This is a genomic window from Thalassotalea marina (assembly GCF_014656435.1).
GTDB lineage: Bacteria > Pseudomonadota > Gammaproteobacteria > Enterobacterales > Alteromonadaceae > Thalassotalea_C > Thalassotalea_C marina.
The window spans coordinates 346029-403699 of sequence record NZ_BNCK01000005.1 but is presented as its reverse complement, the minus strand read 5'-3'; the positions used below and the strand labels follow the sequence as shown (position 1 = coordinate 403699).

Here is a 57671-nt window from a genome sequence, read left to right as displayed (position 1 = left end):
ACTATTTGATACAGGCATATCCTGAGCGACTTGTTAACCGCTACAAGTTAGAGGAGGTACCTGAAAGAGAGGTTGACTTAATAGAGGCTATCGGGCGAAATAGGGGCTGTGTAAAAAGTGGAGGTCATGTAGATTTTACAAAAGCATCTACAATATTGATCAATGAAATTCGAGATAAAACGTTAGGCGAAATTTCTTTTGAAACGCCAGAGATGGTTGAAAAAGAGATTGTCCATTTCGAACAGTTAGACCAAGAGCGACAAGCGGCAAGAGAAGCTAAAAAAGCTGCTAGAGGCCGAGGACGCAAAAATAAAAGAAAATAAAGGAAATTACATGGAACATAAATTTGAACTGAATGAAATTTTGCAAAGAGATACTATTGAAATTATCGATTTTCCTTTATGTAAGTTGCTCTTGATGAATGATTCACAATACCCTTGGTTTGTCTTAGTTCCTAGGGTAAATGGAATTGAAGATATCTACCAAATGGAGTGGCAAGAACAACAACAATTTCTAAATGAGTCAAGCATGTTGTCTGAAGTTCTTATGCAACTGTTTAAAGGGACTAAAATGAATGTTGCTGCACTGGGCAATGTATGTCCGCAATTACATATTCACCATGTCGTAAGGTTTAATACTGACAAAGCATGGCCTAAGCCAGTTTGGGGACAATTTGCGATGCAGCCATATACTGAACCGCAAATTGAAGAGATTAAAGCGAAGTTGCTTCCACAGTTTGCAAAAATAATTGCCAAATAAGTTGGTTATATAATTCAAATATTTTAGTGTCACAATGAACCAAGCATTTGCAAAGTTGAGTATCGACGATGTGAACGCTTGGTTTAGTTTGGCAGTTATTATGCTTGATTAGGCGACTTTAGTGTCGACGCATTTAACTGCATTTAATGATTGTTCTAAGTCTGCAATTAGGTCGTTAACATTTTCTAAGCCAGCAGAAATACGGATCAAAGAATCACTAATTCCAGCATCTCTTCGCTCTTCATCAGAGTATGGAGAGTGTGTCATGGATGCAGGATGTTGGATCAAGGACTCCGCGTCACCTAAGCTCACCGCGATAGAAAACAGTTTCATTCTGTTAATAAATTCAGCACCACCAGCTAGGTCGGTGTTCAGCTCAAACGCAATAACTCCCCCTGCGGCTTTCATTTGGTTACCCAGATATTTAAAGCCTTGGTGTGAAGGTAGACCAGGGTAGTAAACTTTAGAAACACTTGGGTGAGTTTCCAAAAATTCAGCCAATTGCTGTGCATTTTGGCAATGTCGTTCGACACGTATTGGCAAGGTTTTTAACCCTCGTAAAATCAACCAAGCATCATGTGGGCTAATAGTTCCACCAATATCTTTTAATGCTGTTAATTTAATGTGGTTAATCATTTCTTGTGTACCGCAGATAACTCCAGCAACTACATCTCCATGGCCATTTAAGTATTTTGTAGCGCTGTGGACAATGATATCTGCGCCAAATTTTGCTGGTTGCTGTAACACCGGAGTCATAAAGGTATTATCAACGACAGAAAGCAAATCAAACTGTTTTGCTATACCTAAAATCTTCTCCAAATCTAATACTTGCAAATTAGGATTGATTGGCGTTTCTAAAAAGATAATTTTAGTGTTTGGCTTTATCGCAGTTACTATGTTGTTAGGCTCTGACATATCTACAAAACTCACTTCAATGCCAAACTTAGTTAACATATGGCTCATGAGCGCAAAGGAACAGCCATAAACAGCTTTAGATGATATTAAGTGGTCGCCTGCAGACAAGTTAGCTAACAATGCGCCAGATACAGCTGCCATGCCTGTTGCAGTTGCTGCTCCATCTTCCATACATTCCAAAGCAGCAACACGCATTTCTAATTGCCTGGTAGTTGGATTGCCAAGCCGTGAGTAAATAAAGCCTTCTTCTTCACCTGCAAATCTTTTAGCACCTTGCTCTGCGTTATCAAAAATGAACGTTGATGTTTGATATAGAGGTGTAGCAAGTGAACCAAATTGTTGGTCATTGATTCGGCCAGCATGTATGGCTTGAGTTTCGATAAATTTGCTTTTTGTCATGGTTATCTCAATTAATCGGGTTATTTATTATATTAATCAAGTTTCAGGCCATTGATTGAAAAACCTTATAAAACAATGGCTAAAGATTTTTAGAGGCTTGTTTTATTACGCGTTTGTAATAAAAATATTACAGTGTTTGGTGTCAAATAGTAGAAATCTTAAGTCTTTATGGCTTTAACGTTGAAACTAGCTGATTTTTGCGCTGTAATACCTGTATTACACTGTAATATTAATGTGACAATGAAAGTAAAGATTGAATCGCGAGATAGAGTAGGGATTAGTCAGGAGATATTGGCTAAATTTGCATCAAAGGCTTGGAATGTTAAAAGTATAGAAGTTGAAAGTCAGTTCACTTATGTTCATCTAGATAACGAAACTGCTGATGTTGAAACCTTGCTAAAGTTGTTGTCTGACATTGATGGTATAAAAAACTGTATAGAAATATCAGAAATGCCAGCCGAGGTAAGAGAAAAGCACGTTCAAGCGTTATTAGCCAAGATATCTGATCCAATCCTTGATATTGATGATCAAGGAAAGATACTTGCTTGTAATCGTGCAGCTCAGCTTCTTGTCACAGGAGATAATATAACTAAGCAAAATATTGGCAAGTTTATTGATGTTAATGTTAAAGATCTTTTACAAAAAAGCGAATTCAGCATAGCTGTAAATTTTTTATCTCGTCCATTTATTGCTGATATTAATCCGGTTATTACAAACAACATAACGACTGGAGCTGTTATCTATCTAAAAAGTGTTAAGAAGCTAGGCAGACAATTATCACTAGTACAGGAAACAAAAGACGATGCGCTCAATGCTATTATAGGGAATTCGCCTGCGATTAAATTAATCATTGCTCAAATACAACGATTTGCGGATCTAGATTTACCTGTTTTAATCACCGGCGAAACAGGGACTGGTAAAGAACTGGTTGCTAGAGCACTTCATCAATTGAGTCCTCGCAACGCGAATCCTTTTTTATCGTTAAACTGTGCTGCTATCCCGGAGCCTCTGCTGGAAAGTGAATTATTTGGTTATGAATCAGGTGCGTTTACAGGTGCAAAGCGCAGTGGTAAACCAGGGCTCATTGAATTGGCAGATGGTGGTACTATATTTTTGGACGAAATTGCTGAAATGTCTAATTACTTACAGGCCAAACTTCTACGTTTTTTGCAAGATCTGACCTATAGAAAGGTTGGAGGCACTAAAGAGTTAAATGCCAACGTAAAAATAATCACCGCCAGCCATCAAAACTTTAATGAGTTAATTATAAATAAAACGTTCAGGGAAGATTTGTACTATCGAATTAATGTATTAAAAATTCAATTACCACCGCTTAGTGAGCGTAAGAGCGATATTGAGATACTGACTCATCATTTTATTGTTCGAGCAGCTCAGCAGTTGAGTCACGCAATGCCTAGCATTGAGCAAGAAGCGATGAACCTTTTAGTTAACTTTGATTGGCCTGGAAATATAAGACAATTAGAAAATACAATATTTAAGCTAGTAGCTATGTGTGATGAAAACTCAATAAGCGCTGAAGACGTTTTACAAGTTGTATCTGGTAATGAAACGATAGGGGTTGGTAATTTAGTCGAAAATGAAATACAGGATTGGAACAGTGCACAAGCTGAATTTGAAAAACAGCTATTAGTAAAGCTTTATCCTATGTACCCAAGTACTCGAAAATTAGCTGACCGTTTGAACGTTTCTCACAATAAAATTGCAATGAAGTTACGTGCTTATAATATCAAAACATACTCGTAAGTTTTTATAATATTTCGCTTTTTTCAGGTGGTTGAATAGTGGCAAGTCACCTTTTATCGACGTTGAGACAATTTAAATAAACAGCATAATAGCCAATACTATTATGCTGTTTGAACTTTAGTTGTCTAATAATTTATATAGCAGCTGTTTTACAAACTGAGGTTCGAAAGGTTTATCACAAAGGGCGTTGACACCATCTTGCTCAATATTCGCTAGATGGGTATCTTTGCTTTCACTGGTAACCATTAAAATGGGAATATGTGATTGCTGACTTTGTTCCCGAACAAACTTTGTTAATTCACGGCCATCAACTTCAGGCATGTTAAAATCAGTGACAATTAAATCATACATATTGTCAGCTAATAGTGAAATTGCCTCGCTTCCATCCACAGCTTCGGTAATCTTTAACAAACCTAGATTGTTTAGTACTCTGCGAATATGGTTTCGGGCTAATTTACTATCGTCTACCAGTAACACTCGAATATCTTGAACATCAAAGTATTCTAGTTCTAGCTCTTCAGGCGATAATAAGTCGATAGTATTATTTATTGCGGCGTGTAAATGCTCGTGAGTAAATGGTTTAGGTAACAGTGCTACCACACCCGATTGTTTAAACTCTTCTAAATGTTCTCTTTTATATTCACTAGAAACAAGCATAAAAGCAGAATCGTTATTTTTGTCAGATACTTTAACCTGTTTTAATAGGTCTAGAGCGGTTCCTTGTTCAAAGTACATTGCACTAGCAATTAAATCGAAATGATGTCGAACTATAAACTCTTGTGCTTCATCATAACTTTTGGCCCATGTTATTTGACTAATTTCATGACTTCTTAGTTGATTAACGATTATTTTCCCCTGAGTATCAGAAGGTTCAACTAATAAAATAGACAGATCACTTGGTTGAATAGACATTATTGTTGTTTTCTCCTATCCGCCGATAAATTTTACTTTAAATCCGGCTTTTTCTAATTCCGTTTTTATGGTGTCACGCTTATCACCTTGTATTTCTATGGTTTCATCCACGACACTGCCGCCTGTACCACAGCTCTTTTTCAATTTGCTGGCTAATGCTTTTAGCTCTTTGCTATCAAGCCCTAAACCACTTATTACAATTACCCCTTTGCCTTTGCGACCTTTTGTTTCTCTTCTGACTTTTGCAACACCATCGCTCGGTGTTACTTGTTCTTGTTTTTCTTCTTTAATACGACCTTGATCGGTTGAGTAAACAAGTTGGGATAGTTGATCTTGCCAAGACATGATTGGTTCTCAATGAGGAATTTCACTCGATTATAAAAATCTTAAACAAAAAAAACCAGCCATTTGGCTGGTTCTTTATGGTCTTTGAGTATAGAACTAAAGCTTTGATTCTAACTCAGGAAGTACGTCAAATAAGTCTGCTACTATGCCGTAATCAGCAACTTGGAAGATTGGAGCTTCGGCATCTTTGTTAATTGCTACAATAACTTTTGAATCCTTCATACCTGCTAAGTGCTGGATAGCGCCAGAAATACCTACGGCAATATACAAGTCAGGAGCAACTATCTTACCTGTTTGGCCTACTTGCATATCGTTAGGAACAAAGCCTGCATCTACGGCTGCTCGCGAAGCACCAATAGCTGCGCCTAGTTTATCAGCAATACCTTCAAGTAATTTGAAGTTTTCACCGTTTTGCATGCCTCGACCACCTGAAATAACTACGCTTGCTGCGCCTAAATCAGGGCGTTCAGATTCAGTAAATTCATCACTAACATGAGAAGATGTGCCTGCATCAGTAGCTTGAGACAGATTTACAACTTCAGCAGAGCCATCTGTTGCAACTGCGTCAAAAGCTGTAGCGCGAACAGTAATCACTTTTTTAGCATCTAAACTTTGTACAGTAGCGATAGCATTACCTGCATAGATAGGGCGGATAAAGGTATCAGCTGATTCAACAGCGATGATGTCACTAATTTGTGCTACATCTAATAAAGCTGCAACACGTGGCATAAAGTTTTTACCAGTTGTTAGTGCTGTTGCCATGATCACATCGTAATCATTAGCTAACTCAAGTACCAATAAGCTAACATTTTCAGCTAATTGATTTTTGTAAGCTGCGTTATCTGCAACTAATACTTTTGAAACACCGCTAACCTTTGCTGCTTGTTCCACTACTGTCGAACAGTTTTCGCCCGCGACTAATAAATGAATGTCACCACCAATTGCCTGAGCCGCAGTAACCGTTTTTAGCGTATCTGCTTTTAATTCGTGATTATCGTGTTCTGCGTAAATTAAAATGCTCATGCGATCACCTTAGCTTCGTTTTTCAATTTTTCTACTAATTCATCAACTGTTTCAACGACAATGCCTGCTTGACGTTCAGCTGGTGGTGTTACTTTTAACAAGTTAGTACGAGGTGTTAAATCTACCCCTAAATCTGTAGCAGCTTTTACATCAAGAGGTTTACGTTTCGCTTTCATGATGTTTGGTAGTGATGCATAACGAGGTTCGTTTAAACGAAGATCTGTTGTAACAATTGCTGGAAGTGATAAAGCTAATGTTTGCAAACCACCGTCTACTTCACGTGTAACATTAACTTTTTCACCATCGACCACTACCTTAGAAGCAAAGGTACCTTGAGGTAAGCCTGTTAACGCCGCAAGCATTTGGCCTGTTTGATTGTTGTCACTATCAATAGATTGTTTACCTAGAATAACTAACTGAGGCTGTTCTTCTTCTACTACTTTATGTAGCAATTTAGCTACATGTAACGAGTCTAAATTAGCATCTGTATCGATTTGGATTGCTCGGTCTGCACCCAGAGCTAATGCTGTTCTAAGCTGCTCTTGGCAAGATTTATCGCCAATTGAAACCACTACCACCTCACTTGCGGTGCCAGCTTCTTTTAATCGAACTGCTTCTTCTACTGCAATTTCGCAGAAAGGGTTGATCGCCATTTTTACATTAGCTAAATCAACATTAGAGTTGTCAGCTTTAACGCGTACTTTTACGTTGTAATCGATGACACGTTTGATAGGAACTAGTACTTTCATCGTTGCCTCTAATTGTGCTTGTTGTAATTTACCGACTAGTCTTAAAGGTTGACTAGACATTTTTTGTTGGCTCAAGGCTACTCTTGGATGACGTGAACGTCAACGTAAATTTAAGTAGCCAAAAAGCGCATTTGATCTTGATCCAATAAATAGTCTTTTACAGCATAGTATTTACTGGCGAAAATTCTATAGGTATGATGTTATCAAACAGGTGTTTGAAAATCAAACGGGCGTTTGAATATCAATCAGTTAATAATTTTGGGGGAAATTATGGAACGCGAATCAATGGAATTTGATGTCGTTATTGTTGGTGCCGGACCAGCAGGACTATCAACTGCATGTCGTATCATGCAACTAGCACAAGAAAAAGAACAAGAGTTAATGGTATGTGTTGTTGAGAAAGGCTCAGAAGTTGGCGCGCATATTTTGTCTGGTGCTGTATTTGAGCCAAGAGCTCTTAACGAGTTATTCCCAGACTGGCAAGAAAAAAATGCCCCACTAGCTACTTCAGTTACTAGTGACGATATTTACTTTTTTACTGGTGATGAAAGTGCGATTAAATTACCTGGGTTCGGTGTTCCTAAAACGATGCACAACGAGGGCAACTATATTGCCAGTATGGGGAATATGTGTCGTTGGTTGGCAGAGCAAGCTGAAAACCTAGGAGTAGAAGTTTTTCCGGGCTTTCCCGCACAAGAAGTTATTTATAATGAAGACGGAAGTGTTGCTGGTGTACTTACTGGCGATATGGGGTTAGATCGTGAAGGAAACCCAAAAGATTCGTTTGTTCCAGGAATGGAACTACGTGCAAAATATACTGTATTTGCTGAAGGTTGTAGAGGTCATTTGGGTAAAGAGCTTATTGCTAAATTTGCTTTGGACAACGGCAAGTCTCCTCAACATTATGGTATTGGATTCAAGGAAATTTGGGACATAGCGCCTGAAAAACATCAAGAAGGTTTAGTTGTCCATACGGCAGGTTGGCCTTTGGATAAAGAAACAGGCGGCGGTGGTTACCTGTATCATGCGGAAAACAATCAAGTATTTGTTGGTATGATTATAGATTTAAACTATAGCAATCCACATTTAAGCCCATTTGACGAATTCCAACGTTATAAACATCACCCCAAGATTGCACAATACCTTGAGGGCGGCAAACGTGTATCATACGGTGCAAGAGCACTTGCAAAAGGCGGATTTAATTCATTACCTAAAATGACCATGCCGGGTGCATTATTAGTTGGTTGTGATGCTGGTACGATTAACTTTGCCAAAATCAAAGGTAACCATACAGCGATGAAAACTGGTATGTTAGCGGCAGAAACAATTGTTGAAGCGTTAGTATCTGGTGATGAAGGTGGAAACGATTTAACGGCATTTACCGAAAAGTTCCAAAACTCTTGGTTGTATGATGAACTGTATAACACGAGAAATTTTGGGCCAGCAATGCACAAATTAGGTACATTTTGGGGCGGCGCATTTAATACTATGGATCAAAATTTCTTTGGTGGTAAATTTCCAGTTAACTTTAAAGACGACAGTTTTGACCATGCTCAGCTTAAACCCGCATCAGAATGTGCAGTGATAAATTATCCAAAACCTGATAACAAATTAAGTTTTGATAAACTGTCATCAGTGTTTTTATCGAACACAAACCACGAAGAAGAACAACCGTGTCACTTAAAACTTGCTGACCAAAATATCCCTATTTCAGTTAACTTACCTAAGTTTGCTGAACCTGCACAAAGATATTGTCCTGCTGGGGTTTACGAAGTTGAAAAAACAGAAGAGGGCGACAAGTTTATTATTAATGCGCAAAACTGCGTACATTGCAAAACTTGTGACATCAAAGATCCAAGTCAAAACATAACTTGGGTGACACCTGAAGGTGCTGGTGGACCTAATTATCCCAATATGTAGGTTATTATGTAGTTGATAAAGCCGGTTTGATAGCCGGCTTTTTTGTATAGTTTGTTCAAAGCTAAAAAACTATTTTTGTGCTTTTGAGCTATTGCGATCATGTTTACTTTAACTGCCACTTTGGTTTTCCAACATTCCATTTGAATTGTGTTTTACTTGCCTTTCTAAATCATGACCTTTAAGCTACGCGGCTTTTTTGTGGTAGGGGGGATTTTATGATTGGTTTTGATTATGGCACGTCAAACTGTGCTGTTGGTGTTATGAAAAATGGGCAACCTCAATTGCTCAACTTACCCAAACATGGTCAATTAATGCCTTCGACTTTATATGCGCCAGATCGCGACGTTATCGCCAATTGGTTGCATAACCAATTGACAGCTGACCAACAGTTAAAATACAAAAAGCAAAGAATGTTACCGTTACAAAAAGGGCAAGCAGCGTTGCGTGAACTTGCATTGGACGGTATCGACAGTGATTTGTCGTTTGGGCAACATGCGTTAAGTAATTACTTAGCTGAGCCGGACGAAGGGTATTATATTAAATCGCCAAAGTCCTTTTTAGGTGCTAGCGGTTTAAAGCAGCCTCAATTTGATTTATTCGAAGATATCGTCGCATCCATGATGTCTCATGTAAAACAGCAGGCTGAGCTGTCATTAGGTAAAGAAATGACTCAAGCGGTGATTGGTCGCCCCATTAATTTCCAGGGCCTTAACGGCGAAGAAAGCAATCATCAAGCGATTAATATTCTTAGCAATGCTGCTAAACGAATTGGCTTTAAAGATGTAGAGTTTCAATTTGAACCTGTTGCTGCTGGGTTGGAATACGAGGCGTCGTTACAACAAGATACCCGTGTTTTAGTTGTTGATATTGGCGGTGGTACGACGGATTGTTCAATGATCTTGATGGGACCATCATTTATCAACAAAGTCGATAGAAGTGATGAACTTTTAGCGCATAGTGGTGAGCGAGTAGGTGGAAATGACTTTGACATACAGTTGGCTTTTCGCGGCCTAATGCCTAATTTAGGATCCGCTAGTTTGTTAAAAACGGGCAAACCCATGCCAACTAACAGCTATTGGCAGGCGGTGGCGATAAATAATATCAATGAACAAACTGCGTTTTATAGTGCTGCTAACGGTAGATTTTTACAAACATTACAGCAAGATGCCTTGCAACCAGAATTAGTTGCAAGGCTAATACAGCTATTCAAAAACAAACAAAGTTATCAGTTGGTCAATAGTGCAGAAAGAGCAAAAGTTGCTTTATCTGAAACCAATGAACACTTAGTTGACTTGAGCTTTTTAGGCGCTGAAATTAGTCAATTGATTTCGAGAGAGGATTTTGCTGAGGCTTCGAATAAAGAGTTACAAGCTATAGCAAGTTTAATGCATGAAGCCGTTGTGCAAGCTGGGTGTAAGCCTGATGTCGTTTTTGTTACTGGTGGTACGGCAAAATCTCCAGTTATAAGTGAATTTATTAAAAAAGAATTTGGTGGCATCGATGTTGTTGTGGGTGATCATTTTGGTAGTGTTACTGCCGGATTGACGCGTTGGTCAGATCGAATCTTTAAGTAATAAATAGGTATTCATAACTAAAAAGAGCCAGTGTAACTGGCTCTTTTATTGATTTTAACTTGATAGGATCTTCATAGGTAAGCTTAAAATAGGGTTGTCTGAGTCGGCAAAAAGCATCATCACAGCTATATGACCTGCAACAACCAATACATACATTACTGCAGAAAATATCTGACCATACCTATCTAGCGGAATTAAATGTGATTGATGTCGACTTCGCCACTCAAAAATAATCTCTAAGCTACCAATAAAAATAAAAAAGACCAGCAGCATCAACCCAAAGGTATAACTTACCCAAAGTCCTAACATTACGCCGGCTAAACAAGCCAATAAACCAATCCAAGAACGCATAGAGAAACTAATACTTTTTAACACATGGCCACCATCAAGTGGCAATATTGGTAATAAGTTAAATAGATTTAGTAAAGCGCTTAATACGGCGACACCTGCAAAAATTTCCATATCGGTAGCGTAATACAATACGACGCCCAAAATAGAGGTGATTAAGCCGTAAGCAGGGCCCATTAATGATATTACGACGTCTTGCCAACGGGTTGTTATTTTTTCATCGCTAACTGCTAAACCACCAACAAAGGGGATTAAATAAATGCCCTTTGTTTTAATGCCAAAATACTGCATTGCTCTTACATGACCATATTCATGAACCACTAAACAAGCAATTAACATTAACGCGAACTCAAATGAGAACAACCAAGCATAGCCTGCAACGGAAGCGCCAGCTAACGCAGCCTTTACCACTTTGGCACTTTTAAACAGTTTTAAACCAAGAGCGGCCAACCCAAGAATACCGCCTTTTTTTTCTGGCTGTAATTCAGGAATTTGTGCAAATTCAAATGGTGATTGGTTTGTTGCTATGCCCAAAGAACCCTGAGGTATCAAACTAGTGTCAAACTGAATAATCTGGTCTTCAACATTGCATTGTTGAACATTTTCGCTAATGTTAGTCAACGAAATAGCCTGTTGATCGCAGTAAACTTGTACAATGTCAGTATCGTTTAAGAAAACGATAAATTGTTTATTGGCAAAGGAAAAGGCAAGTTTTTTCATAGTCTTTAGAGTCGTGTACTGGTTCTTTGGCGCAGACTATAAAAAATTGTCGTTAATTTTAACAGTTAAATTGTCACGATAACCTGTTTTGGCGATTGGCTACATCAATGCAAATTAGAAGGGGCTTAACGCTATTTTTAGACAAGAAAATGCGGATTTGGCCTAGCAATAGCTGTTTCACTCAGTATAATGTGCCTGCCAAGATGTTTTGGCAATGTATGAAATCCAAACTGTATAATTATTTGTTTACTTGGCACAGCCTTTTTAAGAGTAAATAAACAATTGTACAGATTGGATAGTTAAAAGTTCAAAAATAAGGAATGATATTAATGTTCAATCCAGTAACAAAATCGTTCCAGTTTGGCCAACACACGGTCACGCTGGAAACTGGTGCTATTGCGCGTCAAGCAACTGCTGCTGTTATGGCAAGCATGGACGATACTTCTGTATTAGTCTCTGTGGTTGGTAAAAAAGAAGCAAAAGAAGGTCAAGACTTCTTTCCATTAACAGTAAACTACCAAGAGCGTACATATGCTGCTGGTAAGATCCCTGGTGGCTTTTTCAAACGTGAAGGTCGTCCTTCTGAAGAAGAGACACTAATTGCACGTTTAATTGACCGTCCAATTCGTCCTCTATTCCCTGAAGGCTTCACTAACGAAGTTCAAGTAATTATCACAGTAGTTTCAGCAAACCCAGAAATCGCACCTGACATTATTTCTATGTTAGGTACTTCAGCTGCGTTAGCAATCTCTGGCATCCCATTCAGTGGCCCAATTGGTGCAGCTCGCGTGGGTTACACAGACGGTAAATATTTACTTAACCCATTACAATCAGAATTACCTGCAAGTCAATTAGACCTAGTTGTTGCTGGTACAGAATCAGCAGTATTAATGGTTGAATCAGAAGCTCAAGTGCTTTCTGAAGAGGTGATGTTAGGTGCTGTGGTTTACGGCCATGAGCAAATGCAAACTGCAATTCAAGCAATTAACGAATTTGCGGCTGAAGTTGCAACACCTGCATGGGAATGGGTAGCACCAGCAGTTGACGCTGAATTAGAAGCTAAAATTGTTGAACTTGCTAAAGAGCAATTAAACGAAGCTTACCAAATTACAGAAAAAGCAAAACGCTATGAGCGCGTTGCTGAAATTCGTACGGCTGTTTTAGAGCAATTAACTGAAGCTGCTGGCGAAGAAGGTTTTAACGAAAATGAAGCTCGTAATATCTTCCACGACTTAGAAGCTAAAGTTGTTCGTGGACGTATTACTCAAGGTTCACCTCGTATTGATGGTCGTGATCCAGAAATGGTTCGTGCGCTTGACGTGATGACTGGTGTATTACCTCGTACACACGGTAGTGCGGTATTTACACGTGGTGAAACACAAGCACTTGTAACTGCTACACTAGGTACACAACGTGATGCACAACGCTTAGACACCTTAATGGGTGAAAAAGTTGATAACTTTATGCTTCACTATAACTTCCCTCCGTACTGTGTTGGTGAAACTGGTATGGTTGGTTCGCCTAAGCGTCGTGAAATTGGTCATGGTCGTTTAGCCAAGCGTGGTATTTTAGCTGTTATGCCTTCTCCTGAAGAGTTCCCATATGCAGTTCGCGTGGTTTCTGAAATCACTGAATCAAATGGTTCATCTTCAATGGCGTCAGTTTGTGGTACTTCATTAGCGCTAATGGATGCGGGTGTACCAATTAAAGCTTCTGTAGCTGGTATTGCAATGGGTCTAGTTAAAGAAGGTGACGACTTTGTTGTTCTTTCTGACATTCTAGGTGATGAAGATCACTTAGGTGATATGGACTTTAAAGTAGCGGGTACAACTGAAGGTGTTACAGCGCTACAAATGGATATCAAAATTGAAGGTATCACTAAAGAAATCATGCAAATCGCTTTAAACCAAGCGAAAGCAGCACGTACTCACATTCTTTCAGTGATGGACCAAGCGATTAACGCTGCACGTGATGATATTTCTGAGTTTGCTCCACGTATTCATACAATGAAGATCGATTCAGATAAGATCCGTGAAGTCATCGGTAAAGGTGGTGCAACTATTCGTCAGTTAACTGAAGAAACAGGTACTACGATCGAAATCGAAGATGACGGTACAGTAAAAATTGCCGCTACTGACGGCAATGCAGCTAAAGACGCTATTGCACGAATCGAAGCTTTAACTGCTGAAATTGAAGTAGGCAAAGTATACACGGGTAAAGTCGTTCGTATCGTAGACTTTGGTGCGTTTGTTAACGTATTACCTGGAAAAGATGGTTTAGTACACATTTCTCAAATCGCTCATGAGCGTGTAAATGCTGTTACTGATGTACTTTCTGAAGGTCAAGAAGTTACTGTTAAAGTATTGGAAGTTGACCGTCAAGGTCGAGTTCGCTTGAGCATGAAAGAGTGTATCGAAAAGCCAGTTGAACCAGCTGCTGAAGCTGAGCAAGCACCTGCACAAGACTAAGCCCATCGGGTTTAATTAAAAGGAGCTTCGGCTCCTTTTTTTTCCTCGTATATATTTTAAAAATACGAGTACTATTTGTGTTTTGCTTTCGAGTAAAATAATTAACCATGTTCAATAGGGTTAAGGTCTCGCATTCAATAGTGGCTAGGTTATAATCGAAGAGAATCAAATAAAAGGCAGAGTTTAGTGAAAAAATTAATGGGTGCCCTAGTTGCAACGGTACTATTAACGCAAGGATGTGCAACAACATCACAACAATCATCTTCTGTAATTGATCAATTAGTTATTGCAGAGCCACTTCCTGTTAACTATAAGAGTGAAATAGCACTTGTTCGATTAACTGACGTTATTCAACGAGCTGAAGTGACTGATGAGCAACGCGCACAGCTGTTGTATGACAGAGGTGTTATTTATGACAGCGTTGGATTGCGCTCTATGGCTCGTCTAGATTTTAATCGAGCCTTAAGATTAAAACCTGATCTAGTTGAAGCGTATAATTTTTTAGGTATTCATTACACACAACTGCAAGAATTTGATCAGGCTTATGAAGCGTTTGATTCGGCAATAGAGCTTTCGCCGGAGCATGAATATGCATATCTAAATCGTGGAATTGCCTTATATTACGGTGATAGGTCAGCGCTAGCTGTCGACGATCTTACTTTGTTTTATCAGCAAAATAGTGCAGATCCTTACAGATTGTTGTGGCTTTATATTGTTGAACGTAAAGTTGATGAGTTAACAGCGTTAGAAAACTTGAAACAACGAGCAGATGCTATCTCGCCAAGTGCCTGGGGTAAAAACATTGTAAGCCTTTATGCCGGTAAACTAACACAAGCACAGTTCTTGAAGAAGGTTACTGAGAATATATCTTCAAACAAAGAGTTTAGTGAAAGGTTATGCGAAGCATACTTTTATTTAGGTAAGCTAAATTTAATGCAAGGTAAAAAGCGCGCAGCGGCAAACTTCTATAAATTAGCATTAAGTACTAACGTTTATGAGTTTGTAGAGCATAGATATGCAAAGCTTGAACTGGAACTTATCAGAAATCCAGTTGTTAGTTTGTCTGAATAAATGTAAGTACTCATGAAGGGGATTTTAGTTGGTATTGTTATCGCGATCTCCTTCATCGTTACGGTGTTTACTCACCATACTGACATTTTGTCCTTCCTATTAAAGCATGATGTTACTGCTCGAATAGCACTTCCTTTAGCAAAGCGTTTTCATTTGAATGGGTATCATCATTTCATTCGCAACACTTCAACACAAGGCAGTATTAGATGGCTAACATCAACCACTTATTTAGCCAATAGTGATGCAATACTCGCCTTTGAATTGGCCAATTATTTTGACGATTTAGGTCGCACTGTACAGCAAAAGTTATGGTTAAAAAAAGCAAGTGAACTCAAGCATACTGAAGCAAGTTTACTTCGTATTAAAACGTTAATTAAAGAACAAAAACTCGTACTCGCTAAACAACTTCTTGACCGTGATTTTCTGAGTGAAGAGGCGCAAGCATACAATTTGTTAATTGAGCTGGCGTTGTTACAAGGAGATAAAGAAGCTTATTTTGAGGCTAAAAAGCAGTTGCAAGCCTTGGCTCCTAAATCAAACATATTAACTGAGCTTGCAAAAGTATCGATATTTTCCGATAAGTTAAACCCAGTTGAAAAATGTGATATTAGCTTTTTCCCTGTCGTGACAAATTTTACCAGTATTTTGCGAATTAACCAGTTTATCGAACAAACAAAACACAGCCGATTTGGCCAGTATGTTTGTTTTAACCCTGCTAAATATCTACCGCTTGAACAACTACACTGTCAGCACGACATCAGTAATAGGATTGATTGCCGTGTTAATGTGTTAAATACCCAGTTGCAAACAGGCTCTAGCCGATACCTGTTAGTGATGGTTCCTCAGGGAGGAGCAAACGTTAATAACGGTGTTCTTTATTTGGACCAACATGATGGTATAGATGTGTTTTATCATGAATTAGCACACATTCTAGGTTTTGTTGACGAGTACCCCTTGCCGTTAAATCACGCAAAATGTGCCAGCGAACAAACCCACTTTTCTCATAACGTTGCGGTACTAAACATAAAGCAATTAACCGCGCTTGAGAAAACTCAGAGGCGGGAGCGTATACTTGCAAATGTTCCTTGGCGGGATAAAATCTTACCGTCAACACCCGTTTATGTTGAAACGCCTGATGGTATTGAAATAGGTACCCCTGCAAATTATCAAGCTGCTGTTGGTCTTTTTCGTACCAACACCTGTAACAGGCAATCAGTCTCCAAAGGCCTTCAAGCTTACAAGCCGATTTCTATGCGCAGCAAAATGGAATACTTTGAATTAGACTTTCCTGAGCTGTACTGGCAGCTTTTTGATGAGGATAAAACTAGGTTTTTAATGCCTGCTTTTTTTACTATAGATAAATTTGCGGCACCTTAACATTAAATTAAGTGCCGCAAATTAATATGAGCTAAGAAACGTTCCTACTGCGGCGTTGCAAAGTCTTAACTCTTTTTATTTCGTCCGAGTCTTTAAGCACTTTCATCACAGGCCATGTGAAGCTTGAATTTGGGTATAACACTTTATCTACCAATACAGTATGCTGATTATTTTTGGGAGACTGCTTACTGTCATTGAACCACGAAAACAATGCCATATTTAACACCTCAAAACACAATTAAAAGTGATTAACTTATCTTTAATATGTACCGATTTAGAATAGTCTATATGTTATTTATAAGATTTTATCTCTGTTAGTAGCTTTGTAATTACTATAACTTTGGTCTTCTCTCGAATAAAAATAGAGCTATTTATTTATAGCTTATGTTGGTGTGAAACACATAAGATGAAAAAGTAGTTAAGGAGTAAGTTTTATCTATTTATGAGATAAGGATACTGTATAATTGTTACTAATTGATGTTACAAAATCGCGTAAAAATATAGGCAAATGCAGGATAATTATTTAAGACAACACTTCCCAATAATGTCAGCCAAAGTTAATGGTAAGTCTCTGATATATTTTGATAATGCTGCCACAACTCAAAAGCCGCAGTCTGTTATTGAATTAAGCAACCATGTCTATAGTGCAATAAATGCAAATGTGCACCGTGCGGCTCATGCATTAGCCGCAACAGCAACGGCAAAATATGAACACTCTCGTCGTGTCATTCAGTCATTTATTCATGCAAAAAACGATGAAGAAGTTATCTTCACTAGCGGTACAACAGAAAGTATTAATTTGGTAGCCGATTCTTGGGGCAGGCATTTTTTAACATCTGAAGATGAGGTGTTGATTACACATGCTGAGCATCACGCTAATATCGTTCCTTGGCAGCAATTATGCGAGCACACTGGCGCAACATTGAAAATAGTGCCATTAAATAAGTTTGGTCTTATCGATGTAGAAGCTTTCCAAGCAAATTTATCAGAAAAAACTAAGTTAGTAGCGTTTCATCACATTTCCAATGTGGTGGGTAAGGTAAACCCGATTAAGCAGCTTACTGCATTGGCAAAAAAGGTTGGCTCTTTAGTCTTGATTGATGCAGCGCAGTCAGTTGCTCATTGTGAACTAAACGTACAAGATATTGATTGTGATTTTTTAGTTTTTTCAATGCATAAAGCATTTGGCCCAACTGGTGTTGGTGTACTGTACGGTAAAAAAGAGATTCTAGAAAAAATGCCGCCGTATAAAACCGGTGGAGAAATGATTAAAAGAGTTAGCCTTACTCAAGGGACCACTTTTAATAAATTACCTTTTAAGTTTGAACCTGGTACGCCAAATATCGCTGGCGTTATTGCATCTGCTGAGGCCATAGAGTTTATTCGTGATAATTGTGAACATATCTATCATCAACCATTAGTGAGCTACCTGTATGACTCCCTCTGCTCAATTGATGAGGTCAATATACTATTTGATGGTTGCCCTGATGTAGGTATTTTTTCATTTACGATTAATGGACATCATCAGCAGGATATTGCTGCATTTTTTGATGCTAATGGTATCGCGCTAAGAGTAGGTCATCACTGTGCAATGCCGTTAATGGAGTACTTAAACATTGATGGTTGCATTAGGGCATCTATCAGTGCTTACAACACTAGACAAGAAGTTGATACTTTTGTCCGTTTGTTAAAAGCTTTCTTGAAGCATGATAGCGCTTTATCAGAGAAGGTTACAGCTGTTCAGGATGTGCAGCAATCTATCGTTGAGTTGTTTAACAACTGCAAAGGCTGGGATGAGCGCCATCGTCAAATCATGCTGTTAAGCAAACGGTTAGTTAGAATGCCCTCGGAGAAGCGAATCGAGGACAACCTAATTGAAGGATGTGAAAGCAAAGCTTGGTTAACTGTTACCGAACAGGGCGATGGTAAAATTAATGTCGAAGCTGACAGTGACGCAAAAATTATTCGTGGTTTATTGTATATCGTGTTAGTTGCGATTAATGGTAAAAAATCAAGCGAAGTCGAGAATTTTGATTTTAATTGCTATTTTGAGAAGCTAGGGTTACTTCAACATTTAAGCCCATCTCGTGGTAATGGGCTATTGGCCATTGTCGATAAAATTAAATCGTCAGTGAAAACTAGCTAATAAAGTTATTTTGTTAAGGGCTAGTTAACTTGCTTTACGCACTAACTTTTCTAATGCTTTACTCACAGCAAAAAATGCAAAGGTTGCTGTAACGTGTGTTGCAGCGCCAAATCCACCAGAGCAATCTAATCGCATTGCTCCATCTGGTGATTGTTTTGCGTGACAAACTTCACCACTACCATCAGGGTATTTTAGCTGCTCGGTTGAAAACACCGCATCAACTCCAAATTTACGTTTGGTATTGCGGCTAAAGTTGAAATCACGTCTTAGTTGGTTTCTAACTTTTGAAAGCAGTGGGTCTTGATATGTTTGGCTAAGATCTGTCAATTTTATCTGACTTGGATCTGTTTGACCGCCGGCCCCACCGATGGTAATAAAGGGGATTTTATTGCGTTTACAGTGCGCTATCATCTGGGTTTTGATTTTCACAGAGTCAATTGCGTCAATAACATAACTAAAATCTTGTGCCATTAGCTCAGGTAAATTATCACTTGTGACAAAATCTTCGATCAAAACAACGTCGCATTCTGGGTTGATAAGTTTAATACGTTCAGCCATCACATCGACTTTGCTAAGACCAACAGTCGAAGTCATTGCGTGAATCTGTCTGTTGGTATTAGTGGTACAAATGTCGTCTAAATCAATTAAGGTAATTTTACCTACACCCGTGCGTGCAAGAGCCTCTGCGGCCCAAGAGCCTACACCACCTATACCGACAACACAAAAGTGAGAGTTTGCGATGGCGTGAGCGCCGTTTTTGCCGTACAAGCGCTCAATCCCACCAAATCGCATTTGATAATCAGACATAACACACCAAGCGATAAAAAAGTTGGCGCATTATAATTGCTCTGCATTATTAAGCAAAGCGTGTAAGGGAGATTAACAGCAAAGTCCCTTAATCACTGGACATTTTTTGTGTTCTTTGTAAACACGAGAATCTAATCGGCCAAGTTGCTTTAACAACAGATTCAGCTTTTGCTCGATAACAACACTTACTGACAAGACCATAATGTACAAAAGTGGAAAAACGACAAAGGCGGTGACTGGGGTCATTGGATAATAAAATGGAATAACGGTTAAGGTTAATAAAACGAGTAAAAGAAATATAAGGTGGATAAACCTTAAAGTTAATATGGCATTTTTCATAATACGTCCCTCATTAATAATTGATTAGTATTTTACTTGAAGCGTTTCTGGATTCACGGTGGCACTTTTGCCATAATTGATGCTGTAAGTGACACGAGGACGAATGATGAAAATAGCGATTTTAGCAACCGACAATACCATGGTATCGGGAATATATGGCTTGTTTGATGTCTTTTTTGCGGCTAACTTTTGTATAGAAACACGATATGGCAAAAATAGTTTACAAAAACTGGATTATCAAATCGTAACAATCAACGATGAGCCAGTTAAAGGGTATAACGGTATCGATATTAAGCCGACTGTTAGCATTAAAGCATTTAAGTCGCCAGATGTTGTCATTACTTCGGCGAATGCAAAAATCGTTATTGGCTGCTGTGATAGTGCAATTGATTACCCATTTAAAGAACAGATCACCTCTTATCTCAAAGACTCTCATAGCAAAGGTGCGATATTAGCGAGTTATTGCACTGGAAGTTTTATGATTGCTGCTACAGGGTTATTGGCGGGGAAAAGTGCCACAACACATTGGCGAGTATTTGAAATGTTTCGCAAACTATACCCATTTACTAGGCTAGAAACAGATAATCTGATTGTAGATAATGGCGATACTATATGTTCAGGTGGTGCTTTGTCTTACGTAGATATGGCTTTGCACATCGTTAGTCGATTTGTCTCTAAAGACATTAGTTCAGATTGCGCTAAATTACTTGTATTTGATCCAATTCGTGAAAAACAATCACCCTATGTCAGTTTTCAGCAACAAAAAGATCACAATGATCAGCCAATTCTAAAAGCACAGGAGTATATTGAGTCTCATTATAAAAACGATATTTCAATGGACGAATTGGCCCAAAGAGTAGGGTTAGGCTCTAGAACGTTTAAACGAAGATTTAAGTTGGCGACACATGAAAACCCTATTAATTACCTGCAAAGGATAAGAGTAGAGCAAGCTAAACAAAAACTCGAAAAAACTACAGAATCTATTAATAAGATCATATGGTCTGTAGGTTATGAGGATATCAGTAGTTTCCGGCAATTGTTTAAACGATTTACTGGGTTAACACCAAAAGATTATCGACAAAAATTTGCTGCATAATCTTTGATTAAAAAGTGAATAAATATTTGAGTAATTATTTCAAATAGGTGTTTGATTTTTAGCAAATATATTCCGTAGTAATCTAAAATTTTTAGGTATAAAAAAAGGAAGCAAATTGCTTCCTTTTTATCGATAAAAATTAAATCTTATCGTTTATCTAGTGGTTGAAATTCACGATCGATTTCACCAACATAGTTTTGACGAGGGCGACCAATTTTCTGACCTGGTTGACCCAACATCTCATGCCAGTGTGAAATCCAGCCTACCGTGCGTGACATCGCAAAAATTACGGTAAACATATTTGTTGGAATTCCAATCGCTTTTAAGATGATGCCTGAGTAGAAGTCAACGTTAGGGTATAACTTCTTCTCAATGAAGTACGGATCTTCTAATGCAACTTTTTCAAGCGCCATTGCTACGTCTAGTAACGGATCTTGAATACCTAACTCAGTTAAAACTTCATGGCAAGTTTCACGCATTACTGTAGCGCGAGGATCGAAGTTTTTATAAACACGGTGACCAAAACCCATTAAACGGAATGGATCATTTTTGTCTTTAGCTTTAGCAACAAACTCGTCTACACGACTAACGTCGCCAATTTTCTCTAACATATTTAGACAAGCTTCGTTAGCTCCGCCATGTGCAGGGCCCCATAAAGACGCTACACCAGCTGCAATACAAGCATATGGGTTTGCACCTGAAGAACCAGCTAAACGAACCGTAGAGGTTGAAGCGTTTTGTTCATGATCAGCATGTAGTGTGAAAATACGGTCCATAGCTCGTGCTAGAGTAGGACTTACTGTGTATTCCTCAGCTGGTACCGAGAACATCATATGTAAGAAGTTCTCTGCGTAAGACAAGTCATTACGAGGATAAACAAAAGGTTGACCAATGCTGTATTTGTAGGCCATCGCTGCAATAGTTGGCATTTTAGCGATAAGTCTGTGTGCACTGCGAATACGTTGGTTTGGATCGTTGATATCAAGGTCGCTGTGATAGAAAGAAGACAATGCTCCAACTACCGCACATACCATAGCCATTGGATGAGCGTCTGGTAAAAATCCTTGGAAGAAGTGAGCGATTTTCTCATGAACCATTGTATGGTTAGTGATGATATCTTTAAACTCTTCGTATTGCTCTTTGTTTGGCAATTCACCATAAAGAAGGATGTAACAAACTTCTAAGTAGTCAGCATCCTTAGCTAATGCATCTATCGCGTAGCCACGGTGTTGTAAAATACCTTTGCCACCGTCAATGTAAGTAATTGAAGATTCACAAGATGCAGTTGCTAAAAAACCTGGATCGTAAGTGAAATAGCCAGCACCACCTAGAGTGCGAATATCAATAACCGGGTTGCCCGCTGTACCTTTCAGTACTGGTAATTCTGCAATATCTTTCCCATCGATACTGAGAGTGGCTTTAGATTCAGCCATATGTTTTATCCCCTATTAAATTCGATTCCTGATCGCTTTTCATTTATTAGTCGATTATACGTAATGAAAAGATAATCAGTTTTTATGAATATAAAACTGCGCCGTATTCTACTGCAAAACACCCCCCTAAAGTCAAACCTATTGTGATAAGATTAGACTAAAGTCAAAAGATAAATAAGTATCGATTAAAAAATAGACGCAACCCTTTAAAATCAAGGCAAAAATCTAGATCAAGAAAATTGTAATTAAATTCTCAGGGCTATATAATCACGTTGATCTAAGTATCGGTTCGACAAACTGAGGAAAGTTTTAGAATATTTGACTAAGATCGTTGGGGGGTTGTTTAAAAAATAGCAATTTTTTAAACGGCAATAAAAAAGAAAGTTGAAGGCTCATTAGAGCTCTTAGGCAACAATCGTGAAAAAAGAACGTCCTGTAAACCTAGATCTAACTACAATTAAAATGCAGCCAGCTGCGCATGCGTCTATTATGCATCGTGTCGCAGGTGTTATTACTGTGTTTGCTATTGGCATTTTATTGTGGGCTTTATCATTATCTCTGTCGTCAGCTGAAGGCTTTGCGCAAGTTAAGTCCCTACTTGACGGTGTTTTCTTTAAACTAATCATCATTGGCATCATTTCTGCCATTTTATACCACCTGTTAGCTGGTGTTCGTCACTTATTGATGGACATGGGGCACTTTGAAGAAAAAGGCTCTGGTATAGCAAGTGCAAAATTTGTTATTGCACTTTGGATAATTCTAACAATCGTGGCGGGAGTTGGTTTATGGTAAACAATGTTGCAACTGTAGGCCGCTCGGGCATACATGACTTTATTTTAATACGTGCAAGTGCAATTATTCTTGCTGCGTATGTCCTATATATTCTAGGCTTTTTTATTACTACACCTGAAGTAACATATGACATTTGGCAGGGCTTTTTCTCTGGTCTGTGTACTAAAGTTGCTACTGTTCTTGCACTGTTTTCTTTACTAGTTCACGCTTGGATTGGTGTTTGGCAAGTGCTTTCTGACTATGTAAAACCAGCGTTATTACGTGGCTTTTTACAATTTTTCTTTGCCGTATTGTTACTAACTTATTTAGTGACAGGCATTTTAACAGTATGGGGTGTGTAAGTGAGCGTTTCTATCCGTGAATTTGACGCCATAGTAATTGGCGCAGGCGGTGCAGGTATGCGCGCCGCATTGGCTATCTCTGAATCAGGCAAAAGCTGTGCCTTGATTTCTAAAGTTTTTCCAACTCGTTCTCACACTGTATCTGCACAGGGTGGTATTACTGTTGCGTTGGGCAATGCCCATGAAGACAACTGGGAATATCACATGTACGATACGGTGAAAGGTTCTGACTTTATCGGTGACCAAGACGCAATCGAGTACATGTGTAAAACAGGTCCTGAAGCGATTATCGAATTGGAAAACATGGGTTTACCATTTTCTCGCTTCGAAAACGGCAAAGTTTATCAGCGTCCTTTTGGTGGCCAGTCTAAAAACTTTGGTGGTGAGCAAGCCGCACGTACAGCTGCTGCTGCTGACCGTACTGGACATGCACTTTTACACTGTTTGTATCAACAAAACGTTAAAAACAAAACTAACGTATTTTCTGAATGGTATGCATTAGACTTAGTTAAAAATAGCGACGGCCACGTAGTTGGTTGTACCGCTATTGATATTGAGTCAGGTGAGGTTTGTTACTTCAAAGCACGTGCTACTGTTTTAGCAACAGGCGGTGCAGGTCGTATCTTCGCTTCAACCACTAATGCACACATTAATACTGGTGACGGTGTTGGTATGTCTCTTCGTGCAGGCGTGCAAATGCAAGACATGGAAATGTGGCAGTTCCACCCAACAGGTATCGCTGGTGCTGGTGTACTAGTAACTGAAGGTTGTCGTGGTGAAGGTGGTTACCTACTAAATAAAGATGGCGAGCGTTTCATGGAACGTTATGCACCAAACGCTAAAGATTTAGCGGGTCGTGACGTTGTAGCTCGTTCAATGATGACAGAAATTCGTGAAGGTCGTGGTTGTGACCATCCGCAATACGGTCCTCATATCAAACTTAAATTAGATCACTTAGGCCGCGAAACGTTAAACCAACGTTTACCAGGTGTTTGTGATTTATCAGAAACTTTTGCTCACGTTCATCCAGCAGAAGAGCCAATTCCAGTTATTCCTACGTGTCACTACCAAATGGGTGGTGTACCTTGTAATGTTAACGGTCAAGCAATTCATTTTGATCCGGCAACAGGTAAAGACACTATTATTGAAGGTTTGTTTGCTGTTGGTGAAATTGCGAACGTATCAGTTCATGGTGCTAACCGTCTAGGTGGTAACTCATTACTTGACTTAGTAGTGTTTGGCCGTGCAGCAGGTAACTTCTTAGGTAAGTACCTTGCAGAGACTGAATCAGGAAAAGATGCTTCACAATCTGATCTAGATGCAGCTTTAGCTCGTTATAATCGTTGGGAGTCTTCAACAAGCGGTGAAGATCCAGTACAAATTCGTAAAGACCTACAGCAATGTATGCAATTAAACTTCTCGGTTTTCCGTGAAGGTGAAGCTATGGCTGAAGGGATGAAAGAACTTACTGAGATTCGTGAGCGCTTGAAGAATGCTCACTTGAAAGATAAATCAAGTGAGTTCAATACTGATCGTATTGAGTGTCTTGAACTAGATAACTTGATGGAAACAGCGTTCAGTACTGCTAAAGCAGCGAACTATCGTACAGAATCTCGTGGTGCTCATTCTCGTGAAGACTTTAAAGATCGTGACGATGAAAACTGGTTATGCCATACCATTTACACACCTCAGACTGAAGATATGTCTAAGCGTGAAGTAAACATGAAACCAGTTCACCGTGAAGCTTTCCCACCGAAAGTTAGAACGTACTAAGGAGCATTGAAGATGAAACAAGTATTTTCTATCTACCGTTACAATCCTGACGTAGATAATGCACCTTACATGAAAGATTATGAGCTTGAAATTCAAGAAGGCTCAGACATGATGGTGTTAGACGCGTTAATCTTGTTAAAAGAACAAGATCCAACGCTTTCATTCCGTCGCTCATGCCGTGAAGGTGTTTGTGGTTCAGACGGTTTGAACATGAATGGTAAAAATGGTCTTGCTTGTATTACGCCATTATCAGCGGTTAAAGCAAACAAGATTGTATTACGTCCATTACCAGGTTTACCAGTTGTGCGTGACTTAGTTATTGATATGTCTCAATTCTATAGTCAGTATGAAAAAATTAAGCCTTACTTAATTAACGATGGCAAAGAGCAACCAGCACGTGAACATCTGCAATCTATCGAAGAGCGTGAGCACTTAGATGGTCTTTATGAGTGTATCTTATGTGCATGTTGTTCAACTTCTTGTCCGTCGTTCTGGTGGAATCCTGACAAGTTCATCGGACCAGCAGGTTTGTTACACGCTTATCGATTCTTAATTGATAGTCGTGATACTGCTACTGATGAGCGTCTTGATGGATTACAAGATGCATACAGCGTATTCCGTTGTCATGGCATTATGAACTGTGTTGACGTTTGTCCAAAAGGATTAAACCCAACAAAAGCCATCGGCCACATCAAGTCGATGTTACTGTCTCGCGCAGTATAAAATAAAATAGGGCAGAGTGGTTTCATTCTGCCCGTTTGTGTTCAGGGATATTAATGATTTTTAACGGAGTTAGGCTATAGTCTAATAGCATTAAAACTCATTATTATTTAATTTTTTGTTGCTTCTACCCTATTCAAGGAACAGGCAATGCCAGAAGGTGTAATGAAGGCTTGGTTAGAGTCTTCCCATTTGAGCGGTGCAAACACTGCTTATATTGAAGAACTATATGAATCTTATCTAGACAACTCTCAATCTGTTTCAGAAGAGTGGCGTCAGATTTTTGATAATCTCCCTAAAATTGAAGGTGCAGATGTCGAGTATCGCCATTCTGAGATTCGCGAAGAATTTCGTGAATTAGCTAAACAAAACCAAAAAACTGTCGTGGTTTCTGGTGGTAGTGATGCGAAGCAGGTAAAAGTTTTACAGCTTATTAATGCGTATCGTTTTCGTGGTCATCAAAATGCCAGTATCGATCCATTAGATCTTTGGAAGCGAGATCAAGTACGTGATTTGCAACTTTCTCATCACGACTTATCAGAAAACGACTTTGACCGCGAGTTCAATGTTGGTTCGTTCGCCAGTGGCCAAGAGCAAATGAAACTTGGAGACTTGTACAAAGCGCTACGTAATACTTACTGTGGGTCGATCGGTGCTGAATATATGCACATGACATCTACGGAAGAAAAGCGTTGGTTACAACAACGTCTAGAGTCGGTACAGTCAAAAGCTCAACTTACAACTGCTGAAAAAGAAGAACTGTTAAAAGGTTTAATTGCAGCAGATGGCCTCGAAAAATACCTAGGCGCAAAATTCCCTGGCGCAAAACGTTTCTCATTGGAAGGTGGTGATTCACTTATTCCCATGTTGAAAGAGTTAATTACACGTGCAGGTGCACATGGCACAAAAGAAGTTGTCATGGGTATGGCACACCGTGGTCGCCTTAATGTCTTAGTTAATGTTATGGGTAAAAACCCATCTAAACTATTTGACGAATTTGCAGGTAAACACGACGATTTAGTAGGCTCAGGTGATGTTAAATATCACATGGGTTACTCATCAGATTTTGTTACACCGGGCGGTAATGTACATTTAGCACTAGCGTTTAACCCATCTCATCTTGAGATTGTAAACCCTGTAGTTATGGGTTCAGTTAGAGCTCGTTTAGACAGACGTAACTGTAACGCTGGTGATTTAGTATTGCCAATTACTATCCACGGCGATTCAGCTATCGCTGGTCAAGGTGTAGTTCAAGAAACCTTCAACATGTCGCAAGCTCGCGCATTTAAAGTTGGTGGTAGTATTCGAATCGTTGTTAACAACCAAGTAGGTTTTACAACGTCTAAGCCAGAAGATACTCGTTCAGGTGAATACTGTACAGAAATTGCTAAGATGGTTCAGGCGCCAATTTTCCATGTTAATGGCGATGATCCAGAAGCGGTAGTTTTAGCAACTCAAATAGCTTTAGACTTCCGTAATAAGTTTAAGCGTGACGTGGTTATCGACTTAGTATGTTATCGACGTCATGGTCACAATGAAGCTGATGAGCCAAATGCAACTCAGCCATTGATGTATCAAAAAATTAAGAAACATCCAACTCCACGTGAAATGTATGCTGCAAAGTTAGATCAAGAAGGCAGCATTCGTTTAGATAAATCAAAAGAGCTGGCTGAATATTACCGCAAGCTGCTTGATGAAGGTCAGTGTACGGTTGAGCAATGGCGCCCAATGACAGAGCATTCTGTAGATTGGTCTCCTTTCCTTGGTCATGAGTGGGATGACGCCTATGACGGCGAGATGTCTCTGGACAAGTTAAAAACATTAGCCGACAGCATTGCTAATTTCCCAGCAGAGCTAAAAGTACAATCGCGTGTTAAGAAAATCTACGACGATCGTAAAAAAATGGCTTCTGGTGAAAAACTTTTAGATTGGGGGTTTGCTGAAAACCTAGCATATGCAGCTATTGTTGACGACGGTAAGCGTGTTCGTATTACTGGACAAGATGCAGGACGTGGTACTTTCTTCCATCGTCATGCTGTATTACATAATCAAAAAGATGCTAGTACTTACTTGCCACTTCAAAATATCAGAGAAGGCCAAGGCCCATTTGATGTGCACGATTCAGTGTTGTCTGAAGTGTCAGTATTAGCGTTCGAATATGGTTACACCACGGCAGAGCCAAATGGTTTAACTATTTGGGAAGCGCAATTTGGTGACTTCGCCAACTGTGCTCAAGTAGTATTTGACCAGTTTATTTCTTCAGGTGAACAGAAGTGGGGCCGTTTATGTGGTCTAACTATGTTGTTGCCACACGGCTATGAAGGTCAAGGTCCTGAACACTCTTCTGCGCGATTAGAAAGATTTTTACAGTTGTGTGCTGATCACAATATGCAAGTGTGTATTCCTTCAACGCCTGCGCAAGTGTTTAATATGTTACGTCGTCAGGTTGTACGCCCAATGCGTAGACCGTTAGTTGTAATGTCACCTAAATCTCTGTTACGTCACCCATTAGCTGTTTCTTCATTAGAAGAATTAGCAAGTGGTGTTTACCATAACGTTATTGGTGAAATTGACGAAGATATCAAAGCCGAAAACGTTGAACGTGTTGTGTTCTGTAGCGGTAAGGTATATTACGAGCTACTTGATCAACGTCGTAAGAACGAACAGAAAAACGTTGCGATCATTCGTGTAGAGCAACTTTACCCATTCCCAGAGAAAGAGCTTGCCGCTGAACTTGAACAGTACAGCCATGTTAAGCAATTTGTTTGGTGTCAGGAAGAGCCTCAAAACCAAGGTGCTTGGTATTGTTCACAGCACCACTTTAGACAAGCTATCCCTGACGGTACTTATTTGACATATGCTGGCCGCAAAGCATCTGCAGCTCCTGCTGTTGGTTATATGTCTGTCCATGTTAAAGAACAACAAGCGTTAGTCACTGACGCATTAAACGTTGAGTAGACCACTGTTGTGGTTAAAAGATTGTAAGGAATAAATGAATGACGACCGAAATTAAGGTTCCAGTTTTACCAGAATCAGTTGCTGACGCAACAGTCGCTACTTGGCACGTACAGGTAGGAGATAGTGTATCTCGTGACCAAGTATTAGTTGAAATCGAAACTGATAAAGTTGTTTTAGAAGTACCTGCGACTTCTGATGGCGTTATCACAGAAATTAAAGAAGATGAAGGTGCAACAGTTTTAGGCGAGCAAGTTATTGCTGTGCTAGAAGCTGGCGGTGCCGCTGCAAAACCAGCTGCTCAAGAAGCAAAAGAAGAAGCACCAGCTTCTACTGGCGGCGCAGCGCAGGACATTTTAGTACCTGTGTTACCTGAGTCTGTAGCAGATGCGACTATTGCTACTTGGCATGTTGCTGAAGGTGACGCTGTGTCACGTGATCAAGTGTTAGTTGATATCGAAACTGACAAAGTTGTGTTAGAAGTTCCTGCAACAGCTGACGGCGTAATGGGCAAAATCTTACACGCTGAAGGTGACACGGTTTTAGGTCAGCAAAAAATTGCTGAACTTATTGCTGGCGGCTCTGCATCTGCAGCTCCTGCAGAAAAAACAGAAGAAGCACCTGCGTCTGGTGGCGACGAAGTTGCTAGTCCATCAGTACGTCGTTTAATGACGGAAAAAGGTCTAACTGCTGCTGACGTAAAAGGTACAGGTAAAGGTGGACGTATCACTAAAGAAGACGTTGAAGCTGCAGCAAACAAACCAGCTGCTGCACCAGCTACATCTTCTCCAGCTCCTGCGGCTGCTGCATCAAATGTGTTAGGTGAGCGTAGCCAAAAACGTGTACCTATGACACGTTTACGTAAAACTATTGCTAACCGCCTATTAGAAGCGAAAAATTCTACGGCAATGTTAACAACGTTCAACGAAGTTAACATGAAGCCAATTATGGATTTACGTAAGCAGTACCAAGAAGTATTCGAAAAAACACATGACACGCGTTTAGGTTTCATGTCTTTTTATGTTAAAGCGTGTGTAGAAGCTCTTAAGCGCTTCCCAGCAGTTAACGCGTCAATTGATGGTGACGATATTGTTTATCACAACTTCTTCGACATCTCTATCGCGGTATCTACACCACGTGGTTTGGTAACACCAGTATTACGTGATGCAGACCAATTAAGCATGGCTGGTATCGAAAAAGCGATTAAAGATTTAGCTATCAAAGGTCGCGACGGTAAATTGACTTTAGAAGATATGCAAGGCGGTAACTTCACTATCACTAACGGTGGTGTATTCGGTTCATTGCTTTCTACACCAATCATTAACTTGCCACAAACAGCTATTTTGGGTATGCACAAAATCCAAGATCGTCCTATGGCAGTGAATGGCAAAGTAGAAATTCTTCCTATGATGTACTTAGCGTTATCATATGATCACCGTCTAATTGATGGCAAAGAGTCTGTAGGCTTCTTAGTGACAATTAAAGAATTGTTAGAAGATCCAACACGCTTATTGTTAGATGTTTAATCAATTATCTGATTAATGAAAAAGCCGCATTGATGCGGCTTTTTTTATGTTTACTGCTTAGAGCGATAATTACAAAAGATTTAAGTCTACAAATAAGTTTTCTAATAGCAGCGCAACTTGTTTATCGTTTTCTTCAAACTTAATACCAACACTCACTCGGCCTTGTTCATTTCGGCTATTACATACCGTAGCCGGAATACGCATCTCACCAATAGCGTAGTGTGTTACACAAACAAATATCTGTCTTTGCTTGACGTTAACAATGTCATTTTTTGCCCTAAAGGTAAATCCGCACCCCTTAAGTGATAGATCGACGATAATGCCATTAATCTCAACATTACTTTGATTTGGTTCATTTAGCGAGATCGCTGCTGGCATATGAGTGGTAACTCGCTGGTGCGCTCTCAATTGCCTGTTTTCAATTTTTTTCGGATAGTTCAGTACTATAAACCTTTCGGGTGTTTTTGTTATGTTTCTAATGGTACTGCGAAATGCAAAACAACAGCCATGATCGCCTTCAACAAGGTACCGGACAATAGCGACATTGCCTTCAACTAGTACATCGCTGTAGTTATCGCCTGAAGTAGGGTATTTTAAAATGATATATTTGCCGGTTTCATATCCGACAAGAGAAAGTTTAAGTCTTACTTGAACAGGGTGATTTACTTGAAAGTCGATCACTTTACCGGGAAGTAACTCAAAAATTGCACTGGCTTGGGAAGTTTCCTGAGCTTCGTCAATTACTGCTAAGTCAGCCATTGATTGTCCTTAATTTATTATGCCAGCCTGAATGATTTATTCTAATATTGAACAAGCTGATTGAACCGCATTACAGAGATTTATCAAAACGCGCGTTTACGAATACCGTGATAAATTTTTGTACAGTTGATCACTAATATAATCAAGTCAAAAAATAATCACAATGCATTAATGTAAAAAGAGTTTTCAATTAAGTACCATCTACTTGCAACAGTTAGGTTGCCTTGGGCAGTTACCGCCTTGTGAGCAAATGAGCCTAGCTCTGTTGTTTATGCCACGTTCAATCCAATTAATGTTTAAAATCCTAGAAACACTCATCAACTCTTGTTTTATATTTTTAGGTACCTCGCATTCACCATCGTTTTGCTTGCAAACACTACTTAATTCGCTAGCAATGGCCTCTGTGTCTTTCCCTTGTGCTTCTATCGCTGGATTTAAATCAATTCCTGCACAAAGTACATGAGGGTTTCCTGCCATATCGGAAACACTGACTGATTCACAAACATAAATACGGGGCTTGCCAGCAACGTCCATCAGAGATAATTGAGCGCTTGAGCCTGTTATTGGCGTCTGCATAGCTCTAAAAACTGCCCAGTGATGACAAGGGTTTTTTATCGCCGTCATATTACCCCAAGGCAATGGAATGCCATTGCCACGATAAACAGCTTTTAATTTACCAGGCGAGTAAGCGTCAAAATAGTGCCAATATTTATAATTGGAAACCGCGGTCATACGTCGCATTATAACTGACGCCGAAAGTCCTAGTTGGCGGTGCACGTCGATTTCGTAACCACCACGTTCGAGTAATTGCCTAAAGGGCACTCGTGGACAAAGCAGGGCACCAGCAAAAAAGCTCGATTCAAAGTCTCGCCATGCATGTACGATATCGTGTGGATTAACCGGTGTATTACTTGGTTGATTTTCATTGGCAATACGATGGCTTTGGCCGCCACCAATCGACATAATAATTTTATTGTCATTATTCGTGTTTGTCTCGTTTGCTTGGTGTAGTACACAATGACCAATGTAAGTTGCTAATTCATATTTCAAACGAGATTCAACTTTCTGCAATTTTTCATTAAGAAACAGAGTATTTGGCGGTTCAAAATACGAAGATTTAAGTTGTTTGGTTTTCGCGCCAGTTTCATCTGTCACATATTGTGAGTTATCACTGAACCAGCAAACTTTCACACCAAACTGTTTTAAAATGGTGATCAAAGCTTCAGGTGTCCAATGCATGTTTTTCTTGCCGATACTTTCCGCTGCTTTTTCCAAGTCTGGAAAATGATTTTGATGGTGTTCTTGGTGTGCTCTAATTAATAAGTGGGCAAATTGTTTACTCGACGTTCCTGATTGCGATAACAATTCAGGTATAGCGATTTGCAAGATGTCTTGAGTAAACAGAAAGCTTGGCTCCAATGCCATGCCGCTTAGTCCACCACCACGCTTGTTTCTTGTTGGCGTAATAGCTGACTCTTCAGGAGTATCATCGAGAAACCAGGCTAAATCTTTTTGAAAAACTTGGCCAATAACCTCCAGCATGTCAGTACTGGGAACTCTTTTACCACGCTCAATCATTGATAAATAAGACACTGACGGCGCATACTCAGGATCAATATGGATGCAGCGTGTCGATAGGTCTTCCATGGTCAGATTGTTACGTTTACGCAAATTTCTAATCTTGGTGCCTAAAAAGTGAGATTGTCTAAATAAACTCTTATTAGCCTTCATGTTATTTACTTGTTTATTTATTGAGCGGTAAAAACACTCTAGTATAAGTTTTGTAAAATTTACAATGTAAAATTTTATTTGTGAAATTTGATGAAAATTTTGGCTACACTGAAATTAGATGAAAAAACGAACGATAAACGCAGGGGTAGCAAAATGAACATCGCAATGAATTCAACCAAAACGTCAAACCTACATGACTTAGACAGGTTTATAACATCTGAAATCAATTTGATCGATGAGCAACAAAAACAATGTCAGTTGGCACTAACTGATTATGCGGTTAACTTTTTAGATAAAGTTTTTCCATTAACCAATGGCTCTCATCAACAAGTAGCAAGTTATGTTGTTTATTATCACCATTTATTAGCGTTTTTCCCTGATGGCAGCCAATCAGGCCTAGTTGATACAAAACAGTTCAAAGGTCTTTGTGGTCATAAAGAGCAACCTGATGCTTTATTGCTGCAAGCAGATGGACGATATGTGGAAGTAACTTTTCATCGCCAAGGTGATAGTAACCAAGCGATGCCTGCACAAATTGATGACATTCAAATTGAAGCGAATGAGCAAGATACAGAAAATGGCAGACAATGGTTTTCAATGTTAAAACTTAATCGCGATATGATGCTGGCTACGCCAACTTGTCATCAAGACTTTAAGCCCGAAGGAAAAAGTTTTACTTCAACATCAGGTGACGAGATTACGCTGTAGTAATCTCGGCCAAAACGCCTTTAGATAGACCGTTTGGCATACATAGTAGAAAAATAAAACACTTAGAAATAAACATTTTACCTATGTATGCTAATTAAACGTTTGTTTCAACACGTGCGGCAGGTCTGTGAAAGACGGTGTAACTTCAAAACTCAATGCTAATTTTCTATTGTTATCAAGTGCCGGTGTTATTGCCATGTTTGCAGCAATCTGGCATTTACTCTGTATCGTGGGCGGTCCAAGTTGGTACATCTTTGCTCGTGCACCTGAGCCAATCATTAACTCTGCGATTAATGGCACTTGGTTAGCACCCCTTGGCGCTTCGTTGATAGCTATTTTAATGGTTATTTGCAGTTTTTATGCTTTATCTGCCGCAGGTATTTGGCGAAAACTGCCTTTATTAAACGCCGCTTTATTCATTGTAGGTAGCATCTGCACCTTCCGTGGCATTATTGCTATCCCATTATTAGTATCGTCAAAGGGCATCGATATCTGGCAGGTCATTGCTAGTAGCGTGTGGTTTTATACTGGATTGTGTTTTATCTATGGATACTTAAATCAGCGCCATTTAAAGCGGTTAGCAAGAAAATAAAAATAGATGACAAAACCTTTGTCTCAATGTTAGTTTCAAATATTCAAGGGCTAAAGGGGTTGTTATGGAATGATTAACCATTTATTTGTATTTATCTTTGTTATTTTAACTAGCTTATTTAGCTCTTTGTTATCAGCCTCTGAAGCTAACAAAACGATCAAAATAAAAGAACTTATTGAAAAATATCGTTCAGATAATAATTTCAATGGTGTGGTGCTTATTGCTCATCGCGGTGAAATATTGTTTGAAGGAGCATTTGGCTATTCAAATTTTGAAAAAGCCTTATACAACAATATTGATACTAAGTTTCGAATTGGCTCTTTAACAAAATCGTTTACTGCTGTTTTAGTATTGAAACTAGTTCAAGAAGGTAAGGTTAAACTTGATTCGCCAATTAGCGATTATTTGCATTACTACCGAAGTGATACTGGCGATCAAGTTACTATCCGTCATCTATTAACTCACACGTCGGGTATTCCTAGTTTTACCGAATTACCTTATTTTAGAAGTGCAGTTAGTAGAATTAACTACTCCGTTGATGAGTTTACCAAACGTTATTGCAGTGATGACTTATCGTTTAAGCCTGGTACACAATTTAAATACAGTAATTCTGGTTATTTTATTTTAGGTAGTATCGTAGAAAAGGTAACTGGTCAGTCATTTGCTCGGGTGCTGAAAGAAAAGATATTGTTTCCATTAGGTATGAATAATACGGGTTTTGAAAATAACTTAACTAATACTCCTGACAATATGGCAACCGGATACCAAGGCAATTTAGGGCAGCTTGAACAAGCAGATTACATAAATATGTCTGTTGTCTTTTCTGCAGGCGCGATGTACTCAACTGCTCGAGATTTACTTTTATGGGATCGTGCTCTTTATACAGAAAAGATTCTTAAAAGAAACTACATAGAACAAATGTTTGAGCAAAGCCCTGTTCAAAACTATGGACTTGGTTGGTCGATAGATATGATTGGAAAGGGAGCTGGGGAAAAACAGCTTAAAAACGTTACTCATACTGGCGCAATTAATGGATTCCGTTCAAAGATATCTCGAATTATTGACGATGAATATCTGATTGTTCTACTGCAAAATTGGAATAAAAATACAATAAATGAAGTCCATCAAGGGGTAATCGACATACTATATCAACAATCCACTTTTGAGCCTTTTAATAAACAGCAAGGGGCGTTGTTTGGAAAGTGGATTCTAGCGAAAAAACAGTGCCCATTGAAATATAAACTAGAGCGACCACGATATAACGACAAATTTCAAAAATATCAGTTCCCCTATAAGGTAAGATACTATGGAAATGGAAGTGTTAAAATCCAATACCAACTAGGGAATGATTCAGGAAGTATGCTTCAAACAGTTTCTTTTGAAGATAGAAGTGACGATAAAAATGGTATATCAATTGGTTTTAAATCACCTCAAATTTTAACGTTAACTCATTGTAAAATCCTGTACTAAAACATGAAGTAATCTATAAGGTTATTTGCCTAATCGATAAGTAGCAATATACTTAAAGTTATATCAAGGAATGATTCTATTTATGATCTATCTGTTTAGGCATTTTTTTACACACAACGTCGAAAATTAATGAATGCAAATTTAACACCATGGCAGTTTAATAGCATTATTTGTATTCTCTACGTGCTGTTTGCCGCATTTACCATGGAGATATTAAAAACACTTGCCGTTTGGCCGCCAGCGGGCGTGGCTGTTGCAGGTGTTATGATTTTTGGCCAACGTGCTTGGTTAGGCATTGCTTTAGGTACGTTCTTTAGTGTGCTGATGTATTTCCTCATCAATAATCTTAATCCTTTCTCGTTTGATCATTTAGCCATCAATATATCAACAACCCTTGGTAACACCTTGGCGGCGTTAGTAGCTTTTTGGATAACAAATAATCGATTCAAAAAGCATGTCTTATTAACCAGTGTCGCTGGGCTTGCCAAAACTTTTGTATTTGCTGGTATAGCGATCGGTTTAGTTTCAGCACTTTTTGGTGTTGGTATTTATTATGTTTTAGGTTTGCAATGGATTGATGGTTTTTATCTTGGGCTATTAAATTGGAGTCTGAGTAATACGCTTGCCGCTATTGTCATTGCACCAGCATTGTATTTTCTTTGGCAAGATTGGCCTCATAAAATGTCTGTCGAAAACTCCATTCAACTGATACTGCTAATCCTAACAATTGCCCTTATTTGCTATTCAGTTTTTGGTCCTACCTACAAACACTTGTCGTTGCCAATTTTACAGCCGGCGCTGTTATTATTTCCTTTATTGTACTCAGCAATAAAATTATCACCTGCAGCGACAAGTTGTTTAAATGTCGTGGTATTTTTCAGTGCATGGATTGGCAGTAATCAAAGGTGGGGGTATTTTTATCATCATCACCCTGAAGCAGCTGAGGTGTCGATGCAGTTTTTCTTTTTATTTATTCTTTCTGCGGTGTTGTTGGTTCAGGCTGTCTTTATTCAACGAAAAAAGGAACAACAAAGGCTAACGGCATTTTTGGAGCAGAAGGTTGAAGAGCGAACTTATGAACTTGAGCAAGCAAGACAAGAAGCATTAGCGTTGTCTGTTACAGATCCTTTAACTCAACTATACAATCGACGTGGCTTTTTTAAAGCGGTAAATGAACAGTTTAGTCAGTATTTAAGGTATGCAGACTCTTGTGCTTTGTTGTTATTGGATTTAGATGATTTTAAATCTATTAATGATCAGTATGGGCACGCTGTAGGAGACAAGGTTATCGAAAAAACTGCAGCTATGTTAATACAACATAGTCGAGAATCTGATATCACTGGTCGAATTGGTGGAGAGGAGTTTGTTGTATTTTTACCACGAACAGATGCCAACAATGCGTTGACTATCGCTGAGCGAATTCGTAAAGATATCGCCCAGCAAATTATTACAACAGATAATCATCAAGTTACCTTTACCATTAGTATTGGTGTTAGTGCCTTGACCACTGAAGATAATGATATTGAATCACTATTGAGTCGATCCGATAAAGCGCTTTATCAGGCAAAAAATAGTGGACGCAATCAAGTGCAGTATTGTTAGATGTATTTCAACAAAAGAGTTAAATATTATCAGTTCTTTTGTTTAAAAAATTAGTTCTTTTGATGAGCCGTGATGAAGCCACCTGTTTTACAGGTGGCGATTTTGTAATGACTAACTATATCGCAAATTGTGCGTGATGTTAGGGGGAATTAAGCAGCGTTTTTTAAACTTTTTGCTTTTAAAGGCAATTCGTTCACTTGCTTCGTCCTTCCTGTTAGGTATTCATACAGACTACCAAAAACAAAAATTAATAATATGCCAAACACGGAATACCACATTGACCAATCAGTGTCGCTTTGCGTAACTTGTTTTTGTTCCTCTAATTTTTGACCCGTTACTTGTTGCGTATTTGATTGTGATTGAGCAGCTGCAGCTTCGAGTGGTTGAGCATTAAATTGTGGCGCAGTTAAACCAAAGCCTTGAGCAAGTTCAGTGACATTGTCTTTTAACTTGTCGTTATCTACATATAAGTTAAATTTCTCGACAAAGTCGCTATATTTTTCAACCAGTTTTTGTAAGCGCTCAGGAGATGCTTGCCAATAATTTTTGCGCTCGGCTTCTAACATACGCTCTATCATTCGGGCGAGTGCTTCAGGATTTGTTTTTTCAAACCAAGTGTCTAATTCCATATTAAGCTTGTCATCTAGGTAGACGTCGAAAAACTCATCCCATTGGTCACTGCGGATTAAGTTTGGGTCAACCACTTGCCAACCAAAGAAATTATCCATTCTTGAGCTCATAGAAACTGCGCCAGAATAACCTTCTTTTTGCATTTCCTTGATCCATCTAGGATGAAATACCCGAGTTCTCAGTTCTTTTGCTAAAAACAACGCTGCATCTTCAGCTTTTGCTTTAGTAGCATTTCTAAGGTTAGATACCACCATATCTGGGCTTTTGCCATCTAAGTTGCGCACAGCAAGTGATAAACTGCCAAAGTATTCAAATGGATCGTCAGAGCTTAACATGCCAAAAACATTCGACGAACGTGAAAACAATGCAATATCAGTCCCTGATAGTTGCTTGCCATACAGGTTAAGAGGGGCTCCATTAGCATCGGTTACTTTTTTACCCCAGCGACTTCGATCTGCGCCAAAGTAGTAGCCCATTTTATTCATGTAATTTTCAGCAATGACGGCGTCGGTTTCCCACTTGTCACTTGCCCAGGCTAGTTCATCAGTGCCTGAGCCGTAATCACCTGATTCATTTGAAAACACACGTACGGTGGATAAATAACTCGCTTCTTCATCGCTAATGCCTTGGGCAATTAAATCAGCTTTGATGCGTTCACTATTGCGCCAAATAGGGTTCGATTCTTCCTTTAAGGCGGCAACTTGTTCTACCGCTTTGGCTAAACGTTGCATGACATTAGGAAAAGCATCGCGATATAAACCCGTAGCTGATAACACCACATCAACACGTGGGCGTTTTAATTCTTCATAAGGAATAATTTCAGTACCAATGACGCGGCCGGTTGCAGACCATTTAGGTTTAACCCCCATGGCGTATAAAGCTTGTGCTTCTAGTACACCATAATGTCGCATGGTTTCAATTGACCAAAGCGAAAACGCCATTTTGTCTGGATACTTACCGTGCTTGGCTACATGGTTGCTGATCATCTGGTTGATCAATTCTTTACCTTGTTCAAACGCTGCCTGCGTAGGCACTTTTGATGGGTCAAAACCATATAAATTAAAGCCCGTTGCCAGTGATTCTGGATGTCTTATCGGATCGCCACCTGTTTTTACTGGAATATATTTGCCCGATAAAAAATCGCTGATACTTGTTAATTCACGAATTTGGCGCATGTCGTTAAAAAAGCCTTTGCCTTTATTGATATAAGCTAGCAGCTCTTGATCGATATCATCAATTGACACAGGTTGTTTTACTTGAGCATCCTTTAATAGTGGTTTAACAATGTAGTTAAGCGTGGTTTGATAACCTGAAAGTTGCTCTAAGTCTTGGTGACTTGATTTATCGACCAGCTTTGTTTGAGCTTTAAGCTTTTGTGCATTATCGCCATGAAAGCTGTGGTTATGATCTTGGTCGTCATGTTGATGACTAGCAACATCAAAATACTGATGTTCAAATGCCGCTGCCAGTTTAACAAAGTCGTTACCTAACATTTGGATCAGGGTTGATGTTAAAAGCGGCAAGTCGGCAAGCTGTCCAAAAGTGTGTAACCCTAGAGGTTGATTGGCACTTGCCAGTTCTTCTAAGTGCACATGAAGTGCATGGTAAAAAGCAGTAAAATCAGCGTCTATTTGCTCATTTTGCCAACCAATATCTTTACATATATTAATATCAAAACATGTGTCTTTGATTTGCTGAGCGGTTTTTTGTTTAACACCACCCTGATCAAGTTGTTTGTATTGATGCATTAACTCGTGCAAATGTGCAATATCACCGTGTAAACCAGCTGCGGCGAACGGCGGCGTCATGTGTGAAATTACCGTAGCACGGCCTCGGCGCTTGGTTTGCATTGCTTCACCAACATCGTCAACGATAAATGGATAAACCACAGGTGTATCCCAAACCGCAAGGTTGCCCTGATCAAACATAGATAAACCACGTTCTTTACCACCTAAATATTCTTGTGAGCCGTGTGTGCCCAAGTGAACAATGGCATCACTTTGCCAATAATCACGTGCATAAAAATAGGCAGCTAAATAAAAATGGTTAATTGGCACTATACCTTGGTGGTAAATGCCATTTTCATCATTTTTTTTATCTGACCGCGGAGGCTGGCGCATCACTAACATATTGCCATTTCGCATACGTGGTAAAACAAAGTAGTCTTTACCGTCGCGTTCGATCGCCATAAAGTTATCCTGCGGTTGTCCCCAGTGGCTTGTTACTTGATCTTGTAACGATTGTGGTAGGGTAGAGAACCACGCCTGATATTCTGCTATAGGCATTAATTCTGCTAAATCATCGCTGAGTAAAGCTTCAAGCTCAAGTTTGCGATAAAACGGGTCTAGAATTCGCTTAACTCTATCAGTAAAGAAACTGTCAGGTTGTTTTGGGATATCGTAATCGTGTCCATGGAGTTCAGTAGTAATAGCACTTAAGCTTTGTGGCACGTTTAAAAATGACGCGCCAACATCCGTATCCCCCCAAACAAAAACCGTAATTTTTTTCTCTGGGTTAGGTTTGTACTTTAAGCGGGTTAAATTTATCGCCTTGTTGACCAAGTGTTGTAGTTGGTAGTCGATAATTTGCAACTCTTGTGTTGTTCTATCTTTTGCCGCCACTATCATAGGATCAGTGACCCCGGCAGTTTCTGGTAATACTAAGGTAAAGGCCATCATTCCTGCGTCTACCCCTTGGTTATCCTGTTCCCAAGCTTCAGTGTTGCCAGCGTAGTAGGTCATCGCTTGCAACACGGGTACACCAAACTGTTCAAATTCAACTTTACGTTGATTAGCCCAGTGAATATTACGAAAATTAATGATCAAATCGACATTAATCTCGTTACTGTTTTCCAAGTACAGTAATTCTTTATAGTCTTGTGCTGCTCGGGATAATTTAAAAAAGAAGGGCACAACATGAACACCTGCCTGTTCAAGCTTGGCGATGGTTTGATCTATAAGCTGCGTTTGCTCAGTTTCAATGCTGGCGCGATTGAATAACAAGGCAACTTTAGCTTGATCAGCCTGTGGTTTTCGCCATTGATAAAACGTATCTAAATTGTTGCTGATTAAATTGGGCTGTTCTGGGTGATACAAGCCTTTGCTTGGAAAAATAATCGGAGCCTTAATTTTAAGCTGTTGTGCTGCGGCGATATTAGCTATGTCTTTACTAATAAAATTCAGTAGCTCGCTATAGTTTGCCCGTCCACCATTTCGCCAATAATCTTTAAATGCCGTTTGTTGTTTGTCATTAAAACCTTGTTGAGCTCTTTGTTCAATCAACCAACCTGGCGCGATTACATGTTTGTTCGTTGTAGCGATTATGGGTAAATAGCCTTGAAAAGTGGTGGCTGACTCGCGTTCAGATACACCGTCTAAAACAATGATGTCGTAATCAGATATGGTTTGCTCAAAGGCCAATATATCTTTGATTTGGCTGGCAGCTTTATGGCTGACTTGCCATTTTATAGGGTGCTGTTGTGCGATTTTTTTTAATAGGTCAACTTTGGCTTTGTTGCTGTGCGCTGAGCTAATAAATAATATGCTAGCGTCCTTGTCTGAGTAGCTATATGCGTTAGTTGCATAACAACACATCCATGCGATGATTAAGCTGGCGATAAATTTGATCATAAGTGAGGCTCGTTTTTTTAAGTTGAAGAGGTTTTTTAGCCCCTTCAACTTGTGTTTTTATTATTTGGCCGCTAGCGCATTAGCTCTGAAGGTGTAATTTCCTGAATTACCATCAGCATCATAATAGCTAGTGATTTGTAGTTTGAAATGGCCATTGGCATTTTTAATAATGTAAACACCGTATTGTGACCAAAGCTTGTGACCACCTTCTAGGTTGTAGGCATACCACTTGTGTTGATCGAATGCCGCGGTGCTATATTCGTTTGATTGGAAGCCGTAATAGCGAACTGCTTGAGGGTTGATATTTGTGTGCTCATTATTAAAGTCTTGGAAAGCTTTAGCGTCAGCATGTAAATTAATGTCAAACTTCGCACCACCTTCACCACAAGGAATGCTTAAGTCATAGGCGTCATCTGCTGTCACTTCCATTGCAGCTTCAAAACTAACGTACACTTGCTCTGCGTTGGCACACAACATATCCAAATCTAAATTGATTGTTTGCTCATTAACAAACTCTGTATCTGCTGCTGTTTGACGAGTATAGGTCAATTCAATATCAGACATTAATCGCGCAGAATTTCCGGCTAAATTGGTTACGCTAAATTTAGTGTATGCATCATTTGAACTAACAATGTAGTAGTTGTCGCTTGCAGCACTAACCTGGTGTGTACTGCTGTTGTAACTGTAAAAGCCAGTTAAGATTTCATTGCTGGTATCACCTGAAAATTCGCTTTCATCACTAGGAATGCTGTCGTTTGTTACTACTTCGTAATCTTCTAATTCAGTTTCGGCGTTAGCAGTTGTAAACTTGTCAGCAATGGCTTTGCCGTCTTGATCAAAAAAATCAGCGTTGTTGGCGGTAAAGTGCATCAACACAGTGTTGTCAGCATGTTGGTTTAAAAACACTTTTGTGCGTTGAAAAGCGATGTCCCATTCTTTATTTTCTTTAGCTTGCTCTGTCGTCAATTCCACCACTTCGCCGTTATCTAAATCAAAATAAACCGTTTTGGGTGCTGCTGATGAGCCGGTAGCAAAAGGACCAAATTGGCTAACAACGGGTTTGGGATCAGGCGTTGGCTCGGATGTTGGTGTAGCGTCATCTTTTGATGACGAGCCTCCGCCACAAGCGGCTAGCAGCAAAGCTAATGATAAAGTTGAAAGGGTAGGTAAGTGTTTCATGTGGTTGTCTCTCTTTGTTTCACTTATTAAGTGAGCGGTTAAAATTGGTAATGAAGGCCAATGCGAAGCTCTTGGCTAGATACTGGTCTGGGATCAAAAAGCCCCGTCTGAACGGCATCAGGGGATTGGTGTTCATTAAAGATATTATCTAAAGCTAGGTACCAATTAATTTGGTTGGTCAATTGTTGCTTTAGATTAAAATTTACTGTGGTGTAGTCTTTTTTAGCATAGCCAACAAATCCGCTCGGTAGCGCTTCGTCCGCTTGATACACTAAGTACAACAAGGCTTCTATGTCATAACTAGGTAATTCAACGCCTAAGTTAAACTTAATTTGGTGGCGAGGCCTCGTACTGAGGCGTTTACCTTGGGAATCCTCACTATCGATGTAACTGTAGTTAACTTGGCTGTACCAATGGTTAAACTTGATTTCATTCGATAAATCAAAGCCATAAATTTTTGAAGAGGCGATGTTTGTATAAACGGATATATTTAAACCCGTTAGCTCAGACTGTGCTCGATCAATAACGGTTGTGATTAAATTATCGGTTTCTGTGTAATGGGTGTTAAGTTCTGCTGAATAGTTTGCTGCACCATTAAACACTGTAGTTTGATGACTTAAGCCAATGTTAACACTGTCAGATTGCTCCGGGTTTAGCTTATCGTTGCCTAACACCATATAACCTAAGTTACTATGGTCAAAAACGTAGTACCTTTCTTTTAAATCAGGTACACGATAGCCTTGCCCGTAACCGGCTCTAAGCTGCCACTGAGATGATTTGTTACCCAGTTGCAACATACCACTGGTGCGTAATGCCGAATGAAAACCAAAATCTGAGTCTTGTTGCGCGCGAAATCCAGCAAGCCACTGATAAGACGATTTTATAAAGTTGTATTGGCTGTAAAGCTCGACACTATGGCGATTTTTACCATCAATTTCTACACTTTGTGTCGCTGGTTTTAATTGATTTAAACTGTCATAGTGCACGACAAAACCTGTGACAACTTCACCGCCACTTTGACCTGCTGATTTTGGGTTCGTTGAGCCATGTTGCCAAACTTTGATCCCGTCAATTTCAGCAAGTTCTATATCCGATTCACGTAAACTATTTGATTGGCCGCTGGTTTCTTGATGTTTGATGTATCGGGTATTGACTTTCCAATTAGCGTCACTGTTGTTTAAATTGATATCAACTTGATGCTGATCGACATCTGAGCGGTAATAAAGCTTGCCCATTTGACCGGGAATAGAAGACGATGCTCGCTTTTTACTTTCTTCAAAATATTGATATTTGAACCTTGCCTCAGTGAATTCAAATGCTTTATAACTTTGCAGATTAAAGAATGTTTTATCTAAAGCAGCGGCGTTATGGCTAACAGTATTAGCATTATAATCAAAACCTGCGTCTTGAATGACTTGAAGGTTAACTTGGTGGTGCCAGTTAAATAACGTGGATGAGGCGTTAATTTTAAATAAATGTGACAACTGATCGCCATCACGTTTTTTAAGGGCATTGTCTAAATAAGAGCTAATTTGATAAGTCAGCGATAATTGCTCGTCTTGTTCTCTTTTGGTGATGATATTGATCACACCACCCATAGCAGAGCTTCCATACAGTACAGAAGACGCACCCTTTATAACTTCTATTTGTTCGATGTTGTTAACACTGACCTGGTCTAAATCAACGGCGCCATTAGCTGGGGAGATAAGTGGCTGACCGTCTATCAGTACTAGTACATGTTTGCTATCAAAGCCCTGCATTTGTATGTTGTAGCCATCTTTTGCACTACGAGTGATAACAACACCGGGAATAAACTCTAATGTTTGCGCTAATGTACCCTGAGAAATAAGAGCAATAGTATCTCCACTGATCACTTCGACAGAAACTGGCGAATTACTTAATAATTTAGGTGTTTTTGTGCCAGTGACAACAATGTGTTCGTCAATCTCTGTTTTAAGGTTATTTGCCATTAAATGTGTAGGTAACAGCAATAATGACAATGAAAGCGGCATTAAATAATTCAAAATATTTTTCTATTTGGGCAGTAGGTATTAGCGCAAAATTCTACAAAACCTTTTGTAAATGTCAATATAAATACGAATGATTATCAATTGGGTGTGTGAGGAGGAAGATGTATTTATTTTTAAGGTTTTGTTATCTAAAACTATTTTGAAAGAAAAATATTAAGAAAAGTTAGCATGACTACTTCTGAGCGGCATGCTAACTTTATTGAACAGATGTTTAGTTTTGAACGCCACCTAACGTGAGTTTTGCAGGATCTAACAAACGGGCTAGCTCTTCCTTACTCAGATCTGTGTGTTCAGCAGCAACATCAATAATTGGCCTTTTTTGTTTATACGCTAATTTGGCGATTTCAGCGGCTTTTAAATAACCTATGATAGGGTTTAGCGCAGTAACTAGAATGGGGTTTTTAGCTAAAGCTTGTGCTAGTTTTTCTTCATTTACGGTAAAACTTGCGATGGCTTTGTCTGCTAGTAAAACACTAACATTAGACAAAATTTCAATGCTTTCCAGCAAGTTTTTGGCGATAACAGGCAGCATCACATTTAACTCAAAATTCCCCGATTGTCCGCCTATAGTAATCGTGGTGTCATTACCAATCACTTGCGCAGCAACCATAGCGGCAGCTTCTGGAATCACCGGGTTTACTTTGCCTGGCATGATTGAAGAACCCGGTTGAAGTGCTTCTAATTCAATTTCACCTAAACCTGCTAGTGGTCCTGAGTTCATCCAACGTAAATCATTAGCAATCTTCATGATACTAACCGCTGTTGTTTTTAACTGACCAGAAAGGGCAACCGCGATGTCTTGTGAGCCGATGTGAGTGAAAAAGTTATTTGCGGGTGTAAATTGAATACCTGTTTTATCAAAAAGTGCTTTGTTAAATGCTTTGGCAAAAGCAGGATCAGCGTTAATACCCGTCCCAACCGCCGTACCACCTTGAGCTAAACTCTGAATGCTAGGCTGCATTAAGGTCAGCTGCGTAATATTTTGAGCGATTTGATCAGCCCATGCATTTAATGATTGGCCTAAAGTAACCGGCATGGCATCCATTAAATGAGTGCGACCTGTTTTGACAAAATGCTCAACTTCTTTTGCTTTTTCACGAGTAGTCTGTTCAAGGTGGCGAAGGGCAGGCAATAACTTTTCGCTAAGTTCTATCGCCGCACTAATGTGTATGGTTGATGGAATAATGTCGTTGCTACTTTGTCCATAATTAATGTGATCATTGGCGCCAACGGTATCACCATAAATACGGCTTGCTAAGGTAGATAATACTTCATTAGCATTCATATTTGAGCTGGTGCCAGAGCCAGTTTGGAACACATCAACAGGGAAATTTTGCATATAATCTTCCGCTAACAATGCTTCTACTGCTTGCTCAATTGCTTGTCCCATTTGCTTGGGAATAAGCTTGAGTTCGCTATTCGCCTTTGCTGCGGCTTGTTTGGCAAGTAAAAGTGCCTTAATAAATGTTTTAGGCATAGATTGCCCACTTATGGGGAAATTATTTACTGCACGCTGTGTTTGTGCGCCGTACAGTGCATTTGTCGGCACTTGTAATTCGCCCATGCTGTCTTTTTCGATGCGGAACTGACTCATGAATTCTCCTAAAGGATTAAAGGCTATGTGATACATACTGACAGCTAATATTGAGCTCTGCCATTAATTGACGAATATGGCGTTGCGATTTATCGCTGTCAGCAAGTTTTTGTAAAGAGGATATTGGTTGATAAATATGATCTAAGCAGCATCGTCGCCAATGCTCAGGTAACAGCTCATCGACGATGGTTTCTAATAACAATCTAAATTGCGCTTCATATTGTTTACGCAAAGTCTGTCTGTTGTTAATCGCTGATAGAGCAAAATTCTCTTCCGATAGCCATAAGTTAATAAGCAAAGGGTTGTTAGGCTCATGAGCAAATCTAATTTTGTTTCTTAGCTGCTCAATCACAATGCTAGTCATATTAATACAAGATAAAACGATTTTAATTGATGTTAATGCAATTAATTATCATTATCAATATTGGCGGGTAAACTTGTTTGAAAGTGCCAGAACAAAATAGCGGGAAGTGTATTTCCAATTAAAATAAATATTTAATTCAATTGGCATAATTCGTTACCTAACTGAAAATAAGGTAACGAGTGCTAGAGGTGACTTTACGTTATTTGCAACACGGAGCGCCAAGTCGGCTACTGGCTGTTGTGTTATCAATCTAGATGTACAAATGTGAGCTAAGCTACTACTGCGTGATTTTCGCTAGCTCAACAAAGTCGGTTAAATATCCTAGATGTTGTTCGTCTTTACGCAGACCAATAAAAATTTGTTTAGCAATGCCATGTTGACCAAAACGCAGGCTTTTAATGGACATTGTTTTTGAATACTCATCAACTAACCAACCAGGTAGGGCGCAAATGCCTCGGCCAGCAGCAACCATTTGTAACATGATTTCAGTCGTTTCTATGACTTTGTGTTGTTTTACCGTGCATTTTGCAGGATCTAGAAATTGGCTAAAAATATCTAAGCGTTTAGGTTCGACCGGGTAACTAAATAGCACTTCGTTGCTAAGTTGTGTAGGTAATACAGAGTCTTGCTTAGCAAGTGGATGAGATGCAGCAACCACTAAGCGATGTTCATAATCAAAAACCGGAATGTATTGAATTTTTGGCTTAAATAAAGGATCGGGGGTGATGATCAAGTCTATTTCATAACTCAATAACGCACCTAATGCACCAAACTGAAACTCTTGTTTTACATCAATATCAATGTCAGGCCACTGGCCCAAGTATGGTTGGATGACTCTTAATAGCCATTGGTAGCAAGGGTGGCATTCCATGCCAATACGCAGCGAACCTCTTTCGCCTTTGGCTATTTGGCTTAATAGTAATTCTGTGTGTGAAAACTGGGGTAACACTCTGTTTGCTAGATTTTGGATACGTTCACCCGCAGCGGTAAGGCGCAATGTTCTACCATCTTTTTGCCAAATGGTTGTTGATAGCTGCCCCTCAAGTTTTTTTATACTGTGGCTAAGAGCAGATTGCGACAGGTGCAATGCGTCTGCGGCTTTTGTCAGGGTTCCATGTTCTTTAATTGCCGATAGAATTTCTAAATGAATTCTCTCTAACATTGGTTAACTCCAATTTAAATATTGAGCTCGATTTTATCAGCTAAGAGCTTCAAATAAAGTTGAATCTCTAACATTTTGATAAAGCGGCATTAAATGTGAAAGGTGGCAACGAAGTGGTGACACAATTGCGCTGCAATTTTTTTATTCGCATTTGTGTCACTGTGTTTAAGATTAAATTTGGCTTACTAATTCCTGACGAACGATATTTGCCCCAGCACTTAAGGCGTTAAGCTTAGCTCTTGCTACTTCACGAGATAACGGTGCCATGCCACAGTTTGTGCAAGGATAAAGCTTGTCAGCATCGACATAATTTAATGCTTTACGCAGTGTTGACGCGACTTCTTCCGGCGTTTCTATGGTATTTGAGGCAACATCGATAGCACCGACCATAATTTTTTTACCACGAACCAATTCAAGCAACTCAATAGGGACATGAGAGTTGTGGCATTCTAGGGAAATGATATCAATATTCGATTGTGCCAATTTTGGGAACACTTCTTCGTATTGACGCCATTGAGTCCCTAACGTTTTTTTCCAATCGGTATTGGCTTTAATGCCGTAACCGTAACAAATGTGAACGGCGGTTTCACAGTTTAATCCTTCTATGGCTCTTTCGAGTGCCGCAATGCCCCAATCGTTAACTTCGTCAAAAAACACATTAAATGCTGGTTCGTCAAATTGAATGATATCAACACCAACGGCTTCTAGTTCTTTTGCTTCTTGGTTGAGAATTTTGGCAAACTGCCAAGCCAGTTGTTCACGACTTTTGTAATGAGCGTCATATAAGGTATCAACCATGGTCATGGGCCCGGGAAGTGCCCATTTTATTGGCTGATTTGTTTGCTGGCGAAGAAACTTCGCATCTTCAATAAATACAGGTTTTGGGCGACTAACAGGGCCAACAACAGTGGGCACATCTGCCTCATAGCGATCGCGAATTTTTACCGTTTTTCGCTGTTCAAAATCAACCCCATCAAGGTGTTCAATAAAAGTAGTTACAAAATGCTGACGTGTTTGTTCACCATCACTGACGATATCAATGTTAGCTTGTTGTTGTTCGTTTAACGCAATACGTAAGGCATCTTGTTTTCCAGCCGATAAGTGGTCATCTTGGAGTTTCCAAGGTGACCAAAGTTTTTCTGGCTCTGCTAACCAAGAGGGTTTTGGCAAACTGCCAGCCGTTGAAGTCGGTAATAAAATTTTCATGATAAATGCTGCTATCCCTTGTTTTTTAATGCGATTAGGCGTAATTGGCTGACCATTGCTCTAACAATGACTGGTAGGGCTTTATAAAATGTTCTTCGGCAAACTTGCCTTGTTTAATCGCTAATGCACTGCGCTCTTCACGGTCATAAACAATTTGTGTTAACGAATGATCTTGGTTTTTTAAATTAGGCTGATAACAATTTCCTGCAACGGCGTTTGCGTTGTAAATTTCAGGTCGATAAATCTTTTGAAACGTTTCCATGGTGCTAATGGTACTGATCAGCTCAAGGTTGGTGTAATCATTAAGTAAGTCACCAAAGAAATAAAAAGCCAGCGGAGCTACGCTATTTGGCGGCATAAAATAACGCACCTTTAAGCCCATTTTTTTGAAATAGTGTTCGGTTAATGACGATTCATTAGCACGATATTCATAGCCTAATACCGGATGTTGATTTTCCGTACGATGATAAATTTTGTTATCCGATACACTTAAACAAATAACGGGGGCTTTTTTAAAGTGTTGCTTATAGGCTGCTGAGTTAACAAACAGTTTAAAGAGTTTGCCGTGCAGGTCGCCAAAGTTATCCGGAACACTAAAAGATTGTTGATCCTTATTATGATCAAGCAGTAATACGCTAAAATCATAATCTCTTACGTAAGAAGAAAAATTATTGCCAACAATGCCTTCAATACGCTCATTGGTAAGGTGGTCAACAATTGTGTTTTTTAACACTTCAATGGAAGGGAAGGCTTGATTAGTGCCTTGAATATCAAGATCAACCGAAACAATTTCTAACTCTACAGAATAGCGATCTCTTGTTGGATTATCCCAAAAAGCTCGTGCGTTAAAACTGTTATTGATCATCTTCAATGCATTGCGCAGGTTTTGCTGACGACTTTTACCTCGCGCTAAGTTAGCAAAATTTGTGGTAATGCGAGTACTGTCTGATGGACGATAATTTTCATCAAGGCGATGATTTTTGATGGTAAAAGTAAAATCTGTATTCATGTCGACTTGTCATCCTTAAATCTACGAAAAGCACGAGTGTGTATAACCAAATACTCAGTGTTTTTTAAATAACTAAAATATGAATTAAATGTATGGTGTGATTTATACGTTGATGCTTACATGAATAAAATTGATTTTATTTCATTGTTCTATGAATAATTTGCATGATAAGGGGGCTGCACTCAAGTTGAGGATAATTTAAAGCTAAACTACTCAAGTAAATAACCTCAGCTTCGTAAAGTAATGCCTTTTTAGCTTCTAATGTTAACGATAGGATTGCTCAAATTTAGATAGAGTAAATTTAAGTAAGAAATAGGTATGATGGAGGTAACCGCTCAACAACGTTGAACGGTCAAAGTGTTAGTGAGCTTGTATTAAATTAAACGAAGATAACTGGTCTATATTTTCATTTAACGCAGTTTCGATACTATCTAGAGCAATTAACTTTTCACAAATCTCGATAGTTTTTTGTTCAACGATGTTAACGTCAGACGATATTTCTAGCTCTAGTACATCACCCATACTTTCCATGCGTTGTTCAAAGCTTTCTTCGCGTCGCTCGTTATTCTCTCTTGTATCTTCAATTGCTTGTCCTACGGCACCTAACATAGTACCGATAGATTCAGTAACCAGTGCTTCAATTTCTTGTTCAAAGGCGCCAGCAAATACTTCTTCCAGTTCGTCAAAATCTTGTGGTGCTATGTAAAAACTGTCATCAGAATGTTTAAAACGCTTTTTCAGCCGCCATTGTAATTCATCAAACTTTTTCTGTAAGCGTTGGTGCGAAGAGCTGTTTTCTCCAGTAACACTAGCAACTACTTTGTTAACAGCATTTAGGCCAACATCAACACTTTCGATAGCAATAGAAACAATTTCAGGAACTTGTTCTCTGATCCCTGTCGCATATTGTTTTACTAAATGCGTTTGTTGATCCGATAGATAAACTTCTCTACCTTGAACAAATAGCTGTCTATCATGATTGATTTGAACAAAGGTAATACCCTGTTCAAGAATGCGAATATGTAAAGGGTCAATTATCACGCCATGTCTAAAATTAATGTCACAATGTGCATTAGCTGACGCTTGTGTAGATGACAATGCTATTGCACTGACAGCGCAGGCAAGTATAGCTTGATTAAAGTTTAATTGTTTCATGAGCTAGTAACGATTGGGTCTATTATTATTTTACGTTCTTTATATCGCAACTTACTGGGACCATACTCGCGTTTAGTTTTTTCCTGAAAGTCGCCAACAATCATTTGAACACCGTGATATACGCGTTCAGTTGCCTCTACTACAACACTTGACAGGTATTGTTGAATTTCTTCTTCAAAAATTTCCTTTTCGTTTAGCAGATCTGCAAGCACACTTGCCTGGTGACGATAAGTACTTAATACCTTATTAAGCATGTCAGGGTTTACTTTATCCTTTGGCAATTTACGCAATTTATTACTGGCATCTTTCAACTCATCAGTCTTTTGGCTCTCAGTCGCAATGCGTTCATCTAGCGCCTCAAGTTGTTGGTTTAGTTCTGCTAATTTATGTTCAAATGTAATAATTGTTGTACTACCTGCCGTGGCCCCAACTGTACCTGCGTGCACCGAAGAGCCTGCTGTAATGTGGCCAGCAATCAGTTTGCCATTAGCTTTATCTTCAGTACCAACCCAGAGGCGTTCATCCACTCTGATAATACTGTGCATTAATTGATTTTCAATACGTAAATTTTTACAAGATATTTCAGCGTATTGACAATATTTAGCAAAAATGCTGCCTTTGGCTGATAAATTGGCACTCATGTGAATATCGGCAATAGCATGTCCTTCCACTTCCTGTTTTTTGCCTATAATGCCACTACCAATAGTAATGTCACCACCAGACTCTATAAAAGCTGATTCTACGAAGCCACCAACAGTGATGTCACCGCGAGCCGTTACTTTCATGCCCTCACAAACATCACCATCGATAATTACACTGCCTTCAAAATCAATGTGTCCGGTACTCACGTCTACATTTTTAATTTGGTAGACTTCGTCAACCTGCATGCCGTTATCAATAAGGCGGGGCAATCCGACACGAGTAGATATTAATATCTCATTATTTTTAGGACTAAGAGTTGTGCCTTCACCTGCCTGTAGTTGGCAGTCTTCACCTGGCTTCGGTTCAAGCGGCGTACCCGTAACTGAATAACCTTGGATGCCTTCAGTTAGTGGGATTTTTTGCGCAAGAGGGTCGCCAATTTTCACACAAATGATGTCACCCAGATCGCGCATATCAACCGAGCCGTCTTCACGTTGTTTTGGTTGTAAAATCCGCTCCTGGGCACTTTGAACGAGTTGTTTAATTTTAGCGTCTTTGCCGTTAATGGCATCTTTGCCTAGTGCGATTTGTCCTTTGACGATTGAGCCCGGCGGCTCTTTTGCTGCATGTTGGGCTAACTTAACTAACTCTTCTTTACTAAACCCTTTAATAACACCAGCTTCTTTTGCCGCATTAAAAATTGCCTTGGCAGTTAAATGAGCTCCACCAAGAGCTGTCGTTATTTCAGCTGAAGCGCTCATTTCATCTGAACTTAACTCTATGGAAATGGTGGCATCTCTGCGCTCAAGGACTTGGTAGGTAATTTCTCTACCGCTTTGACCATTTTGTAAGGGTTTTAAAACACTGTTGAGTTCAGCAATGGCATTTTTAATATTGCCTGTGTCAACGTATAAAGCGGTGTATTCGGAAGATTCTATCATCGCGTTGACCTTGGCCTCATCAATCATGTCTGAACCTTTAATCGGCTGCAATACCAAGTCGATATTATTCTTTTTATTTGGAACTAAACTTGCTTTTGTCACGCGAAAAATCTCTGTCTAATACGGCTTAATTTATATGTAATTTTCTTGATGAATGCGAATAAAGTTAGGAGTGCCAGCTTTAGAGTAATCAATTTTGTATTCTTTGTTGTCTAATGCTTGTACAAAAATAAGTGTTTTAGTTTCACCAAACACCTCAGTTGAACCGACATCAACTACTTCTTGATACGCTTTTTTTGCATCTGAACGTTTGTGAGGAACCTCGCCTTTGTAAATACCGATACCACGGTTACTAACGATAACTACCGGATGGTGGCCATTAACAATAAGTAAATCAAACTTACGGATTTTATGAATAATGGTATTTCTGCCACTAGTGATGAAGTTTTTTTCAATCAAAATGAGCTCCCAGCTAAAATATAGCTTTGCTAATTATCGGCGAGATCTGTATTTAATTTGTTGTAATGCTTATCTCGCGCACGATAAAGGGTAATATAGTGCTTTAGTTTAAATATATAAAGTTTTGATTTAGTACGCAATAAATAACATGTGTCGTGTCTACATTCAAAACGATTATCTTATTGGGTTTTAATTGCTACTTTTCCATGTAAAAAGGTGTTTCTATCGAGCTTAATAATTCTCTGCGAATAAGATCTAACGCTCTGTTAGCTACCATATTTTGAAAGTATTCTCGATTTCCTTGGATTAAAAAGTAACGGCTTTTAAGATTTTCGCTTGTGCCCCATGCTATCCAAACTGAACCAACTGGTTTTTCTTCACTGCCACCTGAAGGGCCTGCAACGCCAGACACAGCAATAGCATAATCGGCACCCGATGCTTGAATTGCACCTAGCGCCATTTCTCTAACAACCGCTTCACTAACTGCGCCATGTTGTGCCAAGGTTTGCTGTTTTACGCCAATCGCTTTATGTTTAATTTCGTTTGAATAGGTGACATATCCTGCTTCAAAAGCTTGAGATGAGCCTGCTATTCGCGTAATTAAACTTGCTATTAACCCACCTGTGCACGATTCAGCAGTGGTAATGGTCTGGTTTTTGTCTTTTAACAGCGTTAAAACTAATTCAGCCATTGTTGGAGGCTGATGTGTGATTTCTGTCAGAATGTGATTGCCTAACAAGGTTTTTAACTGTTGGAAACAACCATTCATTAATGGACGGTGGCTGGTATCTTTAATGATCAGCTTAACTTCGAGCATAGGCGATGCTGCACGATACCCCAAGGATACTTCACTTGGCCAATCAGCAAACTGGTCAGATATTAATTGTTGAAGTTTTGCTTCACCCAAGCCAAACGTTAACAGACGTTTAACTTGATGTTGCTGAGTTTTACCTATTTGCTGGCTAATTGTGGTTAAAATTGAATCAGTCAACATGGCTTCAAGTTCACTTGGCACGCCAGGGGTACAAATAATAGTGCATTGATTAAGTGATACTTTAAAGCCTACGGCACTACCAAGGGGGTTATGTACTACTTGCGCGCTTTCTGGTAACAAGGCTTGTTTTAAATTAGCTGCACTTAGCGCTACACCCCGCTGTTTGCACCATTGCGCTAAATGTTGTTTTGCCGTTGGATTTTCAACTAAAGGTTGCTGGCATGCTAATGCTAACGCTTCTGCGGTTAAATCATCAGTTGTTGGGCCTAGGCCGCCATTAATAATCAATACATCTGCAGTGTGACTCATGTGAACAATTTCTGCGACCAGCAAATCTAAATCATCTTCAATGGTGACTTTTCGGTTTACTTTAATGCCTAAATCCATTAAATACTTTGCAATAAGGGCAGAGTTAGAATCGACGATATCGCCTGTCATCAGTTCGTTACCTGTTAACAGGAGCTGCAGGTTAGTATGGGACATAAACTTAAACTTAGATGAAATTTGAAGGCTAAATGTAACGAGTTAAAAGTTTTTTTTAAACCTTTTTATCACCTAGGGTAACTAACTAGAAAAACAGAATGAGAATTTGAAGGAAATCATAATGAAAAACATTATTTTAGCGGGCATTGTATTAACGACATCACTTCAAGTATTTGCTGACGTTCGTGATGAAGTAAAAAAGAGTTTTGTTGTCTCTGAAGGCGCAGAGTTTAGACTGAGTAATGTTAATGGTGAAGTAGACGTTCAAGGCTGGGATAAAAACGAGATCCAAGTTGTCGCTATTATTCAAGCAAAAGACCAAGAAGCTCGTGACCGCATTGAAGTGGATATGAAGGAAAATAGTCGTGGTGTTAGTGTAGAAACACAATATAAAAAGTCGAGTTGGGGCAATAATAGTGGAGGCAGTGTTAACTATCAGGTAAAACTACCGCACGGCACAAAGTTGTCTGAAGTCGAGTCAGTCAATGGTTCTATTGTGATTGAAGATGTGTCAGGTGAAATGAAGTTGACGACAGTTAATGGTTCAATAGATGCTAGTGGTTTAACCAAAGACAGTGAAGTGACATCGGTTAATGGCGGTATTGAAGTTAAGTACGCGGGTATTGCAGACTCATTACGAAATATCTCTGTTGAAACGGTTAACGGCCGCGTGAAATTAGTATTGCCTAAAGCAATTGGTGCAGATATTGAGGTGGAAACCATGCATGGTAGCATTCGCAATGACTTTGGTCTTGAAGCGAAGAAAAATGCCTTTATTGGTCGCAGTTTAGAAGGCACTATTGGTGATGGTCGTGTAAGAATTAACATTGAAACAGTTAATGGTAGCGTGAGTATTGATAACTAACACGTAAATGATATAACTAAAAAAGCGGCGCTAGCCGCTTTTTTCTATCTAAATAACAGTAGAATAGCCCACTTATTTTTTTTATTTGGTAATTAAAATGTTTGATCGTCAGCAGTTAGTTGGTAACTGGTTTAGAAGCGATGTTCAACCTAACGGTGATATCCACACTGAAATGGCGCAGTTGTCGATTGATGGCGAATACGAATTTAGTTTTGTTGTTTACGACAAAGATAACAATCTGATTCAGCAAAACATTGAGTTAGGTGATTGGGGATTAGTGGGAGACATTCATTTTACTATTGCAAAAGCAGAAGTTATTGATGATGAAACCTTACCGATGGATATGGCAGATGAAAACAATTACCACGCTTACCAAGTTTTAAAAATCGACGCGCGAGAGTTTAAATATCAGCATATTGTTAGTAAAGAAGTGTTTATACTTAAGCGTGTAGTTGATAATATCGCACACTGTTAGTTCTAGAATTTAATTCAAATATATTTTTGAGAGTCTCATGAAACAAATACAATCCGCCAGCCTGATCACGGCAATAAAAACTCCATACAATGATAAAGGTGATATTGATTTAGCAACATACGATAAATTAGTTGCTAAACAAATAGAGGCGGGCGTTGACGGAATTATAGTTGGTGGTACTACAGGTGAAGGGCACTTGTTGAGCTGGGAAGAACATTTAATGCTTATCGCCCACAGTGTTCATCAATACGGTAAAGAATTAATTATTGTTGGTAATACTGGCAGTAACAATACTCGTGAAGCAATCAAAGCGACTGAAAATGGCTTTGCCATGGGAATGGATGCTGCTTTGCAAATTAACCCTTATTATGGCCGCACCTCAGATCAGGGGGTAGTCGCCCATTTTAATAAAGTATTAGAAATTGGTCCGGCATTTATCTACAACGTACCTGGTAGAACAGGTCAAGATTTAACACCTAATATTATTGAGCAAATAGCTGACCACCCTAATTTTATTGGTGTGAAAGAATGTGCTGGTAATGAACGTATCGCTTATTACGAGCAAAAAGGCATTGCTTGTTGGTCAGGAAACGACGACGAAAGTTTTGCGGGAAGACACCAATTTGGATCTCATGGTGTAATTTCTGTTACCTCTAACTTAGTACCAGGTTTAATGCGTAAATTGATGGATGACTCAGATCCTACGTTAAATGAATCTCTACAGGAGCTAATGCATTGGTTATTCAGCGAGCCTAATCCAATTGCGATCAATACTAGTTTAATGATGACAGGGGCGGTAGAGCCTAATTTTAGGTTACCGTACCAAGCATTAACACGTGAGCAACGCGAGATTGGTTTAGCGCTTATGAAAAAAGTGGGTGTTGAGCATTTAGTTGGCGATGTACTTCATATTTTAGAAGACAGTGCAATCAGTTATACACCTTAGCAATTTAAGGTAATCGAGTTACCGATTTGCTCTAGATTTGGTCTAAGCGCTGTTGGTAACTCTACCACTTTTTCTTGTGTGGTTATCGGACAAGAAAAACTGAGTTTCACCGCACATAACTGCAAATTTACTTCACTCTGGCAATCGCCTTTACCATGTAATCTATCGCCAACCACGGGGAATCCTTGGTGCGCGGCATGTATTCGAATTTGATGTTTACGTCCTGTTTCGATTTTCACTTCAACCAAGCTCAGATTGGCCTCTTGATGATAAGCTAAGGCACTAAAGTGACTCAGCGCTGGCTTTTGGTCTACGTATTGGGTTTCAGTGTGACCTTTTAATTGGTAATGGCCGTGGCAAATAATGTGATAAGTTTTCGAAAGCTGGCGTTGCTCAAACATTTGACTAAGTGCTTTAGCGGCTTTTTTACTATGGGCAATCATGATAAGGCCCGATGCGGCTCTGTCTAATCGATGTACCAAAAAGGCAGGGCGTTGTGGCACTGTATGTTGTTCCGCCCAGCGAGTAATGGTGCAGTGATCACTCCATTTACTACCTTGTGATAACATGCCAAAAGGTTTATACAACACAGAATATTCAGTGTAATCAGCAATGACAATTGCAGGCTCTACTTGTTGTTCAAGCACTTTTTGGTCAAAGTAAAAGTGCAGGGTATCGTTAAGCTGAAGTGGCTTTTTAACTTTGCGCAGCCTTGTAGTTGATTTACCTCGGCTTAGCCAAAGTGCCCCTTTATTAATGGCCGATTTAATCTGC

The 57671-nt window shown here is 39.3% G+C and carries 47 protein-coding genes (2 of these 47 cut by a window edge); 23 read left to right on the top strand and 24 right to left on the bottom strand.

All coding sequences use genetic code 11. The annotated features are described in order from the left end of the window. A protein-coding gene (gene ylqF / locus IE199_RS13370) for a ribosome biogenesis GTPase YlqF (protein ID WP_189771321.1) crosses the window boundary here: on the top strand, positions 1–323 show its 3' end. Its footprint begins 613 nt before the window's first position; only the last 323 of its 936 coding nucleotides appear in the window; its start codon lies off the left edge, out of view; its stop codon occupies positions 321–323. A gap of 10 nt (positions 324–333) precedes the next feature. Further along, on the top strand, positions 334–759 hold the full coding sequence (locus IE199_RS13365; protein WP_189771319.1) for an HIT domain-containing protein: 426 nt from the start codon (positions 334–336) through the stop codon (positions 757–759). Positions 760–867: 108 nt separating this feature from the next. Here IE199_RS13365 and megL read toward each other — a convergent pair whose 3' ends face one another. Then, entirely contained in the window at positions 868–2073 is a 1206-nt protein-coding gene (gene megL / locus IE199_RS13360; RefSeq protein WP_189771317.1) for a methionine gamma-lyase, read from the bottom strand. A 180-nt stretch (positions 2074–2253) separates the two neighbouring features. Here megL and IE199_RS13355 point away from each other — a divergent pair, with 180 nt between their 5' ends. Beyond that, positions 2254–3837, top strand: a complete 1584-nt coding sequence (locus tag IE199_RS13355; protein WP_229854711.1) for a sigma 54-interacting transcriptional regulator — start codon at positions 2254–2256, stop codon at positions 3835–3837. Between the two features lie 117 nt (positions 3838–3954). Here the strand turns inward: IE199_RS13355 and IE199_RS13350 are convergent, their stop codons facing one another. The 4 genes from IE199_RS13350 to IE199_RS13335 form a co-directional block, all read right to left on the bottom strand. Then, entirely contained in the window at positions 3955–4752 is a 798-nt protein-coding gene (locus IE199_RS13350; RefSeq protein ID WP_189771391.1) for a response regulator, read from the bottom strand. 12 nt (positions 4753–4764) lie between these two features. After that, the gene (yciH, locus tag IE199_RS13345; protein ID WP_189771307.1) at positions 4765–5094 is read right to left on the bottom strand and encodes a stress response translation initiation inhibitor YciH; all 330 of its coding nucleotides are present in this window, start codon (positions 5092–5094) and stop codon (positions 4765–4767) included. A 96-nt stretch (positions 5095–5190) separates the two neighbouring features. Next, positions 5191–6117 (bottom strand): electron transfer flavoprotein subunit alpha/FixB family protein, encoded by a 927-nt coding sequence (locus IE199_RS13340; protein ID WP_189771305.1) that lies wholly within the window; start codon positions 6115–6117, stop codon positions 5191–5193. Further along, complete coding sequence (locus IE199_RS13335) at positions 6114–6866, bottom strand: electron transfer flavoprotein subunit beta/FixA family protein (protein WP_189771389.1); 753 nt, start codon at positions 6864–6866, stop codon at positions 6114–6116. The genes IE199_RS13340 and IE199_RS13335 overlap by 4 nt, the downstream gene beginning before the upstream one ends. A 270-nt stretch (positions 6867–7136) precedes the next feature. On the opposite strand from IE199_RS13335, the gene IE199_RS13330 reads away from it, so the two are divergent. Continuing rightward, positions 7137–8786: an electron transfer flavoprotein-ubiquinone oxidoreductase gene (locus IE199_RS13330; protein WP_189771303.1), complete on the top strand. Its 1650-nt coding sequence runs from the start codon at positions 7137–7139 to the stop codon at positions 8784–8786. 215 nt (positions 8787–9001) lie between these two features. Next, positions 9002–10360: a molecular chaperone gene (yegD, locus tag IE199_RS13325; RefSeq protein WP_189771301.1), complete on the top strand. Its 1359-nt coding sequence runs from the start codon at positions 9002–9004 to the stop codon at positions 10358–10360. A gap of 54 nt (positions 10361–10414) precedes the next feature. Here yegD and IE199_RS13320 read toward each other — a convergent pair whose 3' ends face one another. After that, a complete protein-coding gene (locus IE199_RS13320) occupies positions 10415–11428 on the bottom strand; it encodes a metalloprotease (protein WP_189771299.1) in 1014 nt (337 codons plus the stop codon). A 329-nt stretch (positions 11429–11757) separates the two neighbouring features. Between IE199_RS13320 and pnp the strand changes: the two genes are divergently transcribed. From pnp to IE199_RS13300, 4 genes are all read left to right on the top strand, one after another. Then, positions 11758–13896 carry a polyribonucleotide nucleotidyltransferase gene (pnp, locus tag IE199_RS13315; RefSeq protein ID WP_189771297.1) on the top strand — a complete coding sequence of 713 codons (2139 nt, stop codon included), beginning with the start codon at positions 11758–11760 and terminating at the stop codon, positions 13894–13896. A gap of 186 nt (positions 13897–14082) precedes the next feature. Next, positions 14083–14967 (top strand): lipoprotein NlpI, encoded by an 885-nt coding sequence (nlpI, locus tag IE199_RS13310; protein ID WP_229854710.1) that lies wholly within the window; start codon positions 14083–14085, stop codon positions 14965–14967. A gap of 12 nt (positions 14968–14979) precedes the next feature. Continuing rightward, a complete protein-coding gene (locus IE199_RS13305; RefSeq protein ID WP_189771295.1) occupies positions 14980–16344 on the top strand; it encodes a tetratricopeptide repeat protein in 1365 nt (454 codons plus the stop codon). A gap of 508 nt (positions 16345–16852) precedes the next feature. Beyond that, positions 16853–18490, top strand: a complete 1638-nt coding sequence (locus tag IE199_RS13300; RefSeq protein WP_189771292.1) for a SufS family cysteine desulfurase — start codon at positions 16853–16855, stop codon at positions 18488–18490. Between the two features lie 24 nt (positions 18491–18514). Here the strand turns inward: IE199_RS13300 and tcdA are convergent, their stop codons facing one another. Together tcdA and IE199_RS13290 are read right to left on the bottom strand one after the other, a co-directional pair. Further along, complete coding sequence (gene tcdA / locus IE199_RS13295) at positions 18515–19297, bottom strand: tRNA cyclic N6-threonylcarbamoyladenosine(37) synthase TcdA (RefSeq protein ID WP_189771290.1); 783 nt, start codon at positions 19295–19297, stop codon at positions 18515–18517. Positions 19298–19369: 72 nt separating this feature from the next. Further along, positions 19370–19636, bottom strand: a complete 267-nt coding sequence (locus tag IE199_RS13290) for a hypothetical protein (protein WP_189771288.1) — start codon at positions 19634–19636, stop codon at positions 19370–19372. Between the two features lie 106 nt (positions 19637–19742). Between IE199_RS13290 and IE199_RS13285 the strand changes: the two genes are divergently transcribed. Then, the gene (locus IE199_RS13285) at positions 19743–20732 is read left to right on the top strand and encodes a GlxA family transcriptional regulator (protein WP_189771287.1); all 990 of its coding nucleotides are present in this window, start codon (positions 19743–19745) and stop codon (positions 20730–20732) included. 146 nt (positions 20733–20878) lie between these two features. On the opposite strand, the gene IE199_RS13280 is transcribed toward IE199_RS13285, so the two are convergent. Beyond that, complete coding sequence (locus IE199_RS13280) at positions 20879–22165, bottom strand: citrate synthase (protein WP_189771285.1); 1287 nt, start codon at positions 22163–22165, stop codon at positions 20879–20881. 417 nt (positions 22166–22582) lie between these two features. Here IE199_RS13280 and sdhC point away from each other — a divergent pair, with 417 nt between their 5' ends. From sdhC to odhB, 6 genes are all read left to right on the top strand, one after another. Further along, positions 22583–22957 carry a succinate dehydrogenase, cytochrome b556 subunit gene (gene sdhC, locus IE199_RS13275; RefSeq protein WP_189771275.1) on the top strand — a complete coding sequence of 125 codons (375 nt, stop codon included), beginning with the start codon at positions 22583–22585 and terminating at the stop codon, positions 22955–22957. After that, entirely contained in the window at positions 22951–23298 is a 348-nt protein-coding gene (gene sdhD, locus IE199_RS13270; RefSeq protein WP_189771273.1) for a succinate dehydrogenase, hydrophobic membrane anchor protein, read from the top strand. The genes sdhC and sdhD overlap by 7 nt, the downstream gene beginning before the upstream one ends. Further along, a complete protein-coding gene (gene sdhA / locus IE199_RS13265) occupies positions 23299–25071 on the top strand; it encodes a succinate dehydrogenase flavoprotein subunit (protein WP_189771271.1) in 1773 nt (590 codons plus the stop codon). A gap of 12 nt (positions 25072–25083) precedes the next feature. Continuing rightward, on the top strand, positions 25084–25794 hold the full coding sequence (locus IE199_RS13260) for a succinate dehydrogenase iron-sulfur subunit (RefSeq protein WP_189771269.1): 711 nt from the start codon (positions 25084–25086) through the stop codon (positions 25792–25794). Positions 25795–25941: 147 nt separating this feature from the next. Beyond that, on the top strand, positions 25942–28749 hold the full coding sequence (locus tag IE199_RS13255; RefSeq protein ID WP_189771267.1) for a 2-oxoglutarate dehydrogenase E1 component: 2808 nt from the start codon (positions 25942–25944) through the stop codon (positions 28747–28749). 38 nt (positions 28750–28787) lie between these two features. Continuing rightward, positions 28788–30272, top strand: coding sequence for a 2-oxoglutarate dehydrogenase complex dihydrolipoyllysine-residue succinyltransferase (gene odhB, locus IE199_RS13250; RefSeq protein WP_189771265.1), 1485 nt, complete (start codon positions 28788–28790; stop codon positions 30270–30272). A gap of 69 nt (positions 30273–30341) precedes the next feature. On the opposite strand, the gene IE199_RS13245 is transcribed toward odhB, so the two are convergent. Further along, positions 30342–31031 (bottom strand): flagellar brake domain-containing protein, encoded by a 690-nt coding sequence (locus tag IE199_RS13245; protein ID WP_189771263.1) that lies wholly within the window; start codon positions 31029–31031, stop codon positions 30342–30344. A 201-nt stretch (positions 31032–31232) separates the two neighbouring features. Further along, positions 31233–32762, bottom strand: a complete 1530-nt coding sequence (locus tag IE199_RS13240) for a DUF3612 domain-containing protein (RefSeq protein WP_189771261.1) — start codon at positions 32760–32762, stop codon at positions 31233–31235. Positions 32763–32915: 153 nt separating this feature from the next. Between IE199_RS13240 and IE199_RS13235 the strand changes: the two genes are divergently transcribed. From IE199_RS13235 to IE199_RS13220, 4 genes are all read left to right on the top strand, one after another. Further along, positions 32916–33470, top strand: a complete 555-nt coding sequence (locus IE199_RS13235) for an aldolase/citrate lyase/malate synthase family protein (protein WP_229854709.1) — start codon at positions 32916–32918, stop codon at positions 33468–33470. A 127-nt stretch (positions 33471–33597) separates the two neighbouring features. Next, positions 33598–34062, top strand: a complete 465-nt coding sequence (locus IE199_RS13230; protein WP_229854708.1) for a hypothetical protein — start codon at positions 33598–33600, stop codon at positions 34060–34062. A gap of 69 nt (positions 34063–34131) precedes the next feature. Then, on the top strand, positions 34132–35532 hold the full coding sequence (locus tag IE199_RS13225) for a serine hydrolase domain-containing protein (protein WP_189771257.1): 1401 nt from the start codon (positions 34132–34134) through the stop codon (positions 35530–35532). Positions 35533–35661: 129 nt separating this feature from the next. Then, positions 35662–37134 carry a sensor domain-containing diguanylate cyclase gene (locus tag IE199_RS13220; RefSeq protein WP_189771255.1) on the top strand — a complete coding sequence of 491 codons (1473 nt, stop codon included), beginning with the start codon at positions 35662–35664 and terminating at the stop codon, positions 37132–37134. A gap of 149 nt (positions 37135–37283) precedes the next feature. Here the strand turns inward: IE199_RS13220 and IE199_RS13215 are convergent, their stop codons facing one another. The 12 genes from IE199_RS13215 to IE199_RS13160 form a co-directional block, all read right to left on the bottom strand. Further along, a complete protein-coding gene (locus IE199_RS13215) occupies positions 37284–41393 on the bottom strand; it encodes a cobaltochelatase subunit CobN (RefSeq protein ID WP_189771253.1) in 4110 nt (1369 codons plus the stop codon). Positions 41394–41453: 60 nt separating this feature from the next. Next, positions 41454–42572, bottom strand: a complete 1119-nt coding sequence (locus IE199_RS13210; RefSeq protein ID WP_189771251.1) for an HmuY family protein — start codon at positions 42570–42572, stop codon at positions 41454–41456. 38 nt (positions 42573–42610) lie between these two features. Next, positions 42611–44596 carry a TonB-dependent receptor plug domain-containing protein gene (locus IE199_RS13205; protein WP_189771249.1) on the bottom strand — a complete coding sequence of 662 codons (1986 nt, stop codon included), beginning with the start codon at positions 44594–44596 and terminating at the stop codon, positions 42611–42613. Between the two features lie 217 nt (positions 44597–44813). After that, a complete protein-coding gene (locus IE199_RS13200) occupies positions 44814–46196 on the bottom strand; it encodes a class II fumarate hydratase (RefSeq protein ID WP_189771247.1) in 1383 nt (460 codons plus the stop codon). Between the two features lie 16 nt (positions 46197–46212). Beyond that, a complete protein-coding gene (locus tag IE199_RS13195) occupies positions 46213–46560 on the bottom strand; it encodes a hypothetical protein (protein WP_189771245.1) in 348 nt (115 codons plus the stop codon). A gap of 277 nt (positions 46561–46837) precedes the next feature. Beyond that, positions 46838–47722, bottom strand: coding sequence for a LysR family transcriptional regulator (locus tag IE199_RS13190; RefSeq protein ID WP_189771243.1), 885 nt, complete (start codon positions 47720–47722; stop codon positions 46838–46840). 171 nt (positions 47723–47893) lie between these two features. Beyond that, positions 47894–48928 (bottom strand): methionine synthase, encoded by a 1035-nt coding sequence (locus IE199_RS13185; protein WP_189771241.1) that lies wholly within the window; start codon positions 48926–48928, stop codon positions 47894–47896. 34 nt (positions 48929–48962) lie between these two features. Beyond that, positions 48963–49937, bottom strand: a complete 975-nt coding sequence (locus tag IE199_RS13180; RefSeq protein WP_189771239.1) for a DUF1852 domain-containing protein — start codon at positions 49935–49937, stop codon at positions 48963–48965. A gap of 360 nt (positions 49938–50297) precedes the next feature. Next, positions 50298–51092: a DUF2884 family protein gene (locus IE199_RS13175; protein ID WP_189771237.1), complete on the bottom strand. Its 795-nt coding sequence runs from the start codon at positions 51090–51092 to the stop codon at positions 50298–50300. Then, positions 51089–52777 (bottom strand): flagellar assembly protein A, encoded by a 1689-nt coding sequence (locus tag IE199_RS13170; RefSeq protein WP_189771235.1) that lies wholly within the window; start codon positions 52775–52777, stop codon positions 51089–51091. The genes IE199_RS13175 and IE199_RS13170 overlap by 4 nt, the downstream gene beginning before the upstream one ends. 30 nt (positions 52778–52807) lie before the next feature. Continuing rightward, positions 52808–53134, bottom strand: coding sequence for a hypothetical protein (locus tag IE199_RS13165; protein WP_189771233.1), 327 nt, complete (start codon positions 53132–53134; stop codon positions 52808–52810). Positions 53135–53330: 196 nt separating this feature from the next. Then, positions 53331–54611, bottom strand: coding sequence for a CinA family nicotinamide mononucleotide deamidase-related protein (locus IE199_RS13160; RefSeq protein ID WP_189771232.1), 1281 nt, complete (start codon positions 54609–54611; stop codon positions 53331–53333). Positions 54612–54732: 121 nt separating this feature from the next. On the opposite strand from IE199_RS13160, the gene IE199_RS13155 reads away from it, so the two are divergent. The 3 genes from IE199_RS13155 to dapA all read left to right on the top strand — a co-directional run bounded on the left by IE199_RS13155 (position 54733) and on the right by dapA (position 56897). Continuing rightward, on the top strand, positions 54733–55476 hold the full coding sequence (locus tag IE199_RS13155) for a DUF4097 family beta strand repeat-containing protein (protein WP_189771230.1): 744 nt from the start codon (positions 54733–54735) through the stop codon (positions 55474–55476). Between the two features lie 97 nt (positions 55477–55573). Beyond that, complete coding sequence (locus IE199_RS13150) at positions 55574–55951, top strand: hypothetical protein (RefSeq protein WP_189771228.1); 378 nt, start codon at positions 55574–55576, stop codon at positions 55949–55951. A 37-nt stretch (positions 55952–55988) separates the two neighbouring features. After that, positions 55989–56897, top strand: a complete 909-nt coding sequence (gene dapA, locus IE199_RS13145) for a 4-hydroxy-tetrahydrodipicolinate synthase (RefSeq protein WP_189771226.1) — start codon at positions 55989–55991, stop codon at positions 56895–56897. On the opposite strand, the gene IE199_RS13140 is transcribed toward dapA, so the two are convergent. After that, positions 56894–57671, bottom strand: partial view of an RluA family pseudouridine synthase gene (locus IE199_RS13140; protein ID WP_189771224.1) — the 3' portion only. It continues 101 nt past the right edge of the window; only the last 778 of its 879 coding nucleotides appear in the window; the start codon falls outside the window, past its right edge; the stop codon is at positions 56894–56896. The genes dapA and IE199_RS13140 overlap by 4 nt on opposite strands.

Excerpts from the sequence above, each read along its gene's own strand:
- yciH (WP_189771307.1), bottom strand. The coding sequence starts at position 5,094 with ATGTCTTGGCAAGATCAACTATCCCAACTTGTTTACTCAACCGATCAA.
- IE199_RS13300 (WP_189771292.1), top strand. The coding sequence starts at position 16,853 with ATGCAGGATAATTATTTAAGACAACACTTCCCAATAATGTCAGCCAAA.
- IE199_RS13245 (WP_189771263.1), bottom strand. The coding sequence starts at position 31,031 with ATGGCTGACTTAGCAGTAATTGACGAAGCTCAGGAAACTTCCCAAGCC.
- dapA (WP_189771226.1), top strand. The coding sequence starts at position 55,989 with ATGAAACAAATACAATCCGCCAGCCTGATCACGGCAATAAAAACTCCA.
- IE199_RS13220 (WP_189771255.1), top strand. The coding sequence starts at position 35,662 with ATGAATGCAAATTTAACACCATGGCAGTTTAATAGCATTATTTGTATT.
- IE199_RS13235 (WP_229854709.1), top strand. The coding sequence starts at position 32,916 with ATGAACATCGCAATGAATTCAACCAAAACGTCAAACCTACATGACTTA.
- pnp (WP_189771297.1), top strand. The coding sequence starts at position 11,758 with ATGTTCAATCCAGTAACAAAATCGTTCCAGTTTGGCCAACACACGGTC.
- IE199_RS13285 (WP_189771287.1), top strand. The coding sequence starts at position 19,743 with ATGAAAATAGCGATTTTAGCAACCGACAATACCATGGTATCGGGAATA.
- IE199_RS13340 (WP_189771305.1), bottom strand. The coding sequence starts at position 6,117 with ATGAGCATTTTAATTTACGCAGAACACGATAATCACGAATTAAAAGCA.
- sdhD (WP_189771273.1), top strand. The coding sequence starts at position 22,951 with ATGGTAAACAATGTTGCAACTGTAGGCCGCTCGGGCATACATGACTTT.
- IE199_RS13150 (WP_189771228.1), top strand. The coding sequence starts at position 55,574 with ATGTTTGATCGTCAGCAGTTAGTTGGTAACTGGTTTAGAAGCGATGTT.
- IE199_RS13215 (WP_189771253.1), bottom strand. The coding sequence starts at position 41,393 with ATGATCAAATTTATCGCCAGCTTAATCATCGCATGGATGTGTTGTTAT.
- IE199_RS13175 (WP_189771237.1), bottom strand. The coding sequence starts at position 51,092 with ATGAAACAATTAAACTTTAATCAAGCTATACTTGCCTGCGCTGTCAGT.
- tcdA (WP_189771290.1), bottom strand. The coding sequence starts at position 19,297 with ATGTCTGATTATCAAATGCGATTTGGTGGGATTGAGCGCTTGTACGGC.
- IE199_RS13305 (WP_189771295.1), top strand. The coding sequence starts at position 14,980 with ATGAAGGGGATTTTAGTTGGTATTGTTATCGCGATCTCCTTCATCGTT.
- IE199_RS13330 (WP_189771303.1), top strand. The coding sequence starts at position 7,137 with ATGGAACGCGAATCAATGGAATTTGATGTCGTTATTGTTGGTGCCGGA.
- IE199_RS13155 (WP_189771230.1), top strand. The coding sequence starts at position 54,733 with ATGAAAAACATTATTTTAGCGGGCATTGTATTAACGACATCACTTCAA.
- IE199_RS13210 (WP_189771251.1), bottom strand. The coding sequence starts at position 42,572 with ATGAAACACTTACCTACCCTTTCAACTTTATCATTAGCTTTGCTGCTA.
- IE199_RS13260 (WP_189771269.1), top strand. The coding sequence starts at position 25,084 with ATGAAACAAGTATTTTCTATCTACCGTTACAATCCTGACGTAGATAAT.
- yegD (WP_189771301.1), top strand. The coding sequence starts at position 9,002 with ATGATTGGTTTTGATTATGGCACGTCAAACTGTGCTGTTGGTGTTATG.
- IE199_RS13180 (WP_189771239.1), bottom strand. The coding sequence starts at position 49,937 with ATGAATACAGATTTTACTTTTACCATCAAAAATCATCGCCTTGATGAA.
- odhB (WP_189771265.1), top strand. The coding sequence starts at position 28,788 with ATGACGACCGAAATTAAGGTTCCAGTTTTACCAGAATCAGTTGCTGAC.
- IE199_RS13195 (WP_189771245.1), bottom strand. The coding sequence starts at position 46,560 with ATGACTAGCATTGTGATTGAGCAGCTAAGAAACAAAATTAGATTTGCT.
- IE199_RS13185 (WP_189771241.1), bottom strand. The coding sequence starts at position 48,928 with ATGAAAATTTTATTACCGACTTCAACGGCTGGCAGTTTGCCAAAACCC.
- IE199_RS13255 (WP_189771267.1), top strand. The coding sequence starts at position 25,942 with ATGCCAGAAGGTGTAATGAAGGCTTGGTTAGAGTCTTCCCATTTGAGC.
- IE199_RS13320 (WP_189771299.1), bottom strand. The coding sequence starts at position 11,428 with ATGAAAAAACTTGCCTTTTCCTTTGCCAATAAACAATTTATCGTTTTC.
- IE199_RS13365 (WP_189771319.1), top strand. The coding sequence starts at position 334 with ATGGAACATAAATTTGAACTGAATGAAATTTTGCAAAGAGATACTATT.
- IE199_RS13200 (WP_189771247.1), bottom strand. The coding sequence starts at position 46,196 with ATGAGTCAGTTCCGCATCGAAAAAGACAGCATGGGCGAATTACAAGTG.
- IE199_RS13335 (WP_189771389.1), bottom strand. The coding sequence starts at position 6,866 with ATGAAAGTACTAGTTCCTATCAAACGTGTCATCGATTACAACGTAAAA.
- IE199_RS13160 (WP_189771232.1), bottom strand. The coding sequence starts at position 54,611 with ATGTCCCATACTAACCTGCAGCTCCTGTTAACAGGTAACGAACTGATG.
- IE199_RS13280 (WP_189771285.1), bottom strand. The coding sequence starts at position 22,165 with ATGGCTGAATCTAAAGCCACTCTCAGTATCGATGGGAAAGATATTGCA.
- IE199_RS13225 (WP_189771257.1), top strand. The coding sequence starts at position 34,132 with ATGATTAACCATTTATTTGTATTTATCTTTGTTATTTTAACTAGCTTA.
- IE199_RS13190 (WP_189771243.1), bottom strand. The coding sequence starts at position 47,722 with ATGTTAGAGAGAATTCATTTAGAAATTCTATCGGCAATTAAAGAACAT.
- IE199_RS13240 (WP_189771261.1), bottom strand. The coding sequence starts at position 32,762 with ATGAAGGCTAATAAGAGTTTATTTAGACAATCTCACTTTTTAGGCACC.
- IE199_RS13290 (WP_189771288.1), bottom strand. The coding sequence starts at position 19,636 with ATGAAAAATGCCATATTAACTTTAAGGTTTATCCACCTTATATTTCTT.
- megL (WP_189771317.1), bottom strand. The coding sequence starts at position 2,073 with ATGACAAAAAGCAAATTTATCGAAACTCAAGCCATACATGCTGGCCGA.